The sequence below is a fragment of the Methylomonas lenta genome (assembly GCF_001644015.1).
Taxonomy (GTDB): Bacteria; Pseudomonadota; Gammaproteobacteria; order Methylococcales; family Methylomonadaceae; genus Methylomonas; species Methylomonas lenta.
On the sequence record NZ_LUUI01000161.1, the window covers coordinates 1 to 57,671 of the forward strand.

At 45.3% G+C, this 57,671-nt stretch carries 52 protein-coding genes and 3 tRNA genes; 20 read left to right on the forward strand and 35 right to left on the reverse strand.

Annotated features, from left to right (window positions below):
* Positions 1-558: 558 nt before the first annotated feature.
* From A1359_RS20130 to A1359_RS20140, 3 genes are read right to left on the reverse strand one after another with little or no spacing between them, the layout of a single operon-like run.
* A complete protein-coding gene (locus tag A1359_RS20130) occupies positions 559-3,888 on the reverse strand; it encodes an NAD-glutamate dehydrogenase domain-containing protein (RefSeq protein ID WP_066987722.1) in 3,330 nt (1,109 codons plus the stop codon).
* A 53-nt stretch (positions 3,889-3,941) separates the two neighbouring features.
* The gene (locus A1359_RS20135) at positions 3,942-4,367 is read right to left on the reverse strand and encodes an ATP-binding protein (RefSeq protein WP_066987724.1); all 426 of its coding nucleotides are present in this window, start codon (positions 4,365-4,367) and stop codon (positions 3,942-3,944) included.
* A gap of 38 nt (positions 4,368-4,405) precedes the next feature.
* Positions 4,406-4,738 carry an STAS domain-containing protein gene (locus A1359_RS20140; protein ID WP_066987726.1) on the reverse strand — a complete coding sequence of 111 codons (333 nt, stop codon included), beginning with the start codon at positions 4,736-4,738 and terminating at the stop codon, positions 4,406-4,408.
* Between the two features lie 322 nt (positions 4,739-5,060).
* On the opposite strand from A1359_RS20140, the gene A1359_RS20145 reads away from it, so the two are divergent.
* The 5 genes from A1359_RS20145 to A1359_RS20165 all read left to right on the forward strand — a co-directional run bounded on the left by A1359_RS20145 (position 5,061) and on the right by A1359_RS20165 (position 12,085).
* Entirely contained in the window at positions 5,061-7,310 is a 2,250-nt protein-coding gene (locus tag A1359_RS20145) for a PAS domain S-box protein (protein WP_066987728.1), read from the forward strand.
* Between the two features lie 273 nt (positions 7,311-7,583).
* A complete protein-coding gene (gene glnL, locus A1359_RS20150) occupies positions 7,584-8,651 on the forward strand; it encodes a nitrogen regulation protein NR(II) (protein WP_066987733.1) in 1,068 nt (355 codons plus the stop codon).
* 49 nt (positions 8,652-8,700) lie between these two features.
* Entirely contained in the window at positions 8,701-10,116 is a 1,416-nt protein-coding gene (gene ntrC, locus A1359_RS20155; RefSeq protein WP_066987735.1) for a nitrogen regulation protein NR(I), read from the forward strand.
* An 88-nt stretch (positions 10,117-10,204) separates the two neighbouring features.
* On the forward strand, positions 10,205-11,563 hold the full coding sequence (locus A1359_RS20160) for a P-loop NTPase family protein (protein WP_066987737.1): 1,359 nt from the start codon (positions 10,205-10,207) through the stop codon (positions 11,561-11,563).
* Positions 11,564-11,716: 153 nt separating this feature from the next.
* Positions 11,717-12,085, forward strand: coding sequence for a hypothetical protein (locus A1359_RS20165; protein ID WP_232322415.1), 369 nt, complete (start codon positions 11,717-11,719; stop codon positions 12,083-12,085).
* A 5-nt stretch (positions 12,086-12,090) separates the two neighbouring features.
* Here A1359_RS20165 and A1359_RS20170 read toward each other — a convergent pair whose 3' ends face one another.
* On the reverse strand, positions 12,091-12,879 hold the full coding sequence (locus A1359_RS20170; protein WP_232322417.1) for a DUF2066 domain-containing protein: 789 nt from the start codon (positions 12,877-12,879) through the stop codon (positions 12,091-12,093).
* A 111-nt stretch (positions 12,880-12,990) separates the two neighbouring features.
* Between A1359_RS20170 and purM the strand changes: the two genes are divergently transcribed.
* Entirely contained in the window at positions 12,991-14,034 is a 1,044-nt protein-coding gene (gene purM, locus A1359_RS20175) for a phosphoribosylformylglycinamidine cyclo-ligase (RefSeq protein ID WP_066987743.1), read from the forward strand.
* A gap of 109 nt (positions 14,035-14,143) precedes the next feature.
* Here the strand turns inward: purM and A1359_RS20180 are convergent.
* The 4 genes from A1359_RS20180 to gltX form a co-directional block, all read right to left on the reverse strand.
* A tRNA-Glu gene (locus A1359_RS20180) sits at positions 14,144-14,219 on the reverse strand.
* 40 nt (positions 14,220-14,259) lie between these two features.
* Positions 14,260-14,335: transfer RNA gene (locus tag A1359_RS20185), tRNA-Glu, on the reverse strand.
* A gap of 27 nt (positions 14,336-14,362) precedes the next feature.
* Positions 14,363-14,438 (reverse strand) — tRNA-Ala (locus A1359_RS20190).
* Between the two features lie 41 nt (positions 14,439-14,479).
* Complete coding sequence (gene gltX / locus A1359_RS20195) at positions 14,480-15,874, reverse strand: glutamate--tRNA ligase (RefSeq protein WP_066987745.1); 1,395 nt, start codon at positions 15,872-15,874, stop codon at positions 14,480-14,482.
* 201 nt (positions 15,875-16,075) lie between these two features.
* Between gltX and A1359_RS20200 the strand changes: the two genes are divergently transcribed.
* Both A1359_RS20200 and A1359_RS20205 read left to right on the forward strand, forming a co-directional pair.
* Positions 16,076-16,285 (forward strand): hypothetical protein, encoded by a 210-nt coding sequence (locus A1359_RS20200; protein WP_066987747.1) that lies wholly within the window; start codon positions 16,076-16,078, stop codon positions 16,283-16,285.
* A 93-nt stretch (positions 16,286-16,378) separates the two neighbouring features.
* Positions 16,379-17,560 carry an OmpA family protein gene (locus A1359_RS20205; protein ID WP_066987749.1) on the forward strand — a complete coding sequence of 394 codons (1,182 nt, stop codon included), beginning with the start codon at positions 16,379-16,381 and terminating at the stop codon, positions 17,558-17,560.
* A 91-nt stretch (positions 17,561-17,651) separates the two neighbouring features.
* Here the strand turns inward: A1359_RS20205 and A1359_RS20210 are convergent, their stop codons facing one another.
* Entirely contained in the window at positions 17,652-18,491 is an 840-nt protein-coding gene (locus A1359_RS20210) for a thermonuclease family protein (protein WP_232322418.1), read from the reverse strand.
* Between the two features lie 6 nt (positions 18,492-18,497).
* Between A1359_RS20210 and A1359_RS20215 the strand changes: the two genes are divergently transcribed.
* Entirely contained in the window at positions 18,498-19,046 is a 549-nt protein-coding gene (locus A1359_RS20215; protein WP_066987753.1) for a DUF1415 domain-containing protein, read from the forward strand.
* On the opposite strand, the gene A1359_RS20220 is transcribed toward A1359_RS20215, so the two are convergent.
* Positions 19,037-19,741, reverse strand: coding sequence for a TPR end-of-group domain-containing protein (locus A1359_RS20220; RefSeq protein ID WP_066987755.1), 705 nt, complete (start codon positions 19,739-19,741; stop codon positions 19,037-19,039). The two genes, A1359_RS20215 and A1359_RS20220, sit on opposite strands and share 10 nt — an antisense overlap.
* Positions 19,742-19,830: 89 nt before the next feature.
* Between A1359_RS20220 and A1359_RS20225 the strand changes: the two genes are divergently transcribed.
* Entirely contained in the window at positions 19,831-20,145 is a 315-nt protein-coding gene (locus A1359_RS20225; RefSeq protein WP_066987757.1) for a DUF2288 domain-containing protein, read from the forward strand.
* Positions 20,146-20,182: 37 nt separating this feature from the next.
* A complete protein-coding gene (locus A1359_RS20230) occupies positions 20,183-20,521 on the forward strand; it encodes a cupin domain-containing protein (protein WP_066987760.1) in 339 nt (112 codons plus the stop codon).
* On the opposite strand, the gene A1359_RS20235 is transcribed toward A1359_RS20230, so the two are convergent.
* A complete protein-coding gene (locus A1359_RS20235; protein WP_066987891.1) occupies positions 20,518-21,816 on the reverse strand; it encodes a DEAD/DEAH box helicase in 1,299 nt (432 codons plus the stop codon). The genes A1359_RS20230 and A1359_RS20235 overlap by 4 nt on opposite strands.
* Positions 21,817-21,963: 147 nt before the next feature.
* On the opposite strand from A1359_RS20235, the gene A1359_RS20240 reads away from it, so the two are divergent.
* Positions 21,964-22,323: a PilZ domain-containing protein gene (locus tag A1359_RS20240; RefSeq protein WP_066987762.1), complete on the forward strand. Its 360-nt coding sequence runs from the start codon at positions 21,964-21,966 to the stop codon at positions 22,321-22,323.
* A 47-nt stretch (positions 22,324-22,370) separates the two neighbouring features.
* Here A1359_RS20240 and rapA read toward each other — a convergent pair whose 3' ends face one another.
* From rapA to def, 9 genes are all read right to left on the reverse strand, one after another.
* Positions 22,371-25,139 carry an RNA polymerase-associated protein RapA gene (gene rapA, locus A1359_RS20245; protein WP_066987764.1) on the reverse strand — a complete coding sequence of 923 codons (2,769 nt, stop codon included), beginning with the start codon at positions 25,137-25,139 and terminating at the stop codon, positions 22,371-22,373.
* Positions 25,140-25,142: 3 nt separating this feature from the next.
* Complete coding sequence (locus A1359_RS20250; protein ID WP_066987766.1) at positions 25,143-28,433, reverse strand: VanZ family protein; 3,291 nt, start codon at positions 28,431-28,433, stop codon at positions 25,143-25,145.
* Between the two features lie 15 nt (positions 28,434-28,448).
* A complete protein-coding gene (locus tag A1359_RS20255; RefSeq protein WP_066987768.1) occupies positions 28,449-28,859 on the reverse strand; it encodes a hypothetical protein in 411 nt (136 codons plus the stop codon).
* A 62-nt stretch (positions 28,860-28,921) separates the two neighbouring features.
* Positions 28,922-29,878: an acetyltransferase gene (locus tag A1359_RS20260; RefSeq protein WP_066987770.1), complete on the reverse strand. Its 957-nt coding sequence runs from the start codon at positions 29,876-29,878 to the stop codon at positions 28,922-28,924.
* A gap of 14 nt (positions 29,879-29,892) precedes the next feature.
* Positions 29,893-30,504: an adenylyl-sulfate kinase gene (gene cysC / locus A1359_RS20265; RefSeq protein ID WP_066987772.1), complete on the reverse strand. Its 612-nt coding sequence runs from the start codon at positions 30,502-30,504 to the stop codon at positions 29,893-29,895.
* A 53-nt stretch (positions 30,505-30,557) separates the two neighbouring features.
* The gene (locus A1359_RS20270) at positions 30,558-30,881 is read right to left on the reverse strand and encodes a DUF2845 domain-containing protein (RefSeq protein ID WP_066987774.1); all 324 of its coding nucleotides are present in this window, start codon (positions 30,879-30,881) and stop codon (positions 30,558-30,560) included.
* A 9-nt stretch (positions 30,882-30,890) separates the two neighbouring features.
* On the reverse strand, positions 30,891-31,718 hold the full coding sequence (locus A1359_RS20275; RefSeq protein WP_066987776.1) for a quinoprotein dehydrogenase-associated SoxYZ-like carrier: 828 nt from the start codon (positions 31,716-31,718) through the stop codon (positions 30,891-30,893).
* 26 nt (positions 31,719-31,744) lie between these two features.
* Positions 31,745-32,659, reverse strand: a complete 915-nt coding sequence (locus A1359_RS20280; RefSeq protein WP_066987778.1) for a quinoprotein relay system zinc metallohydrolase 2 — start codon at positions 32,657-32,659, stop codon at positions 31,745-31,747.
* A 10-nt stretch (positions 32,660-32,669) separates the two neighbouring features.
* Complete coding sequence (def, locus tag A1359_RS20285) at positions 32,670-33,197, reverse strand: peptide deformylase (RefSeq protein ID WP_066987780.1); 528 nt, start codon at positions 33,195-33,197, stop codon at positions 32,670-32,672.
* A gap of 178 nt (positions 33,198-33,375) precedes the next feature.
* Between def and A1359_RS20290 the strand changes: the two genes are divergently transcribed.
* On the forward strand, positions 33,376-33,720 hold the full coding sequence (locus A1359_RS20290) for a hypothetical protein (RefSeq protein ID WP_066987782.1): 345 nt from the start codon (positions 33,376-33,378) through the stop codon (positions 33,718-33,720).
* A gap of 49 nt (positions 33,721-33,769) precedes the next feature.
* Here A1359_RS20290 and A1359_RS20295 read toward each other — a convergent pair whose 3' ends face one another.
* The 5 genes from A1359_RS20295 to A1359_RS20315 form a co-directional block, all read right to left on the reverse strand.
* Positions 33,770-34,093 carry a HesB/IscA family protein gene (locus A1359_RS20295; RefSeq protein ID WP_066987784.1) on the reverse strand — a complete coding sequence of 108 codons (324 nt, stop codon included), beginning with the start codon at positions 34,091-34,093 and terminating at the stop codon, positions 33,770-33,772.
* 11 nt (positions 34,094-34,104) lie between these two features.
* On the reverse strand, positions 34,105-35,211 hold the full coding sequence (locus A1359_RS20300; protein WP_066987786.1) for a cysteine desulfurase family protein: 1,107 nt from the start codon (positions 35,209-35,211) through the stop codon (positions 34,105-34,107).
* A gap of 16 nt (positions 35,212-35,227) precedes the next feature.
* Positions 35,228-35,713 (reverse strand): Fe-S cluster assembly transcriptional regulator IscR, encoded by a 486-nt coding sequence (iscR, locus tag A1359_RS20305; protein WP_066987788.1) that lies wholly within the window; start codon positions 35,711-35,713, stop codon positions 35,228-35,230.
* Positions 35,714-35,797: 84 nt separating this feature from the next.
* Positions 35,798-36,550 (reverse strand): serine O-acetyltransferase, encoded by a 753-nt coding sequence (gene cysE, locus A1359_RS20310; protein ID WP_066987790.1) that lies wholly within the window; start codon positions 36,548-36,550, stop codon positions 35,798-35,800.
* Positions 36,551-36,555: 5 nt separating this feature from the next.
* Positions 36,556-37,281, reverse strand: a complete 726-nt coding sequence (locus A1359_RS20315; RefSeq protein ID WP_066987793.1) for an RNA methyltransferase — start codon at positions 37,279-37,281, stop codon at positions 36,556-36,558.
* A gap of 92 nt (positions 37,282-37,373) precedes the next feature.
* On the opposite strand from A1359_RS20315, the gene A1359_RS20320 reads away from it, so the two are divergent.
* The 3 genes from A1359_RS20320 to A1359_RS20330 all read left to right on the forward strand — a co-directional run bounded on the left by A1359_RS20320 (position 37,374) and on the right by A1359_RS20330 (position 40,129).
* Entirely contained in the window at positions 37,374-38,168 is a 795-nt protein-coding gene (locus A1359_RS20320; protein ID WP_066987795.1) for an inositol monophosphatase family protein, read from the forward strand.
* 97 nt (positions 38,169-38,265) lie between these two features.
* Positions 38,266-39,174 carry an NAD(P)-dependent methylenetetrahydromethanopterin dehydrogenase gene (locus tag A1359_RS20325; protein WP_066987797.1) on the forward strand — a complete coding sequence of 303 codons (909 nt, stop codon included), beginning with the start codon at positions 38,266-38,268 and terminating at the stop codon, positions 39,172-39,174.
* 49 nt (positions 39,175-39,223) lie between these two features.
* A complete protein-coding gene (locus A1359_RS20330; RefSeq protein WP_066987798.1) occupies positions 39,224-40,129 on the forward strand; it encodes an NAD(P)-dependent methylenetetrahydromethanopterin dehydrogenase in 906 nt (301 codons plus the stop codon).
* Positions 40,130-40,443: 314 nt separating this feature from the next.
* Here A1359_RS20330 and A1359_RS20335 read toward each other — a convergent pair whose 3' ends face one another.
* Positions 40,444-41,331 carry a LysR family transcriptional regulator gene (locus tag A1359_RS20335; RefSeq protein ID WP_066987801.1) on the reverse strand — a complete coding sequence of 296 codons (888 nt, stop codon included), beginning with the start codon at positions 41,329-41,331 and terminating at the stop codon, positions 40,444-40,446.
* A gap of 172 nt (positions 41,332-41,503) precedes the next feature.
* Between A1359_RS20335 and A1359_RS20340 the strand changes: the two genes are divergently transcribed.
* From A1359_RS20340 to A1359_RS20350, 3 genes are all read left to right on the forward strand, one after another.
* On the forward strand, positions 41,504-42,310 hold the full coding sequence (locus tag A1359_RS20340; protein WP_066987803.1) for a class I SAM-dependent methyltransferase: 807 nt from the start codon (positions 41,504-41,506) through the stop codon (positions 42,308-42,310).
* Positions 42,311-42,557: 247 nt separating this feature from the next.
* Positions 42,558-43,631, forward strand: a complete 1,074-nt coding sequence (locus A1359_RS20345) for a class I SAM-dependent methyltransferase (protein WP_066987805.1) — start codon at positions 42,558-42,560, stop codon at positions 43,629-43,631.
* A gap of 105 nt (positions 43,632-43,736) precedes the next feature.
* Entirely contained in the window at positions 43,737-44,720 is a 984-nt protein-coding gene (locus A1359_RS20350) for a hypothetical protein (protein WP_232322419.1), read from the forward strand.
* 201 nt (positions 44,721-44,921) lie between these two features.
* Here the strand turns inward: A1359_RS20350 and A1359_RS20355 are convergent, their stop codons facing one another.
* On the reverse strand, positions 44,922-45,572 hold the full coding sequence (locus A1359_RS20355) for a response regulator (protein WP_332310104.1): 651 nt from the start codon (positions 45,570-45,572) through the stop codon (positions 44,922-44,924).
* Between the two features lie 155 nt (positions 45,573-45,727).
* Between A1359_RS20355 and A1359_RS20360 the strand changes: the two genes are divergently transcribed.
* A complete protein-coding gene (locus A1359_RS20360; protein WP_066987807.1) occupies positions 45,728-47,437 on the forward strand; it encodes a proline--tRNA ligase in 1,710 nt (569 codons plus the stop codon).
* A gap of 58 nt (positions 47,438-47,495) precedes the next feature.
* Here A1359_RS20360 and A1359_RS20365 read toward each other — a convergent pair whose 3' ends face one another.
* The 8 genes from A1359_RS20365 to A1359_RS22120 all read right to left on the reverse strand — a co-directional run bounded on the left by A1359_RS20365 (position 47,496) and on the right by A1359_RS22120 (position 57,663).
* Positions 47,496-47,666 (reverse strand): rubredoxin, encoded by a 171-nt coding sequence (locus A1359_RS20365; protein WP_066987809.1) that lies wholly within the window; start codon positions 47,664-47,666, stop codon positions 47,496-47,498.
* A 209-nt stretch (positions 47,667-47,875) separates the two neighbouring features.
* Positions 47,876-49,096, reverse strand: coding sequence for a VOC family protein (locus A1359_RS20370; protein ID WP_066987810.1), 1,221 nt, complete (start codon positions 49,094-49,096; stop codon positions 47,876-47,878).
* Between the two features lie 30 nt (positions 49,097-49,126).
* Positions 49,127-52,408, reverse strand: coding sequence for a transglutaminase family protein (locus A1359_RS20375; protein ID WP_066987812.1), 3,282 nt, complete (start codon positions 52,406-52,408; stop codon positions 49,127-49,129).
* A gap of 299 nt (positions 52,409-52,707) precedes the next feature.
* On the reverse strand, positions 52,708-53,469 hold the full coding sequence (locus A1359_RS20380; protein ID WP_066987814.1) for a proteasome-type protease: 762 nt from the start codon (positions 53,467-53,469) through the stop codon (positions 52,708-52,710).
* Between the two features lie 22 nt (positions 53,470-53,491).
* Positions 53,492-54,481 carry an alpha-E domain-containing protein gene (locus A1359_RS20385; protein WP_066987816.1) on the reverse strand — a complete coding sequence of 330 codons (990 nt, stop codon included), beginning with the start codon at positions 54,479-54,481 and terminating at the stop codon, positions 53,492-53,494.
* A gap of 3 nt (positions 54,482-54,484) precedes the next feature.
* A complete protein-coding gene (locus A1359_RS20390; protein ID WP_066987818.1) occupies positions 54,485-55,912 on the reverse strand; it encodes a circularly permuted type 2 ATP-grasp protein in 1,428 nt (475 codons plus the stop codon).
* Positions 55,913-56,088: 176 nt separating this feature from the next.
* Positions 56,089-56,844, reverse strand: a complete 756-nt coding sequence (locus A1359_RS20395; RefSeq protein WP_066987820.1) for a peptidase — start codon at positions 56,842-56,844, stop codon at positions 56,089-56,091.
* Positions 56,845-56,952: 108 nt separating this feature from the next.
* The gene (locus A1359_RS22120; RefSeq protein WP_083960744.1) at positions 56,953-57,663 is read right to left on the reverse strand and encodes a hypothetical protein; all 711 of its coding nucleotides are present in this window, start codon (positions 57,661-57,663) and stop codon (positions 56,953-56,955) included.
* Between the last annotated feature and the right edge of the window lie 8 nt (positions 57,664-57,671).

Here is a 57,671-nt window from a genome sequence, read left to right on the forward strand (position 1 = left end):
AACCCGTCAACTGTTTTTTTCGATTCAAGTTACTATCTTTTAATTCTGCCTGAAGAAACACACCCAAACATATTATAACCTTATGATTTTATAAGCCATTAACACCGACTAACTTTATTTCGACATCCCTTGCTCATCACAATAAAATCTTCTCTCATCAATAACTTCAGTTGATCATGCACCGTTAGCCGCCTCTCATTACCGCATTAAGACAACCAGCCTTTTACCTGAAGCAAATCAGAGTCAACCAACCGCATCTTTATTCAAAGCAGCCTATTTTGAGTTACATCCTGAGACCTATCTATAAGCATAAAGTACACAGCAATGAATGAGACATCCCGTGCTGACCGGCATCAGCTCTTTCGAGACTTTATTGCAATGGCAATGTCGACTGTTGGCGCCAACACATCAACCGATAAACAACTTAATGACCTCAGGCAATCATTAAGGAAATCACTACTGAAAGACCTAACATTTTAACTTTATTCGGCAAGCATACTTAATCCGACTCTTGCTCAGACCGTATTCGAAGACCGAAGCACTGAATGATTTAACCATCTAATCATCCAGCAGGCGCCCCAACTCTCTTATTAATGATACATAGGCTAATAAATTTACAGGCTTGATTTTTTGATTTTCCAGATAAATATTTCTATAGCGCTTTATTTTATATTTTTCTAGATGCATATCAATATACTCCGAACAGCTTTTTTGCTGACTACGCAAAATTTTCTTAATTAACTGCGCTGTAAACTGCAGTATATCCGCTTGTAAAGCATTACAGACGCTTTGTACCCAGTAATCTCGCCGAGGTATCTTGATCAGCTGCTGATTAATTTCATGCAAGCCGAGGGTTTTATTTACATCATTCAATAGCGTTAATATTAAATTGAAATCCTGTTGCGTCTCGGTCGCCAATAAAACCATAAAAGGGAAGTCTTGTAGAGCCGCTATAAAAAATAATTTTTCTGCCAATTCTTCTGGCAAACCTGCTTGGAGAATAATCTCAGCACCTGCTTGTCTACCCAATTGATTACTTTTCTTTAAATAGTTCTTATACTCGATTAAGTAACGCCTATAACAGTTAATCGTATCAATATCAGGGCTTATACTTTTATTATTTAATACTGACCAGTGACAAAAACCAGCCAGAACCCGTTCGAGTTGTAGCAATAATTCATATTGCTGATCCGTCGACACTATATTATCCAAAGCAAAAACTTCCTGCCTCAACGCCTCAGCTTGCAAGACTTTGTCAAACACTAAATAACTATTAATATAAGACAGGCTATTACCATTCTCACTGCCGTTATCCTGATTTAAAAAACTACAGCCGGCTTGATTAATGATTTTGTTACTTATAATCGTTGCTTTTATTTCATTGGCCAATGGGTGGCTAGCCAAATGTGATTTATACATTTCACAGAATTCTGCCGGAAAATAGGCTTGCAAATAATCATCATAATATGACGCCTGTAACAGAACAGCTTGACTTTGTAACTGTTGAGTCAGATACATTTTACTGGCGGACATCAATACAGCCAGCTCTGGACGCGAAACAACCAGCCCTGGTCGAGATTGAATTTCCTTAGTTGTAGGAAAGGATTCAACAGCTCGATCTAAAAGCCCGACAGCCTCCAATCGTTCTGCTACTTGCATAAATATGGTCGTGTTTTCTTTACACCTGCGTTGCTCTAAAGATAAACATAAGCTTTGATTATAGTTATCTGCTAATACCAATTGACAAACAGCTTCTGTCATGCCAACAAACAAACTTTGATAATCTGCAATAATCTGCTTATTGTGCAATCCTCTGAGCAATATCTTTAAATTAACTTCGTGATCTGATATATCAACACCGGCTGAATTATCCACCGCATCAGTATTAATTCGACCACCGCGCAAACTATATTCAGTGCGCGCATTTTGGGTAAAACCTAAATTTGCCCCCTCGCCCACCACCATGGCGCCCAAATCACAAGCATCCACACGCACATTATCATTGCTTCGATCGCCAACTTCTTCGGATTTTTCTGTACTTGCTTTAACATAAGTACCAATACCACCTAGCCATAATAATTCGACAGGTGTTTTTAATAAATATTGAATTAGTGATTCACCATCAATAGATTTATAGCGAATACCTAACCATTTTTTTATTTCCGCAGAAACCGGAATGTCTTTATCTGCCCGGGAAAATACTCCTCCTCCAGAAGAAATTAGACTCCGATCATAATCATTCCAGGTTGAACCAGGCAGTTCAAATAAGCGTTGTCGTTCTTTAAATGCTTCGTCAGATGCTGTTGGTTTTGGGTCAATAAATATATGTTGCCCACTGAATGCTGCCAACAGCCTAATACAAGGTGACAGCAACATACCATTGCCAAACACATCACCATCCATACTGCCAACACCTATAACGGTAAACGCCTGTTTTTGAATGTCTTTACCTATTTCACGAAAATGGCGCTGCACACATTTCCAGGCGCCACGTGCCGTGATACCTAAGACTTTATGGTCATAACCACGAGAACCGCCACTGGCAAAAGCATCGGACAACCAAAATTGATACTCCGCAGCAACCGCATTGGCAACATCAGAAAACTTGGCGGTACCTTTATCTGCAGCAACCACTAAATAAGGGTCAGGGTCGTCATGTACCACGGTACCTACTGGATTAACAATCGTCTCATCATGATAGTTGTCGGTTAAATCCAGCAACCCCCTGATTAATCTAATGTAAGCTTTTTTGCCCGCCTCTCTGAAATCTTGTTCTAATCCATTCTTTTTTACAACAAAACCGCCTTTAGCGCCGGTAGGAATAATTAAGGCATTTTTACTAATCTGCGTTTGCATTAAATCCAATATTTCTGTTCTGAAGTCATCAATCCGATCAGACCAACGAATGCCGCCACGAGATACTTTACCACCACGTAAATGTATACCTTCCATGTCGACACCATGCACATAAATTTCATACTGTGGTTTAGGTGCGGGCATATCAATAACACCCAGGCTATTTACTTTAATCGCAATAAAATAGTCATTCTGCAGACAGCGTTGATGAAAATTACTCCTGACTGTTGCATCGATAAGATTAAACATAATGCGCAAAATCCTATCATCATTAATATTTACAACCGAGGCCATATTTTCTAGTATCTTCAAACGCAAAGGAAATAAGACTTGCTCTTCTCTGACCATAGAATCTTGCCAATCGGGATTGGGCCTAAACCGTGCTTCAAAATAATAATATAAGCCTTGCGCGACTAAAGGATTATTAATCAGAGCATGGTGAACACTGGCTTTTGTGGTTCTATGCTCTAGTTGTAAATAGTAGTTTCGGTAAGTACGTAAGACATCACAAGCTTGCCAGTTAATACCCGTTATAATAACCAACTTATTGAGCGCATCATTTTCAACTCGCTCTTCCATAATGACTTGAATAGTTTCCAACAGCAGACTTTTTAACTTACTAAAAGGCGCGGATTGACTGGTTGCTGCTTTGATAGTAAAACTTTTAATGCTTGCTGAAACACCCTCTATTAAAAAGTTATATTGAACCTGATCTATAACCCGCAAATTCAAGTTTTCTAATACGGGAATATATTCATCAAGGTAACGCTCTTCTAGGGTATAAAAATGCAGTCTATAGTGTATATTATTTGCGTAGGGCTTAATTAGACAGACACCTTGATTATTAGATACAAGCAAGCGCTCTAATTGTAAAATATCATTAAGTGCGTAACGAGGTGAAATTAAAGATTTATAGTATGATGGGAATAAACTATTATACTTTTCCCATAAGGGTAATCCAGATTGATTTCCTAGTGATTTTTCAATTATAACTTTAAGCGTTTCCAACCATGATTTAGACCGATTATGCATATAATTATCCGCAATTGAATTCCCAGAATGCTTGAAAGTTTTCCTGCCATAAACTAATTGATATATTTAATAACTTCCAAAACATTACAATCACCCTCTCGGGTATAAGTGACTGCATCCATCATGGATCGTATAAAAAAAAGTCCCATACCACTTTCTTCCGGATGATCAAAATCAGGTGTCGGTACGCTATCCAGATCAAAACCCTGACCATGATCATAAATTTTTATATTTAACAATCCATCCTGTAGGTGAATAGATATCCTAACAGTGTCTTTATGGTTACTATCATTAGCATGCTTGATCACATTAGCCGTTGCTTCAGTTAATACCAGATTTAACTGATAGGCTAAAGCCTCTCTATCACCTGAGAAGTTTTCTAGCTCTTTTACAACACTCTCACCTAGACTGCCGATTAAATCTAAATATTTTGTATGCGTAGGGACAATAACGTCCACTTGTATATCTGAAGAACACATAGATAATCTCTAAAGTTAAGGTGATTTACTGCGACCACCTAATTAGTAATAACTTCGCTTATATCAGTATAAATTTCAAACACTCGGGTAAGCCTGGTTAGTTCAAACATTGACAAGACTTGTTGCTGTATATTGGCTAATGCGAATTGCCCGGATTTAGCAACCATGTGCTTATGCCCGAACAATAAAGCCCCTAGACCAGAACTATCAATAAATCGAACATGTTCTAATTGAATGATGATATGACTTTCTCCGCCTTCAATCATCTGTAAAATATATTCTTTTAATTCTGCAGAATTATGTGCATCTATTCTTTCATCATGAATAGTCAACACACTAAACTCATTAATTTTTTCCAGATTCAAATTCATTTATTTACTAGGCAATAAAAATGTTTAAAACAATTGCAATCAAATCTTAACATCAACTCAAGAAAAAAATTGCATTAATTCACGCTACGTTAATGCATATGAAATCACTTGCTCATTAACAGCGCAAAGATGTATTGTTAAAGCTGTACTCTTGGTTTGCTTAAATTGACTACTAACAACGTTGGGAACCTATGTATTCGCACTGATTTAAGGTTTTCTATCAGGCCTTTCGTCTTTAATGCTGTTAAGTTCGATGCTATTAGGCAAGAAACAACAGCGCAGCGCCGAAGGCCGCACCCAATCTTTTTCCAACACTTAATTCATGCAAAATTTAATCGATAACTTCAGATTCTATATGCTGATCATCAGAACCAAGCTTGCTGATGATACACCACCCTCTGCATGCATCATCCATGCAAATCGTTCTGCAGAAAATCTACTTGGCTATCACCAAAAAGATCTAATAGATCGACCACTTGACTCAGTTATTACACTAAAAGAAATATCTGTTTGGGAAGAAGCTTTAGCAAGCACTGAGCACGGAGACGCAGACAACTGTTTTGAAGCTGAAATAATCACCCAAAATCAACATAGAATCCAGGCCTTACTTTCCCTATCCCCTCTACCCAAGCAAAACACAGCTTACACAGACAGTGTTTTGCTGATCCAAGCCATCAAGCCAGGCAATGATCTCTTGGTAATGCGTCGGGTGGTGGAACAAAGTGCCAGCGCAATGATGTTGACTAATTACACTGGCAACATCGAATATATTAATCCAAAATTCACTGAACTCACCGGCTATACAGCTAAAGAATTACTTGGTCAAAACCCCAAAATCCTCCAATCAGGCAATACATCCTTGGAGCACTATCAAAACATGTGGTCTGCCCTGATTAAATATGGCGAGTGGCAAGGCGAAGTTCAGAACAAACACAAAAACGGCAGTGATTACTGGGTGCTTGAAAGTGTCAGCACCATAAAAAATAGCGAAGGTGAGATCACCCATTTCCTAGCCGTTGAAGAAGACATTACCCACCGCAAGGCTGTTGAATCAGCATTGACTGAAAGCGAGGAGCGCTTCCGTCAAATGGCGGATTTATCCGGCGAATGGCTATGGGAACAAGACCCCGATGGCTATTACTTATATAGCAGTAGTGCTGTAAAACAAATTTTGGGTTTCAGTGAAGCGCAAATCATTGGGAAACACTACACAACACTTTTAACCCCGCAAGACCAAGAATCCCAAACAGCCTTTTCGACTAACCACCACGCCTTTAATGCCTTGGTCAATCACTATCAACATAGAGATGGTCATCAAATTCTGACAGAATCAACCGGCTTACCGATCACCGATCCCAACGGAACCTTAATAAAATGGCGAGGTATAGATAGGGACATCACTGCCAAAATGAATTTTCAGGCGGCACTGATCGAATCTGAAAAACGCACCCGCATGATTATTGACAGTTCAATGAATGCCATCATTATCATGGATTCTTCCGGCCTGATTACCGATTGGAATCACAGCGCGGAGAGAATGTTTGGTTGGTCGGCTGATGAAGCGACTAGCCAACGTTTGGACAAGTTGATTATTCCTGAGCGTTTTCATCAAGCACACCAGGCAGGTTTAATCACTTATTTAGGCTCCGGTACTTGGCCTTTATTAAATCAGCAAACAGAACAAGTGGCCAAAAGACGAGATGGTACTGAATTTCCAATCGAACTTTGTGTTTCACCTTTGAAAATTGGCAACGACTATATTTTTAGCAACTTTATTCATGATATTTCCGGCAGAAAATCGGCGGAAAAACAAATTCGTCAGTCCCAAGTCAACTTGGCGATTGCTCAGAATGAAATCAAAATTGCTCAAGAAATTCAAGCCACTTTATCGCCTTCCACCCCCATCAAATTGGCTGCTTTCGAAATAACCGGTTTTTGTGTTCCCGCCGACAAAGTGGGCGGAGATTATTATGATTATTTTTTTCGTAATGACAGTCACCTGGATATTGTCATAGCCGATGTTTCCGGGCATTCGATTGGTCCCGCATTATTTATGGTAGAAACGCGTAGCGCATTACGCGCCCAAAACAATCCATCCGTCACCCCGGCAGAAACATTAGGGCTTTTAAACAACTTTCTGTTTATTGATTTAAATAATTCTGATTACTTCATTACCCTGTTTTACATGCAAGTAGACCTTGACCGGCAGCAGCTAAGTTATGCAAATGCAGGACATCCGCCCCCACTATTATTTAATCGAATTCAAAATAAATTTATGGAATTAGATGCCGATGGCCTGATTGTTGGCATTAAACAAGACGTTTTTTTTGAAGAGAAATCAATGTCACTTTGCGAGGGCGATGTAATCCTTTTTTATACTGATGGATTAATCGAAGCTGAAAATGCCAAGCAAGAATTTTTTGGCCTAGAGCGGGTTAAAGCTATTTTTTGTCAAAATTCCCACCTAACACCTCAAGCAATAATTGATACTTTATTTACGACTTTACAAGATTTTTGCCAAAGAACTCTTTTTGATGATGATATTACATTAATGGTTTTTAAATGGCACTGAGACGCCAGCAAGGTTTCAGCCGCTTGTTTTCAGAGGACGCCAGTTAAAATGCCGATTTCAGATCAGCTAAAGATGCATCAGCTGTAGCCAGTCAAAAAACTATTAAGCTTAACCGGCCTCTTCGCACCAAAACAACTCGCTAAAACAAATATTTGCACCAAACAAGTGCGTAAGTTATTTTAACCCGTCACCATGCGGCGGTCTCAAGCATTTAATTTGATTGGCGCACAAATTGCTTTATAACGGCTAACAACTAGCAACACCTATCAAACTGTGCATAAAAAAATACTCGATCACATCAATGAAGCAATCCTGCTATTTGATAAGGATTTGCGCTTAACCTACATCAATCCCGCCGGGGAAATTCTGTTAGCGGATAGCGCTAAACATTTGATCGGCAACCTTGCGCAAACTTTGTTTAAAACGGCACACAACAGTCTGTTTACAGATTTACTACAGCGCCTGCACCAAAATGAGCCGCTGGTTGACAGAGAATTGATACTGGAAGGCTTGCATCAATCCTTTACCGTTAACCTTAGCGCAACCCCAATGCTGGAAGATGGCGTATTATCAGAAATACTGATCGAGTTACAGCAGGTTGATCGACATTTACGCATTACCAAGGAAGAGCAATTACTGGCGCAACAAAATACCAGTCGTATGCTGGTGCGCGGTTTGGCACACGAAATCAAAAACCCTTTGGGCGGCTTGCGAGGCGCAGCCCAATTACTCGATCTTGAGCTGCAAGATCCGGAGTTAAAAGAATACACGCAAATCATCATCGCCGAATCCGATCGTTTACAGGAATTGATGGACAAAATGCTGGGGCCTAACAAACCGGCAAACAAGAGTCCTTTAAATATTCATGAAGTACTGGAACGCGTCAGACAACTGGTTACAGTCGAAACTGGCAGCAATATCACATTAAAAACGGATTACGATCCCAGCATTCCGGAACTGTTCGCTGACAAAAACCAAATGATACAAGCACTTTTGAACATTGTGCGCAATGCAATTCAGGCCATTCAAAATACCGGCAACATCATCATTAAAACCCGAATTCAACGCCACATGACCTTAGGACGCAAACTATACAAACTAGTAGCCAAGATTGACATAATTGACAATGGCCCGGGCATTCAACCCGGCTTGATGGGGCAAATATTCTACCCCATGATCACTGGTCGTCCTGAAGGTACAGGCCTGGGGCTTTCAATCGCCCAATCTCTAATCAACCAGCATAATGGATTGATTGAATGTGAAAGCGAGCCAGGCCACACTGTGTTTTCTATATTTTTGCCTATCATGAATCCAGCCCAAAATATGGGTAAGTTTCGCTAAAACGATGCAAGTTTTATGATGTTGCCCACCTCAAATTCTGGAGCCCATAATGCCACTACCCGATAAAGTCTGGGTTGTCGACGACGACAAATCAATACGCTGGGTGCTGGATAAAGCCTTGCAAAAAGCCAGCATCAATACCCGCTGTTTTTCTAATGCCAACGACTTACTGGAAGCGCTATCCCATGATTTACCTCATGTTCTGATTACTGACATTCGCATGCCAGGCATGGATGGCTTGGAATTGTTAAAAAAAATTCAACAAGACTATCCATCACTGCCTGTGATCATCATGACTGCGCATTCAGATCTGGAAAGTGCGGTATCTGCCTTTCACGGCGGCGCTTTTGAATATTTACCCAAACCCTTCGACATTAATGTCGTGGTAGATACTGTAAAGCGCGCCTGTCAGCATAGTAAACAACAAAACGATAGCCAAGCCAAACCGGAAGACATGGACAATACGCCGGAAATTATCGGTGAGGCGCCCGCTATGCAAGAAGTTTTTCGCGCCATTGGTCGCCTGGCACGCTCTCATATTACGGTTTTGATTAACGGTGAATCCGGCACAGGCAAAGAGTTAGTCGCAAAAGCATTGCACCGGCACAGTCCGCGAGCTCAGCAAACATTTGTTGCACTCAATATGGCTGCAATCCCGCGAGATTTAATGGAGTCCGAATTATTTGGACATGAAAAAGGCGCTTTTACCGGTGCTCAAGCCCGCCGTATTGGCCGATTTGAACAAGCCAATAATGGCACTTTATTTCTGGATGAAATCGGCGACATGCCAGCCGAACTGCAAACCCGTCTTTTGCGGGTACTTTCAGATAATGAATTTTATCCGGTAGGGGCTCATGCGCCCATTAAAGTGAATGTCCGCATCATTGCGGCCACTCATCAAAATCTGGAGATCTTAGTTGCACAAGGCCGTTTTCGGGAAGATTTATTCCATCGCTTAAACGTTATTCGCATTCATATACCACCACTACGCGAACGCCAACAAGACATTGGTTTATTAATGCGTTACTTTTTGCATCAGAGCGCCAGAGAACTGGGTACAGAAGTCAAAGTCTTAAAACCTGAGGCGGAGGCTTTTTTAAGCAGCTTGAAATGGCCTGGTAATGTCCGACAACTTGAAAACACCTGTCGCTGGTTAACGGTGATGGCTTCCGGTCGAGAAATTCATCTTGAAGACTTACCGCCCGAATTAAGCACGCCCCCAATCGACAGCAACAGCGAATCACCAGTCGATAACTGGGAAAGTCTTTTACAAAACTGGATCAGGCAACAGCTGGTATCAGGCAAGCACGATATTGCCAAACATGCGATCAATAATGTCGAAACATTATTGATTCAAACTGCGCTAAATCATACCCACGGAAAAAAACACGAGGCAGCATTATTACTAGGCTATGGCCGCAACACGCTAACTCGAAAACTGAAAGAACTGGCTATTGAGGAATAACCCGGCTTGATTTAGAATTTATTCTGCTTAAAACATCGGTGTATACTCTTAAGCAAAACAACTTCTAACAGGCTAGGGTTTCATTCTCATGGCAGATAAAACGGTAAGTAAACACCTCATAAATATAGAAAAACAATTTGCCAGCACTGACCCTGTGTTACAGAAAGCAGTAAAAGTGTTCCAGGACCTGGATGAAATGGAATTTGAAATGGGCTTGATAGAAAACGATGAAACCACCGCCCGTAAAAGCTCATGGTGGCCGCTTATCAGCTTGGTAGGTGGTTATTCGCCAGCAAAATCCGATTTTCTCAATCGGTTTTTAGAGGCAAATTTACATACCACCCGACATAAATTCACTGTTTTGCAATACACCCCGCAGGCCACTAGCGCCACCCTGCCTGGCACCGCATTGGACGCAGATCACCGTTTGCCGTTTTATCAAATCAGCCAAACTATCGAGCAGTCAATTCCGGGTGAAGGCGCTAAAGTCAATAGTTACCTGGAGTTGGTTACTGTCAACAGCGGCAAGTTAAAAAACAAATTAGTGATCGATACCGCTGTACTCAATCCTTCTGCAGAAAATGCCGCAAACACCCTGTTACGGCAGCATGTGATTGCTATTTCCGATTTGGTTTTGGTGTTTACCGACTTGTTTGAAGCCGATTCTGATTTAAATAAAGACTCTGTTGCCAGTATCGTCAAATACCAGGACACCAACAAATTTTTGTTTGTTATCGATCATTCTGAAATTGGCCTGGACGAGAATAAAACGCAAGAGATCATCACCTCCTGGCAAAGACGCTTAGCAGAGTTTGGTATTTTTACCGGCCAATATGTCGTACTATCGCAAAACAGCAGCGACTCTCAAATCGAGCAGCGGGTAAACAACCTGAACAACGATCGCTCCTACCGCGTACTGGGCGCGCTCGAAAACAGCATTCGAGCCATTGATGATGTCATTATGCCTGAGGTTGAAAGCGCTCTGACCACCTGGAAAGAACGTTGCAATGCTTCAACACTGATTATCCTTTCATTCATAATCATGTTGATTTTGTTTGCGGAAATCGCAGTCGGTGTGCTTGATCTGTTTTTTGACCCTATCATTGGTCCACTTTTCATTGTTACTTTAATCGCCTTCCTGACACCTATACATATTGTTGTCAGCCGAGTACATGCCAAATTCATCATCAATCATTTGCACAAACGCCAAAAACAACTCAATCTCAGTGAAGACTTAGCCGGTTTATTTGAAAAAAGCCTGAGTTTCTGGCGTATTTTATTACCTATGACCCAACCGGTGGGTAAAACCAAGAAAAATCGCAAAAAATTAAACCTCTTGTTAGAACAAGCTAAAGACTTGATTCAAGCGCTCAATGACCAATTCAGTCGCAGCCAATATCAAGAATATCACCCGCCTTATGATGCGCAAACGGGCGAGGAATATTGATTTTTAAAATAAAGACGCGTCATGAACTTAATCAAGCAATATTTAGCCCTTTGCTGGTTTAAAGTTTCGCCTCTGGATCTACCCAGGTCGACACTCTTTTTTAGACTCAACCTGGTTTTTAATTTTTTTATCTATTTTTTCATCCATTTCAATATGACGGATGAAATTGAATCGATCACGGAAGTGATCATTGAAACCCTATTAACCCTTGGATTTATTGCCTTCACGCTTGCGTTACACCGCACCATGTACACCTACATACAAGTGTGTTCTGCTGTTTTTTTCTGTGAAAATGTAATCGCTGTTTTGCTGATACCGATTATGTTTTGGGCCACGATTGCTGAAGATTGGCTGAGTTATGGTGTTTTGCTACTCATCCTGCTGTGGAACTGGGCCATGATTGCCGGTATTTTCAAAAAAATCATGAATATCAATATACTAGCAGGGATGGTGATGTCACTGTTTTACATTCTGTTTAGCTTTGGTGGCGGCTTTGCAATCAACAGCCTGATCAGCGGCTGATAATATCAATTGTTTGGCTTGACGCCATAATAATTAGATAATATCCGGTAAGCACCCTGCATGCCTTCCATCGCTGCTGCTTTTAACGGCAAACATTCATTGCTCCATTGTTGAATTTTACTATCAAAGTAAAAAGCCCATTCACCTTGCCAGCACTGATCTTTCCTAACCAATCGCCCTGCCATCATTGCCGGCACTTCGTACCTCGCCGATGCAGCTAATAGGTTTCTGGAATCTGCGCTCAATACATCACTCACCGAAATTCGTTGCTGCTCCTCTAAATCCAATATAGGAAACATAATTGGCACGCCCTTTACTTTAGAGGCCAACGACAAGGCGCTTTCAATATCCGGCAGCATATCGGGGTTATACAATTGACGTTTACCATCTTCCTCTACAACCAGCCAGATTAAGGTTTCCGGCCTAATCTCACTCCAGACACCGACCTGACTTGTGCGAATAACTTCTAGCAGTTGATCTTGGTCAAACTCCACTCTAATCAATCGGGCATCACTCTCAGAATAGGCGTCAGCCGGAATCAACGAATATTGGAATTGCTTGACGTAATGCTGAGCACCTTGTAACAACTGCTGGACAGCTGGCAGCTTTGAAATGTCATCCGATACCAGCACTCGGCTTAGCACCCCATATAGCGCTTGTTTTACAGCTTGCTCTCTATCGGCCGCAGATTCGCTATTCGCAATCAACTCAATTTCGTATAACCCCTTAACTTCGACAGCCTGCAACAGGTTAACAGGCAAAAAAACCAGCACTAATAAACTCCATAAACGCACTTGATTTCCCTTATTAATTATCATCGCTTGCGGCCTACCCTGAGGGTGTATGAAATGGAACTATAGTACAATATCGGTTGTTTCAACCTTAACTTTAGTAAGAGGCCCCCATTGAGCGCAAAACAGCACGATAGCCTGAATTATAAGAGTGCGGGCGTTGACATTGAAGCCGGTAATGCTTTAGTCGACCGCATCAAACCCATCGCGGCTAAAACCCGCAATGCCGGCGTTATGGCCGGACTTGGCGGCTTCGGTTCGCTGTTTGAATTACCGCTAGATCGCTATAAAAATCCGGTTTTAGTGTCGGGCACCGATGGAGTCGGCACTAAATTAAAACTGGCCTTGGACATGAAATTGCATAACACGGTAGGCATAGACTTAGTTGCCATGTGCGTCAACGACATCATCGTACAAGGTGCAGAGCCACTGTTCTTTTTAGATTATTTCGCTACCGGCAAACTGGATGTTGACACTGCCGCAGCGGTTATAGAAGGCATAGGTCAGGGCTGCGAACAGTCTGGTGCCGCGCTGGTGGGCGGAGAAACCGCAGAAATGCCCGGCATGTATAGTGATGGCGACTATGATCTTGCTGGTTTTTGTGTCGGCATCGTGGAAAAAGACCGTATCATCGACGGCAGCAAAGTCAAAGCAGGTGACAAACTCATCGGTCTTGCCTCTTCCGGCCCGCATTCTAATGGCTATTCTCTAATTCGAAAAATCATTGAGCGCAGCGGTTTAGCCTTAACCGATGACGTCAATGGAGTATCGCTCGGCAAAACCCTGCTGGAACCAACCCGCATCTACGTTAAACCCCTGCTCGAACTAATCAAACAAGTAGACATACATGCTCTGGCCCATATTACGGGCGGTGGTATTACCGAAAATCTGCCCCGAGTATTGCCGGACGACTTATGCGCCAAAATCGATTTATCTGCTTGGCAATTACCGGATATTTTCGTTTGGTTGCAACAACAAGGTAATGTGGAGCTGGCAGACATGCTGGTAACTTTTAATTGTGGCATTGGCATGATCATCTGCGTAGATGCAGCGGACGAAACCACTACTCTAGACCTACTCACACAATTGGGCGAGACTGCATTTAGTCTGGGTGACATCACCCCTGCCACAGACGACAAACGCGTCAAATATTACTAAGCCAATTGACTAAATCACCCAACATCAAGAGTTTGTTGGGTGATTTAGTCCAAAAACTTCTCGCATAAAAAAACCGCCTTTTCTCAACGAAAGAGGCGGTTTTATTTATTGGCGTCCCCACGGGGGTTCGAACCCCGGTTACCGCCGTGAAAGGGCGGTGTCCTAGGCCACTAGACGATGGGGACTAAGACTAATACTGCATATTTTTTAAAGCTTGCCAAAAAGTGGCGTCCCCACGGGGGTTCGAACCCCGGTTACCGCCGTGAAAGGGCGGTGTCCTAGGCCACTAGACGATGGGGACCAAGAACTTTTAAACAATTAACTACTTTGGTGGAGCCAAGCGGGATCGAACCGCTGACCTCTTGCATGCCATGCAAGCGCTCTCCCAGCTGAGCTATGGCCCCGTAGTTGAGACCGCGCATTATACGGGTATTTTAAGTCTTGTCTAGTTGTTTTTGATAAATTCAATCGCCCGCGCTATCCGAGACAAGGTTTTTTCCTTACCCAACAAGCACAGCGTCACGTCAATGGCAGGCGAAACTCCACAGCCACACACAGCCACACGTAAAGGCTGGGCCACCTTACCTAAACCTAATTGCAACTGTTCGGCACTATCCATCACCACCTGATGCAAAACTTCTGCCTGCCACTGGTCTAGCGCATCAAATTGATTTAACAGATGCTGCAGCACCTCTTCTGCGCCTGCTTTAAAGCTTTTCTTCACGGCTTTTTCATCATAGGCATCAAATTCACGATAGAAATATAGGCTTTCGTCAGCCATTTCCACCAATGTTTTGCAGCGCTCGCGTTGCGCCATGACGACATCAGCCAAAGCCGGTCCATTTGCAGGATCAATACCACGCTCACCCAAATGCCAGCTCAAATGATGTGCAACATGCGTTGGGTCACTAGTCATCAGGTATTGATGATTCAGCCATATCAATTTTTCAGTATTAAAAGTAGAAGCAGAGACGTTCACCTTTTCCAATTCAAACAACTGAATCATTTCATCAAGACTGAACAACTCCTGATCGCCGTGAGACCAACCCAGTCGCACCAGATAATTCAACAATGCTTCGGGCAAATAGCCTTCATTACGATACTGCATCACACTGACCGCACCATGACGCTTAGACAAGCGCGCACCATCCGACCCCAGAATCATCGGTACATGTGCATACACGGGCAACTGAGCTTTCAATGCCTGCAGAATATTAATCTGGCGTGGCGTATTATTAACATGGTCGTCGCCGCGTATCACATGCGTCACCCCCATATCCATATCATCCACAACTACGGTCAGATTATAGGTTGGTGTGCCATCAGAACGCGCAATGATCAAATCATCCAATTCTTTATTTGCAACAACGATGCGACCTTTTACCAAATCATCAATCACCACCTCGCCCTGCTCGGGATTTTTAAAGCGCACTACCCGCTCGCCTGTAGCGTTAGACCCTGACCGACACTTGCCGTTGTAACGCGGCTTTTCCTTATTAGCCATTTGCTGCTCACGCAAAGCATCCAGCTCTTCACGACTGCAATAGCAATAATAGGCATCCCCCTGATCCAGTAATTGCTGGATAACCTCTTTATAGCGATCAAATCGATGGGTTTGATAAAATGGACCTTCATCATACTCCAGCCCCAACCAAGTCATGCCTTCCAAAATGGCGTTTACCGACTCCTGACTAGAACGCTCAAGATCGGTATCTTCAATCCTTAAAATAAATTTTCCACCATGCTTGCGGGCATATAACCAAGAAAACAAGGCTGTTCTAGCACCTCCTACATGAAGATAACCTGTGGGACTGGGGGCAAAGCGGGTTCTTATACTCATATTCAATTACTTACCTGTTAAAAATCTTTTTGCATATTTTGCAAGGATAGAGCATGTAACATTCAATTGCACACTGCCTTTAGCGACTTGGGGGTTTACCTGGCATAGCCAGCGACCTCTAGCGAGCTGTTTGTTCCTGCATTTAGTCGCCTATTCACAACCATCCTGAGCGACGAGCGCTATAATGCGCTCATTACCCTCATGCACATTTTAATAACCCTGATGGTCGGTAATTTTGCCAGCCATGCAACTGCCGACTGTTGCCTGATTTTATTCATACACTCGAACCTGCACAAACTGGCGCATAAAAACAACAAACAAACCCCTACCATCCAAGGCAAAAATTACGCCGCTACCCTCACCACCAGTAAAAACAAAGGTTATTATTTCACGCTTGCCAGTTTTAAGTGAATGCAACTATTAAAATACAAGCATATTAGTGCTAGACTTACAGTCAGGCTGCAGGTTTGCCGAAATCTCAAAAACCTTTTAGGAGAAAACCCTATGCAAAAGATGCTCACACTCACCGCAGCACTGACAGGCTTGGTCTTGTCGGGTTGCGCAACACAATCCAGCAACAGCTTTCAGGCATTCCAGGCTGATGACTTAAATGCTCAAGTTAAATCAGGTCTTTTAGTGCAAAAAACCAACAGTTTTTTTGTTCTAAACGACTCATCTTCCTCGATGAGCAAAACCTATTTAAATTCAGCTGACTACAGCGGCACTAAACTGGATGTAGAAAAAAACCTGCTGAACAAGTTTAACCACACCATCCCTGACATTACTTTGTCATCGGGCTTACGTAGTTTTGGTTACGGTCCTTGCACCGACTGGAGCACCTCACACCTGAATCAACCGCTGCAAAGTTATTCAACTAGCGGCTTCGAAAGCGCCATCACTTCCCTAGAATGCTCTAGCGGCGGCACGCCGCTGGCTGAAGCAGTGGAAGCAGCCAAAGGTGATATAGCCAGCGCGCCTGGCAATATTGCCTTAGTCGTATTCAGCGACGGCATGGATGAAACCTCACCTGTCCCTGCTGCTGAGGCTCTGAAAGCTCAATACGGTGACAGACTATGCATTTACACCGTCTGGGTAGGTAATGAAGCTGATACTGCTGGCCAAGAAAATCTGCAATCCATTGTAGACACTGCAGGTTGTGGCATGGCAACCGATGTGAATGCAATTTCCAGCGCTGCCGGCATGAGCAACTTTGTCAAACAAGTGCTGTTTAAACCCGGCAATCCTGTTCCAGATTGCTCGCAACTGGATGAGGACCACGACGGCGTCAACAACTGTTTAGACAAATGTCCTGACACACCAACAGGCGCCATGGTTGACAATCATGGATGCTGGTCATATCACGGTGTATTCTTCGATTTTGATAGTGATAAAATCAAAGACAAGTTTCATCCTCTGTTAAAAAATGCAGTGGAAGTCATGAAACTCAACCCAAGCTTAACAGTTGAAATTCAAGGCCATACCGATAGCGTTGGCTCAGTCGGCTACAACTTGGGCCTGTCAGAGCGTCGCGCAAATGCAGTAGAAAACTCATTGATTCAAAATGGCGTTGATGACCGTCGCATGACCACTATTGGTTTTGGCAAATCTCACCCCGCCGAATCAAACGCTACCGAAGAAGGTCGTGCTTATAATCGTCGCGTAGAATTCATACGTACCGATAGATAGAGTCCAAATACGCTTTTAAAGTACAGAGGGAGGCTACGGCCTCCCTTTTTTTGCCTGACATTCCGATCAACATCCTGCCATTACGAGAAACTTACTCTAGTTGATCATGCTTGAGTATTAAATCAGCGGGATGACGTAGATTTAAGACATACCGATCTTTATTTTTGCTTACCCATCCTCTGGCTTCAATGTTTTTTCCCACATACCCTTGCAAAGTCGGAAATAAATCCAGTGTTTTCCGATCGATACGTAGAGAAACACTATCGGAAAACTGTAAATAAATGTATTTTTTTGCGCCCTTCAGTGCTTGTATCTGCCCGGTTATACGCTTCCATCCCTTATAGTTTTTGTTATTTAGAGATTGAAATGCTTGCGGCGCATAATCCGGATAAGCCCATATACCCAACCGCTCTTGCTCTGCCAAATGTTGCGCCATCGACAAAGCCTCAATATATTTCAGATTGGGTGGGTAAATATTCACAGTCGCCAAACCCTGTCGTACCAACTCCAAATTGACATGCTGCTTATCTTCGGTGAACACATGCGCCAAAGTGCGCTGATACTTATCCTGTTGTTCGACATCCACCTCCAATCTTACTTTTTTGTGCTGTAGAAGCTGCTGTAGCCACGCCTTTGCTTCTTCGCCACCTTGCTCAGCATCATTGTGTCGCCCAGCCACCTCAGGCGTATTAACACCCAAAAACCGCACTTTTTGCCCATTCTTCAATAAAATAGTGTCACCGTCGTAGACCTTTTCTACTGCATAATAAGTAAGCCCCACATCAACCGCTAAAATCCGGGCATTATCTTGCTGATGGCGATCGGAATAATGATGCTTACCCTGCGCATCAATCCACTGATAAACCTCAGCAGCGACTACTGCAGGCAACAGCGCTAACACGCAAACCAAGCTGACTTTATATTTATTCAATACTTTATGATTAAACAACACATCATTCACGCGACCCAAACCTGGTTAAAGTCCTTTATTATTGCTTTTAACATTTGCCCGTTTGCCCGCAGGGAGCACGAAAGAAACACTATCCGTTACCAGGTGGCTGACACTGAAAACATTGAAAAACAACTAGGTGCTTTAATTCAAGAATGCGAATATCTTGACACTCACACAGAAACGGAAACCACACTGTTAATTTTACCGACCGGTTTGAACGATTTCGACGATTACCTGGATTTGGTGGCGATTGCAGAACAATTATTAATCGAACAAAACTATGAAGGAGTCTATCAACTTGCTAGCTTCCATCCAGCGTATCGCTTTGAAAACGATTTAGATGACCAGGAAGATCCCAGCAACTACACCAATCGCTCACCTTACCCTATGCTGCATATCATCCGAGAAACCAGCATCGATCGCGCCGTGGCGAATCATCCTGATCCCGAAAGCATCCCAGTCCGCAATATCAAACTAACCCGCGAACTGGGTTTGGCCAAACTTCATGCTTTATTGGCTAGCTGTTATGAGTAATAATCAAAGTCTTCTGTTTTTTTCAGCTTAAATGAGGACTTATCAACCACTACCTCTGCATTGTTTAATTTTTCTCGCACTGGTTCAGGTTGGGCTTGCACATCTGCTATAAACTCTTTAAACCATTCCGCTTGCTTAACCTTATCCATATCCGGATCACCCTGAATATTATCCAGATTCGGCAAACTGCCAAATTCTCTAGCCTGCTGCAAAGCCTGCTGACAAGCTGGTTCATCGTTCCGCAAAGCATAAATGCAAGCTAAGTTATAGGCAGCACTGCCTTTTTGGATGTTATTGGCTTTTTCAAAAAAATCTTCCGCCAAGCCATACAGCCCAGCTTTACTGCCTTCGGGACTTATTCGCCCCAACTCCATAAATGCCACACCACCATCGATTGCCGCACCCAAATAGTTCGGCGCCATTAATAAACAAAATGAGAATTTAGAGATCGCATCTTCATAAATTTCGATAGCCTCCACCTCTGGCTTGCCATTTGCTTCGTGTAACAGGGCAAATCCCCAGTGATACAACGCATCAGACATCATTAAGTTATCAGAAATCACACTGGCAAAACCTTGATAAGCACCTTTATACAATTGCTCGGCTTTTCCAGCTTCACTGTTACGGGCTTGCGCGACTTGTTTAATTGCAGCATCCAGAGTTGAACGCTTTTTTAATGAACTCAAAAATGACATGTTTGATTCCTTACGGGTCTGTTTTGATACTAGTTGCGATAAAATAACTTTGAAGTCTACAACATCCCCACCCTCAAACGGTACATAAAATGACAGATTGTCCAATCGAACTGGAAAAAGCCAAAGTAAACTTAGAAACCTCTCAAATCCCCTGGCTGGATTTGCAACGTTTTTTTGCTGCCGGTCTGGCTATTGCTGTGGATGACAGTTTAGATTTGGTGGAAGTGGCTTATCAATTTTCCATCGACAATAAATCTTTAGTAGAAGACTGGCTAAACAAGCAACAACTAGCACCAGTCTCCGACCGGCAAGCAGAAAAGTGGTTCAACAATAAAATAGATGTGTGGGCGGTTGTAGTAAAACCCTGGATACTGGTGCAAGAACCAGCCACCAATAAAACTTAATCATTAATTACCGGCATGCTTACAACCCAATAAAACCATGAAAAGCAAACTTGCCTCTCTGTTTGCCGAGATCCCGCAAACATTACCGGAAGAATTATGTCAAACCTTGTTTCAAAGTTCCACCGTACGCATAGAGCGCATTCTGTCGCAGGGCCAGCATAGCGCAGAAAACACTTGGTACGATCAGGAACAAACAGAATGGGTGTTATTACTGCAAGGCAAAGCTCGACTGAGCTTTATCGATGCAGAGCCGGTCGAGTTAAATCCTGGCGATTACCTGCTATTGCCCGCGCATTGCAAGCACCGGGTAGATAGCACTGCCAGCGACCAGATCAGTATCTGGTTAGCAGTGCATGTTTACGATCCAGAGTCCTAGCGATTTCCAGAACGCTGGCGATTAACCGGCTTGCGCTCCGTATCCGGTTTACGCGACGAACCCGATTTTACCGATGGTCGCGACGAACGTCCGGTGGTTGCTCTTGGCGCGGGCTTAGCATTTTGCGGTGATTTTGACTTGGCAGCATTAAGATTTAGCGATACTTTTTCATACCCAGTATCGGCAACTTGTGGAATTTCCCGCTTCAATAACTTTTCGATTGCCGCCAGCAAATAAGCCTCCTCCTGATCGACCAGCGAAATCGCCTGACCTTCAGCCCCTGCCCGGCCAGTTCGACCGATACGATGCACATAATCTTCCGCAACTTGTGGCAAATCAAAATTAACTACATGCGGCAGTTGATCGATATCCAGCCCGCGAGCGGCAATATCGGTGGCAATCAGTGCAGTGATAGAGCCTTTCTTAAAGTCTTCCAGGGCACGAACGCGTGCACCCTGACTTTTATCGCCGTGCAGCGCCGCGCAACGTATGCCATCTTTGATCAATTGCTTGGCCAATCGATCGGCACCATGTTTGGTGCGGACAAACACCAGCACTTGCTGCCAATTACCATTTCCGATTAAAAATGACAACAGATCACGTTTTTGCTCACGTTTAATTGGATAAACCAGCTGTGTCACGGTATCAGCTGCTGCATTTTTTTTGGCTACCGAAATTTCCACCGGATCATGCAAAATCTGTTCGGCCAGTGCGCTAATTTCCGGTGCATAGGTCGCTGAAAACAACAGGTTTTGCCGCTTGGCTGGCAGTAAGGTAATAATTTTTCGTATGTCGCGGATAAAGCCCATATCCAGCATGCGATCAGCTTCATCCAAAACAAAATGCTCTATGTGGGATAAATCCACATGCTTTTGTTGAATTAAATCCAGCAATCGCCCCGGCGTAGCCACAACAATATCGACGCCGCGCTGCATTTTTTGAATCTGCGGATTAATGCTAACACCACCAAAAATGGCTTCGGCAATAAAAGGCAGATGCTTACCATAAGTTCTGACACTCTCGAATACTTGCATCGCCAACTCACGCGTAGGCGTTAGAATCAGCACTCGCAGAGGGCGCGGTTTTTGCGGGATAGGCTGATCTTGCAAGATCTTTAGTAATGGCAAGGTAAACCCGGCGGTTTTTCCTGTGCCCGTTTGCGCACCAGCCAACACATCACGCCCCTGCAAAATAACCGGAATGGCCTGCGCCTGAATCGGTGTTGGGGTTTGATAACCTTGATCGGCGACGGCTTGAAGCAACTGCTCCGATAACTCTAATTCTGTAAACAACATTAAATAACCTTGGTTGAGAGCTGCTTTTCGCAGCAAATAAAGTCCGCTTGCAACTGGCATTTTTATAAAAACGCTATACAATTCAATCGGGAAATAAAAAAAACAAGCTTGGGCAGGCAAGAACATTTACTAGAGGGAGAATGTCGCATGAAGTCAGAGAAACGCAATCACAAACGTATCAAACCAAAAGGCATGCTGGCCGGCATAATTTTCAATACCGAAAACCAGGAAATGACCCTGGATGCCGATATTTTGGATATTAGTTACAGCGGCATTCGGGTCAAATTAAAAGAACCTATTGCTTCTGACATGGTCGGCAAGATAAAAATCAATATGATACTACCGGAATCGAATACACCTTTTTGTGTTCACGGCATATTAATGCATCAAGCTTCAGACGACGTGTGCGGCATACACTATATTGATCACGTACATGGTTCCATCGATGACCTGATGTTCGAATGCGTTGAACTCGATGAAACCACTGTTTTTATCAAAACCCTCTGATAACAGCTTAACCCAATCAGGCAAGCATTAAAATACTGGTCTGGCGGCTAACTGGTTATAACAAACCTCAAAGCGTCTAAACGTAATTGTGCCGCCTGAATGCATTCGTGCGCCAGCATGGTCATTTCCTTTAGTTGCTGAATTTCCTGATCCTTGATCCCTGGGTTAATTTTTTTCAACCTGACCATCCGTTTGATTTCCGCTGTAAATGCAGCGATCATGCCATTACTACTCTCGGCAATCAAAGCATTCATCTGCGCCTGGGCATTCTGTTCTCCAGCTTTGATCATATCCTGTATGTGCTGACGCTGGCTACTCAGAAACTGACTGACTTGCTCTTTATCGATACTATCTAGGGTGTCCTGCATGGAATCATGTGAAACAGCTACTGTTAAATCTTTTTTGTTCTGATCGATCAACACCCTCAATGGGGTATGCGGCAAAAATCGACCAATTTGCAACTCTGCAGGTGCGCTACATTCCACTACAAACACTAATTCCAGCAAAAACTGACCAGCCTTAAGTTTTGCTTGCTTAATAATGCTGACTGATGCATTACCGGTCTCGCTAGACAATACCAGATCCATTGCAGCCAGCACCATCGGGTGCTCCTGGGTCAAAAACTGCATATCCTCGCGCGCCAAGGCAACATCTCTATCGACGGTGACCGTCAACCCATCATCTTGCAGCATAGGAAAATGTCCAATTCGCAAGTTTTCACTGGGCCACAGAATATGACAATTTTTAGAATGATATTCCACATCCACACCATAGCAGTCAAATAGTGCTTCCATATACGGCCACAAACTGCCCTCAACTTCAATATCATTCAGCTGTTTAATTAAGCCTGCTGCTTCAGTTGGCCGGCAGGAATTTAATTCCAGTAGTTGATCACGGCCATTTTGTAGCTCTGCTTCTATTTCCTGCGCCATCATTTGCGTGGCGACAATAAAAGCATCGATTTCAGCCTGATTCTGACACACCAGTACTTTTGTCAACTCGGCATGCAACTGCTTGGCAACCTGGCCGGCTGCCGAACAATTATGCCTCAGTGCATCCAGGCCTTCGTCATACCAACGAAATAGCACATGTTGTGGGCTATTGATTAGATACGGTATATGGATCTGAATCACCTGTTTTTGCCCGATTCTATCCAGACGCCCAATACGCTGCTGCAAAAGATCAGGGTTATCCGGCAAATCGAACAAAATCAAATGTCGCACAAACTGAAAATTCCGTCCTTCGCTACCGATTTCCGAGCATAACAATACTTGGGCACGGCTTTCGTCGTCGGCAAAAAACGCTGCCGCCCGATCACGCTCAACGATACTCATACCTTCATGAAAAACCGCCGCCGTATGACCAACTTGTTGCCGCAGCAACTGCTCAAGCTGGATAACTGTTTCTGCTCGCCGGCAAATCAACAAGGCTTTTTCGTCGCCCAAGGCTTTCAGTTTGTCTATCAGCCACAGAAAATAGGCACTGCTGGCTAGCTCAGTTTCGGCATTACCCTGCAAGGGATAGCCGTAACGCTGACGATCCGGAAAACCCTTTACGGTATGCCGAGAGTTTCTAAATAAAATCCGCCCGGTTCCATGGTGATCCAACAATAACTTAATCAACTCCTCACGCACACCGGCATTGTGCTGATCGCTACTCAGCTGTTGCAACAGCTTATCCACATTGTCATGTTGCAGTAGGCTTTTAAGCCGAATTTGCTGTTCTGTATTTAAAGGCTGATCAGATATCAGCTGATTGGCCAGCTCAGCCACCGGGGCGAACTGGCTTTCTTCTTTCACAAATTGCTGAAAGCTATAAAACCGATCGGGGTCGAGCAAACGTAAGCGGGCAAAGTGGCTTTCTTTGCCCAACTGTTCGGGTGTCGCTGTCAGCAAAATCAAACCTTCCACACTATTCGCCAATTGCTCGACAAATAAGTAATCGGCGCTGGGTGCTTGCTCGCTCCATTCCAGATGATGCGCTTCATCCACCACCACCATATCCCAGCCCGCATCAAGCGCTTGCGTTTGACGCTCTGGAAAATCGGCAAAAAACTGCTGACTGCAAAGTACTAATTGCTCAGTAGAAAATGGATTATCCTCCAGGCAGGCCATGCAGCGAGTTTCGTCTAATAAACTAAAGCGCAAATTAAAGCGCCGCAACATTTCAACTAGCCATTGGTACATCAAAGCTTCCGGCACCAGAATCAATACCCGTTGGCTCAAGCTGTTTATCAAACGATGCTGCAAAATCAAACCGGCTTCAATGGTCTTACCCAAGCCCACCTCATCGGCCAGCATAATCCGCGGCGCGATGCGATTAGCTGCCTGATGAGCAATGTACAATTGGTGCGGTATCAATGCTGCTCGCGCACCCTGCAAACCTTTCACAGCAGACTGCTGATGTTGCTGCTGACGGCGCCAGGTTTCAAAACGCAAACTAAACCAGGCACTAGGATCGAATTGCCCGGTAAACAACCTATCTTGAGGTTTATTGAATTGAATGTGGTGATTAAGCTCCATCTCATCAATTTGCTGAAACTGACCGTCTTCATCCAGGCCAAAATAGCTCAATAAACCATTTTGCTGTTGAATTTGTTGCACGGTAATTTTGCAATAATCGGTCGATTCAATCACATCGCCTTCGGCAAATTGAACCCGCGTCAAAGGCGCATTGTCACGGGCATAAACCCGCTTGTCGCCGGTAGCAAGAAACAACACCGTTACACGGTTTAACTCCGCATCTAAAATCATGCCTAAGCCTAGTTCAGACTCGGTATTACTAATCCAGCGCTGGCCGGGGATAAAATTGTTCATATGCTACTTAAATACTCTGAATGATTTATGCGGTCTTTTGCAGCCGAAAATGGCAAAAATAACTAACACGCAAAACAAAAATGTCAATCGTGGCGCGTCAAACGGACTATCGACATAACCGATAATCAAAAACCCTGTAAATGATGCCAGCAAAATCGGAGCGTAAATATCTTGCCGCAAAGATTTTATTAAGCGGTAATAGACATAAAGTATCAGCGATATAAAAGCAACTAAACCTAACCACCCCATATCAAACAATACATGTACCCATATATTGAAAATATGCCAGGGATTATGTTTCTCCGTTGAGAAATACCAGTGATCAAGGCCCGCAGAAAAATCACCGTTGCTAATTAATTTTTGACCCTTTGCATCCAGCAATTGCAGGTTATCAACTTCGACAATCACACCCGTATCACCGCCGGCATAAAGCGCCAACTGCACCGGCCTAGCCAACCAACCGCCAGCAATATCGTCTGAAACAGCGCCTACACCACCAATTTGAATGTCTTTTTCGATTTTTTGCCATTGAGCTGAAGGCACGTAGACTTCAGTAACGACGCATCTAAATGAATATTGTAAGGATTTTTCGCAAATTGGAATAGAGAGCCACACATTTTGTTGCAAACTGCGTACCTCTATGGACAGTTTTATACTCTGATGTGGTTGTAGACTTACGTATTGTCCCATAAATAAAGCATCACCTCCCTGCAAAGCCAAATATTGATTGCCCTTTTCAGACCCAATCCGATACGTCGCAGGGTGAGCATTTTCCTGATTTGACCAAAAGAATGTACGTGGAAAACTGCCCAAGCCCATACCAAACAATTGTGTTAAGACATCCCCATCCATCGCATCGACGGCCGCACTCCAATGTCGATGGCGAGTTTCACTATCTTTCCCTGCCACGCTAAGCCGATTTTTCATTAAATCACCTTCAAATACAGGTAAAGACAATGTCGCGACCACTACCAGCAATAACGCAACCAAGCCTGCTGACTGTTTGAGTTTAATCTTACTTTGGCTGGCAAAATGCACATACAACCCAATTAATAACACGAAGCAAGAGACCGACAGCCCAATTGCACCTCCACGGGAGAAAGTCATTAATAGCGCATATAAACTCAACACAAACAACAATACTCCACCAACACGTGCGGCCATAAGGTGCTTCTCAGCCAAAAATAATGTCGCCACAAAAGGCATGCTCAAGGCAAGATATGACTCGATATGTCCACCGCCATTGTGCATGCTGGCAAATAATGCATTGATTCGGTAATCAGTAGAAAAATCGAACAGTCCTGGAAACACCCAACGCTCAAAAATTGAAAATATTGCCACAGCAGCCAAACCGCTGATTAACCCGGCAGAAAAATAGCTCTGACCAGATCTTTCTCGTAAAAAGTGAATTAAATAGGGACTGAGCAGTAATCCCCAAAAAAAACCTTTTACTATCCGTAATGCGTTGTAATTACTGTAATAGTTACTAAATGAATTAGCATCAATCTCCGGCAAAGGCATTAAACCAATGACTAAACTGACCCCTAACAAAAGCAAAAACAAACCGATATAGAACATATCGGAAATTCGGAAATTTGGAAATCCACCTGACTTACCTGATGGGAGAAGCATCATCACCATCAAAGTCGACAAAACCATCAAGTCAAACTCGTCGAAGAAAAAACGTCCTGTCCAAGGCGCAAAATCCATGATGGGCAATAAAGCTGGCAACACGAATAAGCCAATTAAAGGCTTACGAACCAAGCCATAGCAATACCCGATGACGCATAGCGCCAGTAAAGCCGGCTTAAGCGGATATTGGATAATTTGATACAGAACTAATAGGCAAATGAAACCAGCAGGCAACAGCCATTTTTTTTGCACTGGGACCAAGTCGGAAGCAGAAGCGTCAGCCGCAATCGAATCGACAATTTCTTCCCGGCTTTTCAAATGAGCATGGCCTTTCAAACCTGCACGACCTGATTGACTCATCATCTTTTGAATGCTATTTAAAGCCGCATAGGTAACCGCTCCGGAAACAAATGCAATTAATACATCAGTCGGATCGACATGTTTGGCTTGTAAAAAAAGTTTGCCCGTTTCTATAATCACTGCAAACACTGCCGCTGACAGCCCTACCCAAAACCCATGGATTTTTTGCTGATCAGGACTTCTTAAACTCATGATCCAAAACAAAAATCCCACCGGCATATAAGTACCGATATTGCTTAACAAGCTCACCAACGCCACAGTTTCGGTGGTGTAATAAAAATAATAAAACGGTAAAAACTGTGTTTCATTAAGTTTTTGCTGTGCCGCAGCGATAGAAAGCCAACCACCCTCCAGCCAGCCATTAATAGCGGCTACTGCTAAAATGTAAGGTAGCAAAGCCAACCAGACAAATCGACCCAACCATGGCCGCAATGTTTGCAAATCGCGTCCGGCAAAAAAAACATAGGCCTGAACCCCAACTGCCATACCCAACATACGGGTAATAATGGAAAAACCCTGTCCGCTGCCTGAATAAATAAAAACCTGGGTCAATTCAATAAAAACGCCCAACAAAAAACCCACTACAACAGCCAGACTTTTCTTATTTGGCGTATAAGGCAACGCCGCAAAAAGCGCACCAAGAGGCACTAAAATCAAAATTTCCACCATCCATTTCACAATGCAACGAAACGGAGCTGTTCGACAAGCGTCAATATCGATGAAAAATGTATCGTGACCGCCTGCTAACTTATTATCCATTTCGCCCATTGATGTGACGAAATCGAATGGAAATAAACTCAGGAAAATATAACCCGGTAAAAAAAGCAGGATGGCTGACTTGATAGACAACCAATCTCCTTGGCCAATTTGGTTGAAATAGCCTAGGAATTTTTCCCCCATACCAAACCAGAAAACGATACCGAGCACAGTCCCTAACGTTTCAGCGATCAAGTCATTTAGCGATACGGTACGGGGCGGGAAAAACTGCTGGGCAAATTCGACACTGATTGCCGTTGCCAAGCAAAACAAGAAAACCAAAACTGTGGAAAAGACTATATATAACCAGCCTTTTTTAAGAGAAATTCGAAAGGTACCGAGCGCAAGAAAAGAGAGAGGGATATATAGCAGGATGTTGGCGATCCAGTCGGCTCTGGATTCTATGCCCAACGACAGATACTTGATATTCTTGAATCTTTCGAAGGCAATGCTGAAATCAAGAGCCTTATACTCTAATGGTACAAGGCTCCCATAAATAACAAACAAAAAACATGCAATAAAGGCAACTAAATACGTCTTCCTCATATGTTTGCTAAAAACTTAACAACCAGAACCTGCTGCTACAAAAGTGACATCCTGCTTCCTGCCAGCACTATTTACAAAATAAATACTGTCATTACTACGGCGACAATATAGCGTGACATACTCCGTCCCACCATAGTTATAAGTAAATTGATTCCCGGCATTAGTCCATGTACCTACGGGCTCAGACTTATTAGCAGGATCATTACCTCCTTTAAAATCCCACAGCTCACCTCCAACGACATGATACTCTTGACCTTCCCAGCCACTACCCGAAGCCACACAGACTGTAGCAGCTATTACTTCACTTGCAGGAACAGGCGTAGCGGTATCATTTGGATCGCAAGCAAGCTGATCTGGTTCCTGAGCAATTGCTTGCGTAAAACCACCGACTAATAACAAAGCACTAGCAAAAACTATAGTTCTCATTTAAAACTCCTAAAATAATTTGAATAATATTTCTATACAAAAAACACATAGCTATAACTTTATTAAATATACCTATTACTAATTGCTAAGATAAGTCGCTGCAATTCAATATGTTCTAGGCAATTAACACCAGCCGCCGCCTTTCTGCCGCCGCCACCAGAAAATTGCGCACAAACCTCATCCGCTCCGGTTTTGTTATTCAAAGGCGCTCTTACACTCACGGTATAGCCGCCCCCTTGGTTATGCGTCAACACCGCATGCGCTCGATCAGGATACTGATTGGCCAAATCATTACTCCAAACACCACTTACCCGACGTGCCCATTTTGCATCTGGCAGGATAAAAACTGCAACTTTATCGGTTAAATATTCGGCTGAGGTTTGGCTGGCTTGCGCCATATCGCTGTCGTATCCATCTTGTAATTTCTGGAAAACATCTGCTCGCTCGGCAATAAAATCCAGTGGCGACTCATACCCATATAGCAATCGATACAACTTGTCTGGGGCAAAATGTAAGTCTTCAACATTCGAGCCATAGCCATTGTAATTAATGTATATGCCCAACCGCCGCAACGACTCAAGTTGCTCAGTCGTTAAGCATAGGCTTTGAGCTGCATTCATCGCGCTGACTTCTAAATTATCCCCAAAAGCCGCTGTAACTGCCCATGCGCTAAAGCGGCGATTGAGATATTGATCCACCAGTAAACTGGTACAAACATTGGCATCAGTATCGATCAACGCCTGAAATTTTGCATGCACCGGTATTTCACCGGCCTGATGATGATCCACATAAAAAACATCGACTTGCCTATCGAGTAAATCCAATAAAGGCTGGCGATTTTTATCCAGAGAAATATCCAGCACAGTTACCCGATCACCAGCAGTTGCATGGACTCGGTTTAGTAAACTAATGTCACGTTTTACGCCGGTAACCAGGTTAGAATCGAGCGGCTCTGCCAAACGCAATTGCAACAAGGCACAAATACCATCCGCATCACCGTTAAACACATCAAAATTCATGACTACACCTGGATTTAAGCGACTTTTACGATGCCGCGCTCTTGCAATAAAGCCAAAACCATATTCACACACTCTTCCAGGCTATGTTTATCGGTATCAATGCTCAACTCGGGCTTTTCCGGCGCTTCGTAGGGCGAGGAAATACCGGTAAAGTGTTTGATATCACCTTGCCGGGCTTTTTTATATAAGCCCTTTACATCACGCTGCTCGCAGACAGCTAATTCGCATCTGCAATAAATTTCAATAAAATCTCCATGCGGCACCAAATTTCTTGCCAGGTTACGTTCAGATTGAAAGGGGGAAATAAAGGCTGTCAAGGCTATGGTGCCAGATTCCAGCATAAGTTTGGCCAACTCTGCAATGCGACGGATATTTTCCTGCCTATCTTGATCAGTAAAACCCAAATCGCCACACAAACCGTGGCGGACATTATCACCGTCCAGTACGTATGTTCTGCAGCCTAGCTGATATAAACGCTCTTCAACCGCATGCGCCAAAGTCGATTTACCCGCACCCGATAAGCCAGTAAACCAAAGAATGGCGGATTTATGTCCATTCTGTTGCTCACGCCTAACTCGCGTAACTGTTGCATGATGCCATACGGTATTACTGCTTTGTTTTATCATAGGAATTAATTATGAATAATTATTAAAAATGCTCGGAATCAGAACGAGGGAAATCAATGTCCATAATCCAGACTTTGAATATCCTTTAAAATGCCATTTTCAAAATATAGAAACTGTTTGAATTTTCGGCGACCAAAATTGTAAACCCATTCATCGATAACAACTTGTTCGTATTGGTCTATCTCAAGCGCACCATAGGGGTGTCGCAATCGACTGCCGCGCACTCCCATTCGTTGGTCGGCCCATTCCGGCTCACCGCATTTTTCCAACACATCCAGTTTATGATCCCCGACTTGAACTAGTTGTCGACCACAACGAAAAGCCAGCGCATCTGTCGCCACCAATAATAGGCTCAACAAAAGCACTGACTTTTTCATCTGAATCGATTATGGCGTAACCGTATACTGCTGAGAATAATGTTCGCCCGGCTTACAAACAGCGCGACTGGTTGGAGATTCACAGGAAATATCGCTAAAATTGGCCTTCAATTCACCAGGCTTATCGGGAACAAAATAAAACCGAAAGTTAGGATCTGCACTGATAGCAATATCGATTTTGGCATTTAATACTGGCTTATCATTAAAAGTGACATGCAATTGATCGATAAAATGCGACTTTCTAACGAATCGTGTCATTTGATCCATTTGCATGCCGGTAATATTGGGATGACTGATCATTAACTGGGCTTGAGTCGGTTGCCCGACTTGCATACCATCATCCAGTCGAAACTTGACTTTACCCAATCGCTTCATGGCTTCATCCAAATCAGCACCAATGGGCGCAGAACATCCGCCGCTAGCTTTAACAAATTTTTTGCTCATGGTGAATTTGCCATCGTTAGTCTCGGCAATTGCACGGATATTACTATAGGTATTAACGCGCACCCGCATGGCTAAATCGGCTTTACCGCTTTCCGGAAAGAATTCGAACTCGCCTACAAACGGAAACGGATTTTTATCCACAAACACCCAGATTTTCTTGATGTATTTATCTTGAGTCTGCGGCATTTTACTGACCACTTTTACCGGCACGATGGCAGGGTCTTCCGCCCGATACGGTGCTTCAAGTTCAATCACCGCATTGGATTCCTCAATGGTTTTACCGGCAAAAAACTGATTTTTCAAGCTGTTATTCCAGGTAATATCATCACCTTCTGCCAAGGCAATCGCTGGCAAAATCATTAACAAATAAGCGATTTTTTGCAATTTAGACATAGTCCATCTCTCCAATGTTGAAATTCTCAATCTTCCCATTCCAATTCAGCATAAGCAATTGTGATGTTTTTACGATGAAATTGTTCAAATAATTGCCAATGCTGTTTTGTCGATAAGCCGACATGGTCAACGGCATACTCCAAAGTCTTACCTTGCTTGATCATGGCTCTAATTTCACTGGCCAATTGCGTCAAATAGGCTTTTTGCGGCTGCAGGCTTACCGGCCAATCTCTCACCAATGGCCCGTGACCCGGAATGACCAGCTTGTAATGATTTTTCTCAAGACGCGCCAATTCATTCAACCAGCCTTTAATGCTGCCATCGATGACCGGAATATGTTCTAAAAACAACAGATCCGCCAACCACATGGTATTGGTTTTTTTATCATAAACACTGAGATCATTATCTGTATGTGCGGTGGGGTGTGCTGTTAAGACTAATTCTCGGTTACCCAAATTAAGCGTCATACTGTCTTTAACTGGCAAATCAGGCGGTATGATATTGCTGGCTGTGACGCGAAGATCCAAAAGCTCGTCTGCTTTGCTCAGATAGTGCGGCCCGCGCGTGGCCATGGCCCTCTCTAATTTGTGATGCCCGACAAATTGAACAGCTTTTTCTTTAAACGCACGATTACCATAGATGTGATCCGGGTGCACATGGGTATTGATGACATAACATATCGGCTTAGTAGTAGCCTTTTTAATGGCTTTGTGTAGCGCAATGCCTTGCTGAGGACTACCACCACTGTCAACCACCGCCACGCAGTCATCGCCGACAATAAAACCAATATTAGCGATTTCACCATGATTATCCCGATCCGGCCAATGATGTTCGGATACATGTACAAAAATCCCTGGCATTACTTCAGTCACTGGCAAAGCGGGCAAGGCCTGACTGGCGTGGCTGACTAAAATCCCTAATAAAACTAAAATGAAACGCATATCCTGTTCCTTAAGCTGCTATTCGTTTGAAAAATTCAGTTTCGGCAACAATATCCCGATTGGTTTCCACTCTATCCAGATACACCAAACCCTGCAAATGATCAAACTCATGCTGAAACACTCGCGCCGGAAAATCCTGCAACTGCATCTGACAGGCAACTCCCTGAGGATTTTGATAACTGACGTGTAAGGCGCGATATCGCGGCACCAAAGCTCGAATGCCCGGCACGCTCAAACAACCTTCCCAGTCTTTAATTAAGCTTTCATCCAAAATCTTATAGTGCGGATTGACCATCACAACGGGGGGCATTTCTACTGCCTGCGGATATCGTAGAGTAGGACGTGAGGCGACAATTATGATTTGCCAGGAGGCGCCTAATTGCGGGGCTGCAATGCCGACACCATTGCTTTCCAGCATGATGCTGCTCAGGGTAGCAATCAGTTGATGGAACTTGACGCAGTTAAAATCGTCAACACGACGTGCCTGTTGACGTAACGCATCGGCACCTAATTGCAAAATTTCGGTTTTTTCAGTCATGCTGGATTCTAAGTTTTTTTGCAGAAATCATATTACCGCGTAGCAGTATACTATGCTGTTTAAAGACTTACTCACCTTTACTTTAAGCAGCATTTTTGTGATAGTGCGCAAGAATATTAACCGCTATAACAAGCACTAAGCTGCTTGTATGCATCAACAACCACCACCAGGAGACATTATGAAAAAAATCCAAAAAACACCTTTTGCCTTAGCAATCAGTGCTTCTTTGTTACCTTTTGCCGCCAATGCCGTGCAAACTGACAGCAATCCATTTTCTTTGTCAGATTTGAGCTCAGGTTATATGCAAACTGCCGAAGCGGAAAAGGATGGCGCATCAAAAATGAAAGACGGTGCCTGCGGTGAAGGCAAATGCGGCGGCCAAATGATGGACAAAACCGTTGATACCAAAGCAGTCGAAGCGGTTTGCGCCGGCAAAAAGAATGCCCCAGCACCCGCACCGGCAAAACCTAGCGAAGACAAAAAAATGGAGGGTAACTGCGGCGCTAATATGAAAATGAAGTAATGTTAGCCAACACCGGTTTTAGCAAACTAAAGCCGGTGTTATTTGCCAGTTAAACGCTAAAACTTTCCCCGCAACCGCACATGCCTTTTACGTTAGGGTTGTTAAATTTAAAGGCCTCGTTAAAACCTTCTTTGGCATAATCCAGTTCAATATCTTTTAATTTATCTAAATCCGCCTGCTTAACCAGTACTTTGACATCGTGCTGATCAAACACAAGCTCATCCTCAGCCTGTTCGTCGGCATAATCCAGCACATAGGCATAACCCGAACACCCTGAAGGCTTCACTCCAAGACGTAAACCCAAACCAGAACCCCGTTTTTCCAGTTGTTTTTGAATTTGCTTTGCTGCTCTTTCTGTCACATTAATACTCATACTCACTTCTCCTAATGCCTTGCAAGCAGTGTCTTTAAGACACTGACAAATTGATCAATTTCACTTTCAGTATTATCTTTACCCAGGCTGACGCGAATCGCCGATTTTGCTAACCCTCTATCCACCCCCATAGCCGCTAAAACAGGACTAATATGCTCGGAACCGGCAGAGCAGGCTGAGCCGGTAGAAACCGCTATACCCTTCTGATCCAGCTGCATCAATAGCATTTCACCATTTACATCCGGAATACCAAACTGCAAGGTATTGGGCAATCTTTCCACCGCTTCGGCAAAAATCACCAATCCTGAAATGCCTTTTAGTTGTTGCTCTAACCGATTTCTTAGTGCAGACATCAGACTGGCACGCTGATCAAATTCAAGCCGCGCCAACTCGGCAGCTTTACCAAAACCGACAATGGCCGCCACATTTTCAGTACCTGGGCGCAACCCTTGCTCCTGCTCACCACCAAACATGATAGGTCGCAAAGGAACGCCTGCTTGTCGCACCAAAGCACCACAACCTTTGGGGCCATAAATCTTGTGGCTGGACAAACTCATCAACTGCACACCCAATTGCCTAAAACTCAAAGGAATTTTACCCAAAGCTTGAACGGCATCGGTATGCATGATGACACCTAGCCCCTTGAGTTGCTCGACAAACGCCAAGACATCCTGAATCGCTCCCATCTCGTTATTCGCCAACATCAACGAAACAAAATCACCCGCTTGAAACTTTATACCTTCAATGCCCTGCGTTAACACTTTTCCTGAGGAATCGGCAACCAGTATATTGATTTCTAAATAGCGCTCAGGTTGTTTTGAAGCATTTTCAAAAACGGCCGGATGCTCAATAGCCGAAACCCACAAACGCCTATTCTGCGCACGAGCCAACGCTAGAGCATTGGCTTCAGTACCACTACTAGTGAATAGGATTTGCGATGCAGGCGCATCGATTAAGGCTGCCACTTGCTCACGAGCACAATCCACGGCGCTTCGCGCGACCCGGCCTAACCGATATAAACTGGAAGGATTACCGTAAAGACCTTGCAAGTACGGCATCATGGCTTCTAATACACGCCCATCAATCGGTGTGGTGGCGTTGTGATCTAAATAGATCATGAGTTTTTGGCAAGATTTAAGCCGATTTTCTTTCCTGAATAGTCTTAATATCAATCACTTGTTCAACCTGCTGACTTTGTCTTTTCGCAACTTCGCTTACCATCTCTCTTTCCAGAAGCTGGCCCAGTGTGATCTGCTTCAGATACTCACGAATCTGGTCACTCAAACCCATCCATAAATCATGTGTAATACAAGGCTGATCATTATGACAATTGGACTTGCCGCCACATTTGGTGGAATCAACGGTTTCATCAACTGCTTCAATAATGTCAGCAATATTAATTTCCCGCGCGTTGCGGCTGAGAGTGTATCCACCACCCGGCCCTCTGACACCTTTAACCATCCCGGCTTTACGCAAGCGCGCGAAAAGCTGCTCCAGATAAGACAAAGAGATAGTTTGACGAGTTGCGATGTCGGTTAGTGTAATCGGATGTTTTTGACTGTGGTAAGCCAAATCCAACATCGCTGTAACTGCGTAACGCCCTTTGGTGGTGAGTCGCATATAACCCCCTTAATTAAACTTAGTGATAGTAAGGGCACTATAAATAAACCAAGTATTTTAGTCAAGTATTATGGCGCCAGCCATTCAACCTTTGTCCTTGATTTGATAATCATCCAACAGTGGACTGTTTTGCTCACCACACTGAATCCCGGCATCGTTCAATTTACGGCACATAGTTTCCAGCTGTTTATCCATTTGATGAATATGATCCAACATCAAATTGATGGCATTGGCAATCGGATCAGGCATATCGCCGGCTGCACCATAGGCATCAAAGCCAATTTTTTGCGCCATAGCGTCCCGTCTGGCTTTATCCTTTTTGCTATTAGCATCGATAATATGCGCTGGAATCCCAACCACAGTCATTCCATCCGGCACTGGTTTAACAACGACCGAGTTAGACCCCACTCGTGCGCCCTCACCGATTTCAATCGGGCCCAACACTTTGGCACCTGCACCAATCACCACCCCATTTTTCAAAGTAGGATGCCGTTTACCCTTATTCCAACTGGTACCGCCCAGAGTAACACCGTGATACAACGTACAATCGTCGCCAATCACTGCCGTTTCACCGATCACCACCCCCATACCATGATCGATAAAAAACCGTCTGCCGATTTTAGCCCCCGGATGAATTTCAATTCCGGTCAACCAACGTCCCAAAAACGAGATATAGCGTGCAGGCCAGTTAAATCCTCGTCGCCACAACCCGTGACTGCAACGATGAATCAAAACCGCATGAAACCCGGGATAGGTAGTAATCACTTCAAACGCTGATTGCGCAGCAGGATCACGTGCAAAAATGCACTGAATATCTTCTTTAATTTGGCTGAACATGTCGCTTACTTCAGGTTGTGATTTTGTGAGAAGCGCAAAATACCACGCAGTATGTCCAGCTCTTTAGTATCAAGCCAGGCGCGATTAAACACTCGCCGCAAACGCCGCATGATGGATTTCGAGCGCTCCGGTTGCAAAAAACCAATATCAGCCATGGTCTGTTGTAAATGCAGGTAAAAGCCCTCCATCTGCTCCGCAGTTGCCAAAGACTCTTCCCCGCGGTCACCGATAGAGCTTGCGTATTGCCGACCGCTGGCAACGAATAACTCATAACACACCACTTGTACTGCCGCCGCCAAATTCAAAGAACTGTACTCAGCGTTACACGGAATGCGCAGCAAATATTGGCACAAATCCAGTTCATGATTTTTTAAACCCGAGTTTTCCCGGCCAAAAACCAAGGCAATATTGGCTCCACCGGCCACATCAACCCATTTTTCCGCACATTCGCGCGCAGTCACAGAAGGCCAACTAATAGTTCTATCCCGAGCACTGGCACCCAGTACGATCTGACAATCGGCGATAGCTTCGGATAATGAGTCATGAATACTCGCTATCTTCAACACATCATCTGCTCCGGATGCACGAGCAGTGGCATCGGCATGTGGAAAATATTTTGGCGTCACTAGCCGCAATTGATTCATGCCCATGTTTTTCATGGCCCTGGCAACAGCGCCAATATTGCCGGGATGTGAGGTTTCCACCAGAACGACTTTAAAATTGGATAACAATGAGAGTTCTCAATGACTAAAAAACCGCCGATTTTAACAAAAGATTTGCTATGCTATCGGAGTTTTCTAACTGCTCATTATCAATTTGATCTATGCATCCTATGCTTAATATAGCCGTGCGCGCAGCGCGCAATGCCGGCGACCTCATTCAACGTTCCTCGCAAAATATCGAGAAACTCACCATCGACCAAAAAAGCCTTAACGACTACGCCACCGAAGTCGATCGCAAGGCAGAGCAAGAAATTATCAAAATTATCCGTGCCTCTTTTCCAGACCATGCGATTTTGGCAGAAGAAAGCGGTGAATACCCTGGAAATGATTACGTCTGGATTATCGACCCGCTGGATGGCACCACCAATTTTTTGCATGGCTTTCCGCAATATGCCGTCTCAATAGCGTTAAAGCATAAAAACAAACTTGAAGTTGGCGTCATTTATGATCCAGTGCGTGATGAACTTTTCACAGCCGAACGTGGCGGCGGCGCCATGCTGAATAACCGCCGGATTCGGGTCACCAAACAAAACAGTATGCGCGGCGCTTTGATCGGCACAGGCTTTCCGTTTAAAACCATGGAGCACATCGAGCCCTATTTAGGTATGTTCCGCGCCATTACAGCTGATACCGCAGGTATTCGCCGTGCGGGTGCCGCTGCATTGGATGTGGCTTATGTTGCCTGCGGCCGATTGGATGCTTTTTGGGAAATCGGCGTCAAAGAATGGGATATTGCGGCCGGTGTACTGATGGTTCAGGAAGCGGGCGGCGTTGCTACCGACTTTTCATTTAATGATAAATATTTGCAATCCGGCAATATCATCGTTGGCAATCCCAGAATGCATCAGTTGATGTACCATGCCATCCAGCCACATGTCACCGACAAATTAAAATAAGCCTTTAAGCTAGCATAATTTGCGACCCAGCCTAAAATTGTTAACGACTCGCCTTTTCTTTTATACTTGGCGGCTAATCAAAATTTAAGAGACGATCATGGAAAAACCTTTCATCCTACACATGCTGACTACAGCTAAAAACTTAAGCCCTTTCGATGTCAACATGGCAATGGATGCCGGCTGGATTTCAGCCGTTCCTTACATCAACGTCGAGCCCAGTGAAGTACGAGGCTTGGTGCAAGACGCTATTTTTTCTCGCAGCCCCAAAGGCTTGAAACGCACAGCGATTTTCATCGGTGGCCGCGAAACCAAACAAGCCATGGACATGCTGAAATTGGCTAAAAATTCTATGGTTCCGCCTTTTGAAGTATCCGTATTTGCCGATCCTAGCGGCGCATTTACCACCGCGGCTGGCATGGTGGCTGCCGTTGAAAAAGAACTGGCAGATAAATTCAACACCACCTTGGAAGGCAAAAATATTTTAGCTTTAGGTGGCACAGGCCCTGTTGGACAAGCTGCCGCCGTGATTGCCGCTCAAGCCGGTGCCCATGTCAGAATTATCGGCAGACAGCTGGACAAAGCCCAACGCACCGCCGAGTTGTGCAGCCAAGAATTCGGGGATGGTAAAATCTCTGTATCTGCCGGAGCCGATAGTGATAAAGCCGAATACATGCAAACTACTGACATCGTATTTGCTACCGGCGCTGCCGGCATCGAATTATTGAGTGCCGACTTAATCGCTGCGGCTCCACAACTGAAAGTAGCCGCAGATGTCAACGCCGTGCCACCCGCCGGCATTGCAGGAGTCGATGCATTTGACAGTGGCAAAGCCATTGCCGGATCAAAAAGCGGCGCCGTAGGTATTGGCGCACTGGCAATCGGCAATATTAAATATCAAGCCCAGAGCCGACTATTAAAACGCATGCTGGAAAGTGACCAAGCGCTGTACCTGCATTTTGAACACGCATTTGAAGTCGCGCGTGAATTTATTAAGTCAACTCATTAACGCCTTTTGCAAGCGCCAATGTCCGTCAACTAACGAGGTTAAGATCAAAATGCCAAAACGCAGCATACTTCACATGTTCGACCCGATGCCAAACAACAGTCCGTTTGACATCAACATGGCGCTTGATGCCGGCTTTGACGTCCTCATGCCATATTCCAATGTCAAGTTAGAAAACATCCCAAACCTGACGCAGGATGCAATTTTTTCGCGCAGTCCGAGCGGCATCAAAAAAACCGGCATTTTTATCGGTGGGCGTGACATAGGCTTGGCCATTGACATGTTGGAGGCTACCCAGCCAGCCATGGTGCCGCCGTTTGAAATATCTGTATTTGCCGACCCTAGCGGTGCCTACACCACGGCGGCGGCACTGGTTGCCTGTGTAGAAAAAGCCTTGCAACAAACCCACCACAAACAGCTAAAAGACTGCAAGGCTTTGGTATTTGGCGGCACCGGCCCCGTCGGCATTGCCACAGGTATCATTGCCTCATTACAGGGCGCAAAAACTATATTAGTTGACCACCTATCTGTCGACACCGCCAACGACGCAGCCAAACAATACAACCGCCGCTTTAATGCCAGCATGACCGGCGCCGTAGCAAAAACCGACGCTGACAAGATCGCCTTACTTGCAGATGCCGATATTGTATTTTGTACAGCTAAAGCCGGGATTCGGGTGTTAAACGCTACTGTATTGGCACAAACTCAACAATTAAAAGTGGCTGGCGATGTTAACGCAGTACCTCCGGCCGGCATTGAAGGTATCGAGTCTAACGACATGGCAACGCCTATGATACATGCCTCTCAAGCACAAAACGCCGTTGGCGTGGGCGCGCTGGCCGTGGGGAATGTGAAATATAAATTACAGCATGAATTGTTAAAATCCATGTTGGCTAGTGAAAAACCGGTGTTTATCGACTTCAGGGAAGCTTTCAGTAAAGCACAAAAGCTGGTTTGAGCTTAACAATAGCGGATTAGCAAACTTCTTCAGCTAATCTACCCTCACTTCCTATAAATCGTCATTTCGGCAGGGAATGCCGAAATCCAGACTGCATGGATAGCGCTATGCTTGCCATGCATGGTACTGGATGCCCGCCTCCCGGCGAGCATGACGAACTTCTTGGGTATAGCTAAAGATACTTACTAATCAGGTAACAATTTGCCCAATTATTGCTGGGCAAATATCGCTGGACATGCAAAGTTAAAGGGAGAAGCTTTGATCGACACATCCCCTTCAAATCAAATGCCGATAATCACAACAAGCCGGCACAGCTAGTTTTTCCTGGGCTTTCGACCTTCCAGCAAGTCAATTTCCTTAGTCAGAAATTCGACCATGCGATCTCGAAAGATACGAACTCTTGCAGTTGTGCGTAAATCGACATGACTGAGAACCCAAACGTCACACCCGGACTCTTCATGCTCTAAAGGCACTCGCACCAACTCAGCCGCCTCATCGGCCAAGGAACAGGGCAGTAAAGCCAATCCCAGGCCTTCTCTGCACATTTCAAACATCGCTACGCTGGAATTTGTCCGGTAAGCCCGCTTGAGTTTGGGAAAGTTTTTTTTGATCCAACCCGGCATGGTGACCCCGTCACCTATCCAGGTAATACAGGACGGCGTTTCTGACGCAAGATTCTGCAATAATTCCTGACGGCCATAAACATGATAGGCAAGCCGGCAGATGCGTTTGCCCACCACATTCGGCGGTGGCTCGATAATGGCTTGAATTGCAATGTCGGCTTCCCTGCCCGCCAGATTTAACACTTCTTCAGCAGCGATCAACTCAAAATCGACATCGGGATGGCCTCGTTTGAAATCGCGGATTACCGGCAGCACAAAACGTTTGAAGCAAACATCGGAAGCCGTCACTTTGATTAACCCCGAAACGTCCTCGGAGTCACTCTCGATTTTTCGATGAATGGCATTGGCTTGGTTGGCCATTTCTTCGGCAAGCATGACGATCTTTTCCCCGGCAGGCGTGATTACCCAGCCTTTCGCAGTGCGGTCGAATAAGGCTTTCCCCAATTGGTGTTCCAGCTGAGCAATTCGACGGCTCACTGTTGATTGATTAACGCCGAGTCGCGAACCTGCTTCCGTCACATTTCCCGTTCGAACGACTTCGACGAAATAACGTAGATCGTCCCAGTTTAGATCATGCATATTTGCAAACACCTCATGCCAATTTCGACGTTAATTATGCATTTTAATGACTAACCATATCGCTTACAATGTTTAGACAGGTTTAAACACCCAGAAATGCCAATCCATTCAACATAATGCTTGGTCAGTTGTTAAGGTTGGCAGTCATTCAAACTTAATCTAAGGTGACGCTATGGCTGGCTATGTAGACGATGTCGTTATTCCGTATGATCGCGATCTTGGGCCGGTACTATTCGAGCACTACGGTGCCGATACCGCAAGACGCGTCGCCGAACAATCGCCGATGGATGTACTGGAAATTGCCGCCGGCACCGGCATCGTGACTCGGCATTTGCGTAATTTACTTTCTAAACAAGCTCGCCTGACTGCGATCGACATCAGCGATTCCATGATGGATCTCGCTCGCTCAAAGTTTCTTCCCGATGAACAAGTCACATTCCAAAACGTCGATGCTACCGCGCTGCCATTCGATGATGAAGCCTTCGATGCTGTGGTCTGCCAATTCGGCATCATGTTTTTCGACCGGGACAAGGGCTTTCGTGAGGTTTACCGAACCTTGAAGCCGGGCGGCCGTTACTTGTTCCGCGTCTGGGACTCTGAACGCTACAACCCGTTTGCCAGCTTGAGCTTCGAAGTCCTCAAGCAATACTTTCCATCCGACACCCCTCAGTTTCTATTCGACCCGGTGTCCTGCCATCAAATCGATCCGCTCAAGGAACAGTTGATCCACATCGGCTTTGATCCTGTAGTCATTTCCGTGCAACGTCACGAATACAATATTCTCGATGTGACGGCGTTTGCGCGAGCTTTGGTATACACGCCGGTGATCTTCGAAATCAGGGATCGCGGCGGCGTTGATCCAGAGGAAATCGTCAAAGAACTGGCAGCGGCATTCAAAAAAGAGTTTGGCGCCAGCCCGATGCGCTATCCGATGCAAGCGATATTGTTTGAGACGGAAAAGCCCTTGCTTCGAAGCTAAGGACATGGTCATAAATAACTTTCCAGAATTCGATTTGTTCCGAATCACGCGTTTACGGCGCCCCTCTTTTTCAAAGGGAGAAGTTATTTGTAACGAAATCCTAACACTAATCGAAACTGCACATAGGATTCGAAAAGGAATGCCTAATAAACAGTATAAATAGGTATTTAATCTTTGCGGCACCCCCGCAATCCCACTATTAGCAAAAGATTTCTGGCAAAGATCTTACCAACAGGAAGCACAAGAAATGGCAATACGCTTAACAGATATTAACGAGAGCAAACTGGAACAGTTGCAGGGAAAAGTGATGGGTGATGTAGCCGGCTCTTTGGGCTTGCTGATAGCCTATATAGGCGACAAACTTGACCTTTATAGCGCTTTGGCTGAAATCAGTCCTGCAACCAGTCAGGAACTGGCCGATAGCACCGGAATGGATGAACGCTATCTTCGGGAGTGGCTGTCTGCCAATGCGGCGGCCGGGTATGTGAATTACGATCCAACTGCCGGCAAATTTTCATTGTCGCCCGAGCAAGCCGTCATTTTTGCTGCCGAAGGTCATCCGGCTTGCATGCAAGGCTTCTTCCAGGCAGTCATGTCTGCTTATGTCGATGAACCCAAACTGACTGAAGTTTTCCGCTCCGGTAAAGGCCTGCCCTGGAGCGATCATAGTCCTTGTTTGTTCTGCGGTACCGAACGCTTCTTCCGGCCCATGTATGCGATGAATCTGGTCGATGCATGGATACCGTCGCTTGAGGGCGTCCGGGAAAAACTGCAAGCTGGCGCCAAAGTTGCCGATATCGGCTGCGGGCATGGATCTTCCACTATCCTGATGGCCAAGGCATTCCCTAACTCGACCTTTCATGGCTTTGATTTTCACGAGCCATCGATTGAACACGCACGTGAGCGGGCTAGAGCCGAAGGCGTCGCCAGCAATACGATTTTCGAAGTCGTGACAGCGAAAGAATATCCCGGAAAAAACTACGATCTTGTCACGATGTTCGATGCGCTGCACGACATGGGTGATCCCGTTGGTGCAGCCAAGCATATTGCAAACACCTTGTCTGACAGTGGGACATTTATGCTGGTCGAGCCCTTTGCAGGCGATAAGCTGGAAGAAAACCTGCATCCTTTGGGCCAGATTTATTATTCCTTTTCCACGATGGTCTGCGTACCCGCCTCCAAGTCTCAGGAGGTCGGTCTTGGCTTAGGCGCTCAGGCCGGCCAAAAAAGGCTCACCGAAGTGCTCAATGCAGGAGGCTTCAGCCAAGTAAGGCGCGCGGCAACGACACCAACCAATTTAGTGCTTGAGGCAAAACTTTAGATGTCTGCCGATAGCACAGGATCGAAACCCCATAAGGTTTATCGCAATAAGTTTGCTGGCTCTGTGGCACTAGTACTCATGTTGGGGCACGGAGCTGCTAACGCGATGCCCGGCATGGACATGCCTGATAGCGGGAGTGCTAAAGCGATTCCACCAATATCGAAGAGCATGGGCGAGCCGCTCAACTCAGCAGGTTCGGACTTCGAAATCACTTACAGCGCCGATGGCAAAACCGCCATCTTCACCTCGACCCGCCCGGGCAGCATAGAATCACCCGGCCCCTACAACTTCGACATCTGGATGTCCCGTTATGTGAATGGAGCCTGGCAGACTCCCGTTCATTTGGGACCGGACATCGACCCTTCTGCGGGACCGAACATTAACACAGCGGCCTGGGAGCTGGAGGCCAGCCTTTCCGATGACGGCAATGCCATTTACTTCACCAGGTACGAGCCCGGCAATCTGTCTACCGGCGACCTCTATGTCACTCAGAAAGTTAATGGCGTCTGGCAGCCAGCCAAAAATTGGAACGACGTGCCGGGGCTGCCGCACCTCAATACACCGACCGGCGAGGAGCACTGCCCGATCATCGCCTCCGACAGCCTGATTTACTTCAGCTACCAGCAACCGGGAGTCACGCAGGACAGCGACATCTGGAAGGTTGAGAAAAAGGACGGCATCTGGCAGAAACCGCAGAGCCTGGGTCAAAGAATCAATTCGCCGCACCGCGACCATCTGCACTGGACCGGACTGTCAAAGGATGGCAAGAGCATCATCGTGACCAGCACACGGCCCGATCTCGGTTCGCGAGGCGGACATGACGAGTGGATCGCCTATCAGAATCCCAAGGGCGAATGGCAGGAGCCATTAAACCTTGGTGATACCATCAATACCGCTGGCGAAGACATGTGCTGGGCATTCACGCCTGATGGCAAGAAATTCACTGGCGGCTGGGGACAACCAGGCACCTACGACCTCGACATCAGGTGGGTCAATAAGGATGATATTCCCCTGCTGAAGCACTTCGAGCCGATCGGCCCACCGCCCAACTTACTTGCCAAAAACAAGGCAAGAAGCAACAGCAATTAGCTACAAAAAACACTTTTACAATTGGGAGTTCTGGCCTAAAACAGGCCGGAACTTGTGACTGTTTTAGGTTTAATTGCTGCCTTCAATTAGGCCAACGCGATGACAGTATAGAGACGAGAATTGCCTGACAATGCATTAAAACCAAGCAAATTCAGATACCAGGTCTATGGTATTTGAATACTAAATTTCGAATGTCCATATTTAAAACGTATCAAAAAAATTATACTTCGCCGCCAAGCGGGTTAACTCTACGTCGTTTTTTATTTTCAATTTAGCATACAAGCGATAGCGATAAGTATTGACGGTTTTATCGCTAATCGTCAAAGCTTCGGCAATCTCCTGAATGCCCTTACTTTTTAAAATCATCTGTGCCACTTCGGACTCACGTTGTGACAAATTCAAAAATGGAGAGGCTTCATCAGTTGCTATAGATTCAAACGCCAAATTACTGGCTACATCCTTGCATAAATAACGCGTACCAGACATAACCGTCCTGATAGCTTCCACCATTTCACTTAAGGGCGAAGCTTTGGATACAAAGCCTTCTACCCCCAACTTCAACAATTGCTGAGGTATTGGGCCGCCATTATGTACAGAAAGCCCAATCACTTTAACCGTCGGAAAGCCTTGCAAAATCCGCCGGCAAGCCTCAAAGCCTCCCATGCCGGGCATATTCACATCCATTAGAACCACATCTGGCAAGTCTATCGCTATCAATTGCAAAGCCTTTTCTCCGCAATCACAAACCGCGACCACATCAAGGCCCTCAACTGAATTCAACAAGGCTTCGATCCCACTCCTTACCAATTCATGATCATCAACCAGCATAACCTTAACCATAATTTCATCCATACATATTCTCAATGTGAGTTTCCCAAATTTAACTCAATTAAGCAATATCTAGCCTGCGCTGAGACTTATTTATTAAAAAATCTTATCGTTAAAATTCTCAGCCCGCAGCTTAACCGGTAAAATAAGGTTTTATCTATAAATCGACTCTCATCAACATGCGTACATCACAATTCCCATTAAGCACAGTAAAAGAAACGCCTGCCGACGCCGAAATCGCCAGCCACAAATTGATGATCCGCGCTGGCCTGATTCGCAAAATCGCGGCTGGCATATATACCTGGCTACCTCTGGGGTTACGCGTGCTGCGTAAGGTGGAACAAATTACCCGCGAAGAAATGAACAAAGCAGGCGCTCTTGAAGTCTTGATGCCTGCGCTGCAACCTGCAGAACTCTGGCAGGAAACCGGACGCTGGGAAAAATACGGCCCGGAATTAGCTCGTATGCAGGATAGACATGCGCGTGACTTTTGCTTAGGTCCGACTCACGAAGAAATCATTACTGACTTAGCCCGCAACGAACTAAAAAGTTACAAACAACTGCCCATTACCTATTTTCAAATTCAAACAAAATTTCGCGACGAAATACGCCCACGTTTTGGTGTCATGCGTTCACGCGAGTTTGTGATGAAAGATGCTTACTCTTTTCATCTCGATCAGGAATCATTGCAGGAAACTTACGATTTGATGTATCAGGCTTACAGCAATATTTTTAATCGGTTTGGCTTGAAGTTTCGCGCTGTTATTGCCGACTCCGGCTCTATTGGCGGCGCCGTATCGCATGAGTTTCATGTGCTGGCAGATTCCGGCGAGGATGCGATTGCTTTTTCCAATGCCAGCGACTATGCCGCCAACGTTGAAAAAGCCGAAGCACTCATGCCATTAGGCCAACGTCCTGAACCGACACAAGACATGAGCTTGATCGACACCCCCAATCAGCACAGCATAGAAGAAGTCAGCCAGTTTTTTAGCGTCGACGCCGCAAGCTGTTTAAAAACCCTGATTGTGAAAGCCGAAGATAATACCTTGGTTGCTTTGCTACTCCGTGGCGACCATGAATTGAACCCAATCAAAGCCGAAAAAATAGCTGGCGTGCTCTCGCCTCTGCAATTTGCCAGCGACGAAGAAATCATCGTAGCCTGTGGATGCAAACCCGGCTCTATCGGCCCAATCGGACTAAAGATGCCTATCATCGCTGATCGAAGCAGCACTTTAATGGCAGACTTTATCTGCGGTGCCAATCAAGATGGTAAACATTACAGTGGCACCAACTGGCTGCGCGATCTACCTTTGCCTGAGCAGATTGCTGACTTGCGCATGGTGATAGAAGGCGACCCCAGTCCTGACGGCAACGGACAAATCACTATCGCTCGCGGTATCGAAGTCGGCCATATCTTTCAGCTTGGCAACAAATATAGCGAAGCCATGAATGCCGCTATCATCAACGAAGCCGGTAAAAATCAAATCATGCTGATGGGCTGCTACGGTATCGGCATTTCCCGCATCGTTGCAGCCGCCATCGAGCAAGGTCATGATGAGCGCGGCATCATCTGGCCCAACGAGTTGGCACCGTTCCAGGTGGCAATCTGCCCGATGAATATGCACAAATCTCACCGTCTTGCCGACACAGTGGAAAAGATTTATGGCGAATTATCCGATGCTGGCATTGATGTTTTACTGGACGACAGAAAAGTACGTGCCGGTTTTATGTTCTCAGACATGGAACTGATCGGGATTCCACACCGTATTGTATTGGGTGATCGTGGACTGGACACTGACACGGTGGAATATCAAGGCAGGACTGATAAAGAAAGCCAGGAAGTGGCCTTTGCAGACATTGTTAGCTTTATTAAAAGCAAGCTTTCCTAACTTGCTCAAAAAAGGGCGCACTGCGCCCTTTTCTTTTTGCTCAACCCTGTTTTAGGGATTAGCGCATCAAGTTGAACATGGATTTAATAGCACCACATTTTGGACAACCCCAATCTTCTGGCACATCTTCCCATAGAGTCCCTGGAGCCACGCCATTTTTGGGGTCGCCTAACTGCTCATCGTAAATGTGTCCACAGGTTTTGCATTTGTATTTTCTAAAATCTGCCATTTTTTTCTCCATAGATAGGATGGTTTTAAAACGATATGATTGTAACTCAAGCAAATATCATAAAAAACCACGAAAATTTAGGCTAAAACCAAACACGCCTTGAAGTCAAAAAAAGCCTGGTAAGCCAATCAACACAAAAAGATCCGGCAAATGCAGCGGACGGACAAATACAGCGCTATCTTATGCATACAAGAAATCCCTGATAGACTCTAAATCTTGCCTTTAACGCCCTCTTCCTGCCCGGCCGCATAAGTCAATAGAGCCACGTTTTCTCGGGTAAAGAACCCCTGAAAATCGCCAAAACGTTGAACATATTCGATGATCAACGAAGAAAAATCAGACGCCGAGGAGAAGATCTGTTTCAAGCCTTCTTCGCGTGAACCGACGGTGTCTAATAAAAAGCCTTTGCCTTGAGCTGCGATAGCTTCAACGATGTAATCGATATTTTCCCGGCCGTTGATTTGACCATCCTTCACTTCCACCGCAATGTGATGTAAGCGCGGGCCGTAATTACGCACAAAGGTTTCTGTAGGGCTAGGTAATTTATCCAGATGACCTACACAATAAGGATGATTGTTAGCAGTAAACACTTTGGCCGGGCTCATTGATTCAGGGTGTTGACGGACGTTTTTAGTCACATTGGTCGAGGAGTTTTGGTCCTTGATATCGTAACTACCCCAATAGTAATAACTGGATAAAGCCATATATTCCAGCAATGCCGGTTCTCGATTCTGACTGTAAACCCGGGTTGCAAGATGATCGATGGGCTTGACTAAATCCGCTATCCCCATACGCTCCTGCATTTCCTTGCCTCTATCGTTAGCTGCTTGCGCGGCAGGTAGAATTAGACACTCGCCATGTTGATAGACCCGAATTCCGTCGACCGGACGCTCCATGTAACCAACCATATTTTGCGTATACGGTGAAGGTTTAGACAAACTGATATTCAAGGGTAAATCCATTTCGGCCAATTGCCCCACCGAAAAAAACCGGAATTCCCGCTGCTGTTGCTCGGCCACCACAGCATGCCTATCGTTGGCCAGCAAAATCTCACCCAAATAACGACTATGCGGACGCATAGCGCCCACCGGATACATATTATTGAGGCTGCGAAAAATGTCGCTTTGATCCGGGCTTTTTATCTCACGTAATAGAATGTCCGGCGACTTCATATCAATGCGCAGCACATGAGTCATATGTTTGTCGCTATCGAGTGTTACCAGATATTGATACGGCGTCATTAAAGCCAGCTCAGCAATGTATTCGACTGAATTGCCGGGTTCGACGCTGATCATCAGTGCTTCGATACCGCCTATCATGTCGGTCAAGCCGCTACGATCACGCTCCTCCAGTAATCGTTGCAGATAATCTTCAAAAAAATCCGAGTTTTGTTTATCGCCAAAGCGTGGCAGGTTGGTTGAACAGAGCATATGGAACTCCTAGAAAATTCTAAACTTTAGTTATTTAGGCTGCCAGCGTAAATCCAACGTCATCGGAAAGCGTGGATTAATGGCTTCCTCTTTGACCTGCATGCTGCCAGCGCTGTGACCATGATCCCAAAAACGTGCCCGACGACGAGCTTCGGCTTCGTTGGCATTAACTGGAAACGTGTCGTAATTACGGCCACCGGGATGACTGACATGATAAGTACAGCCGCCAATAGATCGTCCATTCCAACCATCCAGCAAATCAAATACCAACGGCGCATGCTCGCCAATACTTGGATGCAATGCGGACGGCGGCGCCCAGGCTTTAAAGCGTACAGCAGCGACAAATTCACCCGGTACGCCGGTAGGATGCAATGGCACAACACGACCGTTGCACACCACTTGATGTCGATTACCTATCATGCCGGTAACTTTCACCTGCATGCGCTCCACCGAAGAGTCGACATAGCGAGCCGTGCCGGAACCGCTAACTTCTTCACCCAGCACGTGCCAGGGCTCGATAGCTTGACGCAATTCCATCTGCACGCCTTCATAGACCACGCTGCCGTAATGCGGAAATCTAAATTCAAAAAATGGCGCAAACCAGGCATCGTCAATCGCATAACCCGCACTGCGTAAATCACGGCAAATATCGCGCATATCCTGCTCGATAAAATGCGGCAACATGAATCTATCGTGCAAAGCAGTATCCCAATAAACCAGTTTGCCGCGATGCGGATTTTTCCAGAACCTAGCCACCAATGCCCGCAGCAACAATGATTGCAACAAACTCATGCGGTAATGGGGTGGCATTTCAAATGCGCGCAGTTCCAGCAAACCCAGTCTGCCGGTCGCCGTGTCCGGTGAATATAATTTATCGATGCAAAATTCGGCTCTATGCGTGTTACCGGTTAAATCGATCAACAAATTGCGTAGCAATCTATCCACCAACCAAGGTTGGGCACTTTCTTCACCTATGTTGAGTTTTTCTTCAATTTGCTGAAAAGCAATTTCCAGCTCGTACAAATTGTCGTCGCGGGCTTCATCGACACGCGGCGCCTGGCTGGTTGGGCCAATAAACTGGCCGGAAAACAAATAAGATAAAGCAGGATGTTGCTGCCAATAACTGATTAAGCTTTTCAGCAAATCCGGTCTGCGCAGAAAGGGACTTTCGACTGCCGTTGCGCCACCTAATGTAATATGATTGCCGCCGCCAGTACCGGTATGCCGGCCATCCAGCATAAATTTTTCAGTCGCCAATCGCGTTAGACGAGCCTCTTCATACAAAGCCTGCGTACGACTTTCTAACTCATCCCAACTAGCGGAAGGATGAATATTGACTTCAATCACGCCAGGATCAGGCGTCACGGATAAAGACAACAACCTGGGATCGCGCGGTGGTGCATAGCCCTCCAGACGCAGCGGTTGCTTCAGTTTGGCGGCACATTCTTCCACCGCAGTCAGCAACTCCAGCCAGGCTTCCAGACTGGTAACCGGCGGCATGAACACATACAGCATGCCATCCCGCACTTCCAGTGCTAATGCAGTATGAATCACTTCCTTCGCAGCTGGATCTTGGTTGATCGGCTCTGGTGTGCGTGCTTGTTTAGTACGCGGGTATTCGCTTAATTTTTCACGCGGAGCAAACGGGTCAGCCGGTAATTCCACTTCAAAATCATCAGATGCCACCCAAGGCAAACTACTCAGCGGTAAACGCAAACCCAATGGCGAATCACCGGGCAATAGATACAGCCTTTCATGCTTCAACGGCCACAAACTGGATTGCCAGACTATGTCTTTATCATCATTGGCTTTCAGTGGCAGCACAAAACCTTTGACGGCTGCCAGACCAGAACGCAACTGTTTTGCCAGCGCACCACGTACGTTTTTTTGTTGCAAATCGACCGCATAGGGATCGATATTAGTCGGCATGCGACTTTCTTCGTCCAGCACTAACCAGGGATCTTCATAAGCCGGAATCAGGTAGCCGGAATTGACATTCAGTTGTTCAGCCAATGCTTCGGCATAACGTTGCAAGCCCGAAGCATCGATTTCGGCTGCTTGCTCAGCAATCAGGCTTAAATCACGCCAAACCGGCACACCGTCTGTTCGCCAATACACACTCAAGGCCCAACGCGGCAACGGTTCACCTGGGTACCATTTGCCTTGGCCAAAATGTAAAACACCACCAGGGGCAAATCGCGCCTGTATTCGGCGCAACAAATCATTGGCTAACTGCCATTTTTCTGGTCCCAGCGCCGCAATATTCCATTCCTCCCCGTCCATGTTATCTACCGAGACAAAAGTCGGCTCACCACCTTGGGTTAGCCGTACATCGGCAGATTTCAATTCCTGATCGATACTCTGGCCTAAGGCGCGAATAATCTGCCATTGCTCTTCGGTATACGGTTTGGTCACGCGTGGATCTTCGTGGATGCGGGTGACGACCATTTCCACATTCAATTGCGCCTGGCAAATACTGGTTAAACCACTAACCGGCGCTGCGGAGGCCGGTGAAGCACTGACCGCCAAAGGAATATGACCTTCTCCGGCCAGTAAACCAGAAGTCGCATCCAAACCGACCCAACCTGCCCCCGGAATATAGGCTTCACACCAGGCATGTAAATCGGTGAAATCCTCCGTAGGCCCGGCGGGACCATCCAGGGGTTTTTCATCAGCCACCAGCTGAATTAAATAGCCGGAAACAAAGCGGGCAGCAATCCCCAGATTGCGCAGCATTTGCACCAATAACCAGGCACTGTCCCGGCAGGAACCGGATCTGTTCTGCAAAGTTTCTTCACAACTTTGCACCCCAGCTTCCATCCGGATCAGATAGGAAATATCATCATGCAACTTATGATTCAGACTAACCAGAAAATTAGTCGTTGTGATCTGTTGTGGAATCTGCGGCTTAAATGCATTCATCCAAGCGGTTAATTGCGGGCCTGGGGTTTCGGTTTCCAGAAACGGCGCCAGCTCGTCTTGCAAGATCGTCGGGTATTTAAACGGAAACTGCTCCGCCCATTCTTCGACGAAAAAATCGAACGGGTTGATAACCGTCATATCAGCCAGTAGATCAACGGTGATATCGATTTCCTGGGTCGGCTCCGGAAAGGTAATCCGCGCGACAAAGTTACCGTAGGCATCCTGCTGCCAGTGGATGAAGTGTTTTTCCGGCTTTACTTTTAATGAATATCCGGACACTGGCGTGCGACTGTGCGCGGCCGGCCGCAAACGAATTTCATGCGGTGAAGCGACCACAGCTCGGTCGAAAACATAATGTGATTTATGATGCAGAGCTACACGTATAGTCATGGGTTAGCCATTTTTTTCAATATTCATGAATTGCAATCCATCCCGACAAATTAGCGGCCGATGAATGGTTTCATTCCCATCTGCCACGCGAAACACGCAGGCAGTCAGAAATTTTTAATCTTAAATTTAGCCCTAAGGATTAGCTTGATAACTATTTGTTGAGGACAGGTAAACTTTTGCCGTTCTTCTTACCTCAAGTAGCTCATGCTTAGCCCAACCTGACCATACAAAATCAAATCATGGACTCCACTGCATGCAGTCCAAACTAAATTTTATGTTGTATCTAATCGCTATTCACGCTATTCAGAAGAGTCACTGTTTATATCAATATCCGTCAACCACTCCGGGTTAGGCAGTGATGCAAACACACCTTTTAAACCATCACTCCAACGCCGACTAATCTGGGAAAAATAAGGGTCATCCTGGGTAATGTGTTGCTGAAAACCCAGTTGCAGACTGGATGCGGTATAACAGGCCAAATCGATAGGCAATCCCACCGATAAGTTACTGCGCATGGTGGAATCAAACGATACCAATACACATTTCACGGCATCGCTAAGCGGCGTTTCCGGCGTAATGACCCGGTCAATGATGGGCTTACCATATTTGGTTTCACCAATCTGAAAAAACGGCGTTTCTTCGCCAGCCTCGATGAAATTACCCTCGGCATAGACCATGAAAAGACGCATATCCTCGCCTTTAATCTGCCCACCGACAATAAAATTGGCACCGGAATCAACATTACTCTGAGCCAGAAAAACACTGTCGTGCTTGCGCACTTCACGCAATGACTCACCCAGCAATTGCGCGACATCGAACATGGTTTCAGCATTCCAGATATTACGGCGTTCTGCGTGGCGACCATGCTGTTCCAATAAATTAATGGCATTTTGAGTAATTGACAGATTACCGGAACTCAAAATCACAATCACCCGATCATCCGCATTGACAAAACTGCGCATTTTTTTAAAACAGGCAATCTGATCTACGCCGGCATTGGTGCGCGAATCAGAGGCAAACACCAAGCCGGCATTTAATTTCAAAGCAACACAATAAGTCATTTCTCTATTTTATTTTGCAAGTTCATTGCATTTGTGCAGAAGTTCTCCGCAAACTAGTGGGCACTATTTGGTCACGCCGAGATAGATAGGAGGAACGAATTTCACGCCCCAATACAGCTGTGCTGGCTAGAAAATCTGTGAGGTATTCATGCAAGCCTTGGGAAAACACGTCTTTAATTAAACCAAAATGCAGGGCTGCGTGTTGCTCGCCAGCAAGCCTACGTGCTTCGCGCCCCGAACTCCCATTAATGTCCAGTAATGCGGCTTCCACTTCGTTCATGCAGGCATGTAAAGAGCGCGGCATATCCTCTCGTAACACCAGTAACTCGGCAACCCGCATCGGCGAAAGCACATCGCGATAGATCTTACGGTAGGCTTCAAAGGCACTGACCGACCGAAGTAATGAACCCCATTGATAATAATCCGCCGCGCCGCCGACATCATGCACGCTCGGTAACAAGATGTGATATTTCACATCGAGTATGCGGGCGGTATTATCGGCCCGCTCCAAAAAAGTGCCCAGTTTTATAAAACTCAGCGCCATATCTTTTAAAATCGTACCCAAAGTAACACCACGAAACAAATGGGAGCGATCTTTGACCCAGTCAAAAAAATCATGATACTTATCGGAGTCCATATTCCAGGTCATCCGATTAAGCTCCAGCCAGGTAGAGTTAATCACTTCCCACATTTCCGAGGTGATCGCACCCCGCACAGAACGGGCATTTTCCCTGGCTAATTTCAAGCAACTGTAAATACTGCCTGGGTTCTCAGGGTCTAACGCCATAAAATGAGTCACATTATCAGCCTGAGCCAAGCCATATTTTTCTTCATAACTCGCAGCACAACCGGTAATATTTAAAGGTGCGTACCACAGATAGGCTTCAGCACCTTCGATATCCAAAGGCAATAAGGCTGAGCGATGCGCCACATCCAACACCCGTGCTGTATTTTCAGCCCGTTCGATGTGGCGCGCCATCCAAAATAAGTTTTCAGCAGTACGAGCTAACATGATTTAGTCCTCCAAAACCCAAGTGTCTTTGGTGCCACCACCTTGCGATGAGTTAACCACCAGCGAACCATCCTGTAACGCTACCCGAGTTAATCCACCCGGCACCAAACGTATCTCTTTACCAGAAAGGACAAACGGGCGTAAATCAACATGCCGGGGCGCTACGCCGGATTCGACCATGGTTGGGCAAGTTGACAATGCCAGTGTCGGCTGGGCAATAAAATTTGCCGGGTCGAGCAAAATACGTTGTTTGTAAGCTTCTATTTCGTCTTTTGAACTGGTCGGCCCCACCAACATACCGTAACCACCCGATCCTTGTACCTCCTTAACTACCAATTCCGGCAAATGTGCCATCACGTATTTCAAATCTTCAGTTTCACTTAAACGCCAAGTGGGTACATTAGAGAGTAAAGGTGTTTCACCCAGGTAAAAGCGGATCATTTCCGGCACGTACAGATAGGTGGATTTATCATCTGCTACACCCGTACCCACGCCATTAGCCAGAGTAACATTGCCACTACGATAAGCATCCAGCAAACCCGGCACACCCAAAGCAGAATCAGGGCGAAAAGCCAGTGGATCGAGAAAATCATCATCCACTCGGCGATAAATCACATGAACTTGCTGTGGCCCTTCGGTGGTGTACATGTAAACTTTTTGCCGGTGTACGAATAAATCCTGCCCTTCGACCAATTCCACCCCCATTTGACTGGCAAGGAAGGCGTGTTCAAAATAAGCGCTGTTGTAAGATCCGGGCGTCATCACTGCGATGGTTGGGTCCGACACATTCAAGGGTGCAGACTCGCGTAAAGTATCTAATAGCATTTGCGGATAATGTTCCACCGGTTCCACTAAATGACTAGCAAACAATTCCGGGAACAAACGCATCATGGTGTTACGGTTTTCCAGCATATAGGAAACCCCGGATGGTGTGCGCAAGTTATCTTCTAACACATAAAAGTCATTCTCAGCCACCCGCACCAAATCAACACCGGCAATATGCGCATAGACCTGATTGGGTAGATCGACACCCTGCATGTACTTGCAATACAGCGCATTATCCAAAATCTGGTGTGCATCCATCACCCCGGCCTTAATAATTTCCTGGTCGTGATAGATATCGTGCAAAAAGGCATTTAATGCTCGTACTCGCTGTTTAATACCCATTTCCAGGCGAGCCCATTCTTTGGCGCCAAAAATACGCGGCACAATATCGAATGGAATCAGTCGCTCAGAGCCGGCTGTCTCCCCGTACACGGCAAAAGTAATCCCCAGACGCCTAAACAGCAATTCAGCTTCTGCACTTTTGCGCTCCATGGTGCCTTCTGACAATTTTGCCAGCCAATGCGCATAACGTTGATAAATGTCACGCACCGCGCCATTGTCGTGATGCATTTCGTTAAAGTAGTTTTGGTTAGGCTTCGTATTCATATCATATTAATAAGCAATTGATATGCCACTGCAAAATTACAGTGGCTTAGTCTTCAAAATGGGCAACAAGACTTATAGGCTGCACCAAATAGGAGAATTAGTTTGTGCATCCGCACCAAATCGGTGAGCCTACTAAAAACCATGCACTGATCAGCAACAGAGCCGATCAGTACAACTTATTGATAAGGACTAGGAAAGGGCTGCGCGTCGCAGCTATTGAGTTGCGGCATGGCAGCAAACCCTTCGGAGAGCTTTTCCTGCCAAATACGGCGCATTTGGATCAGATATTGATCGTCTTCCTCAAATCTGTAATATTCGTTCAGCACGAAACTATCCTTGCGGTATTCCAGCAGATCCACCGGCGGCCCGACGCCGGCATTGCTACGCATGGTTGAATCCATTGAAATCAAACAGCAACGCGCCACTTCATCCAGCGAAGTATCAATTTTCAAAAATCGATCCAGTACTGGTTTTCCATATTTGTTTTCACCAATTTGTAAATAGGGAGTTTGCTTGGATGAGGTGATGTAATTGCCTTCTGGATAAACCAAATAAATCCCATGAGGCTCATTTTCGATTTGCCCGGCTAACAAAAAAGTCGCTGAAGGGTAAAAGCTATTCTGACCAGTGCTCGCGTGGCGATGTTGTTTTGCCACACTCACATGCCCCAAATACTCAGCAGCCTCGGAAAGATACTTTACATTGTTGAGATTAGTTTCACTATTATCTTTAATATCGCGCCGTAACTGATCCAGCACAGCCTGTGTAGTGGCGAGATTACCAGCGCTTAGCAGTATGATTTTTCGATCATCAATGGTCGGCAGCATATGCATTTTACAGTGCACACTTACATTGTCGATGCCTGCATTGGTTCTTGAATCCGAAGTCAGTACCAATCCATCGTTGACCGATACTGCGATACAATAAGTCATGGTCAATCTCTATATAACTATATTAATAACAACCGGCAGTTTACTAAACTTCACTGGCAAAGACCTAACAACATATTCAAATAATCCTGTCATATGGCAATAAAATGATCAACTTGCAAAGCGCTTTTCCAACTCATAACGAATATGACTATCGTAATGTCGCTGCAACACAGAATCACTAGGCCGAGGTGACATTCCATTCTGAATTTCTGTTTTTATTTGCTGGATAAAATGCCGTTTAAGCACTGAATCTTCAGGCACGCTTGCTGTGCCGCTGACAACAAATTGATCAATTGCCGTCGCTTTTGTAGCAGTTGTTTGAGTTTGTTTGATAACAGCTTGTTCGATTGCGCTCTTAATAGACGAGCAACTGTCTTCGGCAAGCGATTCTTGCACAACTGGCGATACATTGGAAACAGCCATTACTTTGTGCAAAGCATCATAATGACGTCTCAAAATAGAATCTTGCGGGACTTCACTAGACGGCAGGTTGCTAACCACAAACTGAACTTTGGCTTCAGCCTCTAAGCTGTCTAACGGGTTAATTTCAGCCTCAATTTGCGGGTCCGGTGCGGGTTTTAGCGCCGAACCAACCGATTGATCTTGACTTGGTTTTTCATCCGGAAGTGGCGACAAAGACTCGAATGTAGGCGCAGTTCTTTGCGATTCACGCCCCTGGGGACTATTTTTATTGTCACCTCGCTTGATCGCACTAAAAATCAGTAGTATCAGAATCACGCCCACCAGCAATAACACCATGGCAATTTCGCTAGACTCCATGGTTTTCATCACATTCATTAGTTCTTCAAATTTTGCCATCTCAGCCT

Coding starts and splice junctions, on each gene's coding strand:
- A1359_RS20325 (WP_066987797.1), top strand. CDS start 38,266: ATGGAAAAACCTTTCATCCTACACATGCTGACTACAGCTAAAAACTTA.
- A1359_RS20140 (WP_066987726.1), bottom strand. CDS start 4,738: ATGAATTTGAATCTGGAAAAAATTAATGAGTTTAGTGTGTTGACTATT.
- A1359_RS20220 (WP_066987755.1), bottom strand. CDS start 19,741: ATGTCATTTTTGAGTTCATTAAAAAAGCGTTCAACTCTGGATGCTGCA.
- A1359_RS20235 (WP_066987891.1), bottom strand. CDS start 21,816: ATGTTGTTTACAGAATTAGAGTTATCGGAGCAGTTGCTTCAAGCCGTC.
- A1359_RS20260 (WP_066987770.1), bottom strand. CDS start 29,878: ATGAATTTTGATGTGTTTAACGGTGATGCGGATGGTATTTGTGCCTTG.
- A1359_RS20330 (WP_066987798.1), top strand. CDS start 39,224: ATGCCAAAACGCAGCATACTTCACATGTTCGACCCGATGCCAAACAAC.
- ntrC (WP_066987735.1), top strand. CDS start 8,701: ATGCCACTACCCGATAAAGTCTGGGTTGTCGACGACGACAAATCAATA.
- A1359_RS20225 (WP_066987757.1), top strand. CDS start 19,831: ATGACAGATTGTCCAATCGAACTGGAAAAAGCCAAAGTAAACTTAGAA.
- rapA (WP_066987764.1), bottom strand. CDS start 25,139: ATGAACAATTTTATCCCCGGCCAGCGCTGGATTAGTAATACCGAGTCT.
- def (WP_066987780.1), bottom strand. CDS start 33,197: ATGACTGAAAAAACCGAAATTTTGCAATTAGGTGCCGATGCGTTACGT.
- A1359_RS20200 (WP_066987747.1), top strand. CDS start 16,076: ATGCACATTTTAATAACCCTGATGGTCGGTAATTTTGCCAGCCATGCA.
- A1359_RS20320 (WP_066987795.1), top strand. CDS start 37,374: ATGCATCCTATGCTTAATATAGCCGTGCGCGCAGCGCGCAATGCCGGC.
- A1359_RS20165 (WP_232322415.1), top strand. CDS start 11,717: ATGACGGATGAAATTGAATCGATCACGGAAGTGATCATTGAAACCCTA.
- A1359_RS20270 (WP_066987774.1), bottom strand. CDS start 30,881: ATGAAAAAGTCAGTGCTTTTGTTGAGCCTATTATTGGTGGCGACAGAT.
- A1359_RS20345 (WP_066987805.1), top strand. CDS start 42,558: ATGGCAATACGCTTAACAGATATTAACGAGAGCAAACTGGAACAGTTG.
- A1359_RS20215 (WP_066987753.1), top strand. CDS start 18,498: ATGATTAAACAACACATCATTCACGCGACCCAAACCTGGTTAAAGTCC.
- A1359_RS20385 (WP_066987816.1), bottom strand. CDS start 54,481: ATGTTAGCTCGTACTGCTGAAAACTTATTTTGGATGGCGCGCCACATC.
- cysE (WP_066987790.1), bottom strand. CDS start 36,550: ATGTTCAGCCAAATTAAAGAAGATATTCAGTGCATTTTTGCACGTGAT.
- gltX (WP_066987745.1), bottom strand. CDS start 15,874: ATGAGTATAAGAACCCGCTTTGCCCCCAGTCCCACAGGTTATCTTCAT.
- A1359_RS20160 (WP_066987737.1), top strand. CDS start 10,205: ATGGCAGATAAAACGGTAAGTAAACACCTCATAAATATAGAAAAACAA.
- A1359_RS20240 (WP_066987762.1), top strand. CDS start 21,964: ATGAAGTCAGAGAAACGCAATCACAAACGTATCAAACCAAAAGGCATG.
- A1359_RS20375 (WP_066987812.1), bottom strand. CDS start 52,408: ATGACTATACGTGTAGCTCTGCATCATAAATCACATTATGTTTTCGAC.
- A1359_RS22120 (WP_083960744.1), bottom strand. CDS start 57,663: ATGGCAAAATTTGAAGAACTAATGAATGTGATGAAAACCATGGAGTCT.
- A1359_RS20365 (WP_066987809.1), bottom strand. CDS start 47,666: ATGGCAGATTTTAGAAAATACAAATGCAAAACCTGTGGACACATTTAC.
- A1359_RS20370 (WP_066987810.1), bottom strand. CDS start 49,096: ATGCTCTGTTCAACCAACCTGCCACGCTTTGGCGATAAACAAAACTCG.
- A1359_RS20230 (WP_066987760.1), top strand. CDS start 20,183: ATGAAAAGCAAACTTGCCTCTCTGTTTGCCGAGATCCCGCAAACATTA.
- A1359_RS20380 (WP_066987814.1), bottom strand. CDS start 53,469: ATGACTTATTGTGTTGCTTTGAAATTAAATGCCGGCTTGGTGTTTGCC.
- A1359_RS20275 (WP_066987776.1), bottom strand. CDS start 31,718: ATGTCTAAATTGCAAAAAATCGCTTATTTGTTAATGATTTTGCCAGCG.
- A1359_RS20250 (WP_066987766.1), bottom strand. CDS start 28,433: ATGAGGAAGACGTATTTAGTTGCCTTTATTGCATGTTTTTTGTTTGTT.
- A1359_RS20290 (WP_066987782.1), top strand. CDS start 33,376: ATGAAAAAAATCCAAAAAACACCTTTTGCCTTAGCAATCAGTGCTTCT.
- A1359_RS20335 (WP_066987801.1), bottom strand. CDS start 41,331: ATGCATGATCTAAACTGGGACGATCTACGTTATTTCGTCGAAGTCGTT.
- A1359_RS20145 (WP_066987728.1), top strand. CDS start 5,061: ATGCAAAATTTAATCGATAACTTCAGATTCTATATGCTGATCATCAGA.
- A1359_RS20280 (WP_066987778.1), bottom strand. CDS start 32,659: ATGCGTTTCATTTTAGTTTTATTAGGGATTTTAGTCAGCCACGCCAGT.
- A1359_RS20390 (WP_066987818.1), bottom strand. CDS start 55,912: ATGAATACGAAGCCTAACCAAAACTACTTTAACGAAATGCATCACGAC.
- A1359_RS20295 (WP_066987784.1), bottom strand. CDS start 34,093: ATGAGTATTAATGTGACAGAAAGAGCAGCAAAGCAAATTCAAAAACAA.
- A1359_RS20350 (WP_232322419.1), top strand. CDS start 43,737: ATGCCCGGCATGGACATGCCTGATAGCGGGAGTGCTAAAGCGATTCCA.
- A1359_RS20355 (WP_332310104.1), bottom strand. CDS start 45,572: ATGGATGAAATTATGGTTAAGGTTATGCTGGTTGATGATCATGAATTG.
- A1359_RS20360 (WP_066987807.1), top strand. CDS start 45,728: ATGCGTACATCACAATTCCCATTAAGCACAGTAAAAGAAACGCCTGCC.
- A1359_RS20255 (WP_066987768.1), bottom strand. CDS start 28,859: ATGAGAACTATAGTTTTTGCTAGTGCTTTGTTATTAGTCGGTGGTTTT.
- A1359_RS20205 (WP_066987749.1), top strand. CDS start 16,379: ATGCAAAAGATGCTCACACTCACCGCAGCACTGACAGGCTTGGTCTTG.
- A1359_RS20300 (WP_066987786.1), bottom strand. CDS start 35,211: ATGATCTATTTAGATCACAACGCCACCACACCGATTGATGGGCGTGTA.
- cysC (WP_066987772.1), bottom strand. CDS start 30,504: ATGATAAAACAAAGCAGTAATACCGTATGGCATCATGCAACAGTTACG.
- A1359_RS20395 (WP_066987820.1), bottom strand. CDS start 56,844: ATGACTTATTGTATCGCAGTATCGGTCAACGATGGATTGGTACTGACT.
- iscR (WP_066987788.1), bottom strand. CDS start 35,713: ATGCGACTCACCACCAAAGGGCGTTACGCAGTTACAGCGATGTTGGAT.
- A1359_RS20130 (WP_066987722.1), bottom strand. CDS start 3,888: ATGCATAATCGGTCTAAATCATGGTTGGAAACGCTTAAAGTTATAATT.
- A1359_RS20340 (WP_066987803.1), top strand. CDS start 41,504: ATGGCTGGCTATGTAGACGATGTCGTTATTCCGTATGATCGCGATCTT.
- A1359_RS20135 (WP_066987724.1), bottom strand. CDS start 4,367: ATGTGTTCTTCAGATATACAAGTGGACGTTATTGTCCCTACGCATACA.